The organism is Actinomadura rupiterrae, assembly GCF_024172125.1.
Classification (GTDB): Bacteria; Actinomycetota; Actinomycetes; order Streptosporangiales; family Streptosporangiaceae; genus Spirillospora; species Spirillospora rupiterrae.
The window spans coordinates 517,253-573,708 of record NZ_JAMZEA010000005.1 but is presented as its reverse complement, the minus strand read 5'-3'; the positions used below and the strand labels follow the sequence as shown (position 1 = coordinate 573,708).

Sequence of the window (56,456 nt, the reverse complement as noted above, 5' to 3'; positions counted from 1 at the left end):
CACCCAGATCAGCCCGAACTCGACATCGACACGGATCAACTGGTCTGGGCTCTCTCGCCCGCGAGTCCGAGGATGCGACGGGCGAGGAAGAGCAGGTCACCAACCAGCTTGAGGACCTGGAACCGTTCGCACTCGACATCGGCGGACGCATCGGAGCGAAGTACGCGGAGAACGACACGTCCGCGTTCAAGAAGAAGCGCGTCCGGCTGGAGGACGGGACGTACGCCTACCGCGTCATCCGGCCCGACTGGGACGCGATGATGGCCGAACTGCGGCGGGGCACCTACAACGCCCTCGCTCTCCCCAACATCGACCGTGGGATGCGCGATCCGCGCGATCTCGAAGACCTCATCGACCTGGTGGAGCACTACGGCGTGCTCGTGGTCGGGATGACGGGATACCTCGATCTCACCACCGACGCGGGCATCGCCATGGCGCGGAACGAGGTCAACCAACGGAACCTTGAGTCGCGCAACCTCTCTCGCCGCATCTCGACCGGCAAGCGCCGCGCGGCCCTCAAGGGACGGAACTCTGGCGGTGCGAACAGGCTGTTCGGGTGGGAGGCCGACAAGAAGCGCCTTCGCGAGGACGAGGTGATCCACCTTCGAGAAGGACGCCCCCGCCTTGTGGCAGGCGTGAAGCCCCGCACACTGGCGAGGGAGTGGAACGCCCGGCAGATCCCGTCCGCTACCGGGAAGGTCACCGGTCGGCAGTGGACGGCGCGGATCGTCGAGCAGATCTTCACCAACCCCCGGCTCTGCGGCTACAAGACGTATCTGGGGGAGGTGCTCCGGGACAGGGACGGCAACCCCGTGCGTGGTGAGTGGGAGGCTCCCTTCACCGTGGACGAGTTCGAAGAGGTCTCCGCCGTCCTCAAGCACTATCCGCGCACGAACCCGAGAGACGGACGCGGGCATCCGTACAAGTACCTTCTCTCGCCGTTCATCCGCTGCGGGCGCTGCACGTCGAAGATGCGCGGTGGTAGCCGACCGGGCCCAAAGGGCACCAAGGTGGCCGTCTACGCGTGCCGTTCGACGTCTGATGGCGGGTGCGGAGGATGTTCGCGCACCGCTGCCAAGGTGGACGAATACATCACCGCCCTCGTGATCGCGGAGCACAAGCGGCGGCAGTTCGTGAAGCTCGGGGATCTTCCTCCGTGGCCCAATGAGCAGGCACTCAAGGATGTTCAGAGCCAGATCAAAGAGGCACAGGACGCCTACGAGGCGCGCCAGATCTCCGGTTCGCGGTTCTTCCCCATGCTGGAACGCCTGGAGAGCGAGGAGCGGGCGCTCCGCGCGGACAAGAAGCGCCATGAGGCGGAACGGGCTCAGCGGAGCGAGGCGATCCTCGACCTTGAGGCGAAGTGGGAGGACCCGGACTTCACCCTCGACCAGAGGCAGGCTGCGATCGCGCAGAGCCTGACGGCTGTGGTCATCCACCCGGCGAAGCCCGGACAGCGGTTCGACCCGGACCTGATCGACCCTGTTTGGCGTGAAGAGGAGTAGCCCTTCCGCAGCATTGACGAGGCCCGAGGAGCATTCCCTCGGGCCTCGCGCCGGTTCGTCAACGGGTGCGTTCATCTCTGCTCTGCCGTTCATCGCTGGTCTCGGCTACTTCGAGGCCGTAGATCCTCGCCACGGAGCGGACCCACGCGGGGGAGCGCGGGGGAGCGTTCTTCATCTGACGCTCCGCCCACTCCGGAGGGCTTGGCACACGGCGGGAGCGTCTCGGCGTTGGGTATCACCTCCTCTCGTCACTCTTGGTGATGCTTCGGGACGCCTTGTTCGTGCATGTGCAATGTGCATCCGCGTCCTTACGTGCAGACGCGCGTGAAGTTCGTGCATTGCACTAGCCGGTGCACGACTACAGAGGGTGGCTTTTGGAGGAGGTGGCGCGCCAGCGTCCTCGGCTGACCTGGACGGCGCGTCCGGCGTTCGCCTCATTGGTGAGTTGGTAGTAAACCCACCTTCGGCTCTTGCCCGTGCCGCTGACGAGATGGGCGATGGGCGTCCCGTCTTCGGGTGCGTGTTCGAGCATGGTTCGAAGAGCCTGCTCCGCGCCGTCCCGCTCCTCGGCTTCGCCTGTAGGCGAATGCGTTCCCGCGGTCGTCTGAGTCGTGCTCAGGACGCGCGTCGCGGCCTCCTCCAAGGCACGCTGCGAGACCTCGTCCAGCACCGGACGGAACTGAGCGTGCCGTGCTGCGGTCTCGCGAACCACGTCGTCGGTGAGGAGGTAGGCACGGGCGCGTCGGGGCACGTCGTGTTCGGGTGCGGACAGGAGGAACTTGCCAGGGGCGTTGAGCTTGTGCGCGTGCCATCCCGAGGTAAGCATGCCTTGCCCGAGGATGAGATCGACGTCTTTGCTCTCGCGGACGCGGAAGCTGACCCGGATGTCCATCTGGGAGCGGACCGCGCCGCGTCCCATGGCCTTCTGTGTCGGACGTTGCGTCGCGGCAACGAGCTGGACGGCGACCGCGCGTCCGCGTCGCGCGATCGAGTCGCTGTGTGAGGCGGCCTCGGGTGCGTCGTCGGCGAGTTCGGCGTATTCGTCCACGATGATCACGAGCGCCGGCATCTGCGGGGACGGCTCCCACACGCGCTTTCCGGTCCGGGCGAGAGAGTCGGCGCGGCCTTCGAGGATCGCTTCGGCGTCTTGGAGCAACGCTTTGGCCTGTTCCGGTGTGACGGCGAGGCGGTCGATGCAGGAGGCCCACGGCTGTAGCTCCATCCCGCGTTTGAGGTCGATGCCCCAGATCACGACGTCCCGGCAGGCGGTGAGGTTGCCCATGAGGACATTGATCCCGCCGCTCTTGCCGGACCCTGCCACGCCTCCGAACAGGCCATGACGTCGTACGAACAGCACACGGCACGGTGAGGCGTCCTCGAACGGCCCGAGGTCGATGGGCTCGTTGATGCTCGACACAGTTGGCCCAGGCCACGGGATCGCATCGGCGTGCGGATCGATGTTGAGGACGCGGAGTTCGAACCGGTTGGCCTTGTCGTCCCTGGTCGGGAGGACGCGGACGGCTCCCCGGAAGGTGCCGAGAGCGGACTCGATCGCGGGAATCTTGCCGATCGCGGCCTGGATGGTCTGGCCGCGCGCGAGGGCGAAGCGGGCGCGCCATCCCCAGACGTCCACCACGGCCGATTGCAGCCGCGAGCCTGGCAGGCCGATGTCTTTGGAGATCTCCGGCCACGCGGAGAGCTGCCGCTCGACGCGGACGCGTGCGCGTCGTCTGCGGTGCGCCCACCACGGGACGCCGAGGACGACTGTCTCTACGGCGAGGAGTTGCGGGAGAGGCCCGTACAGCACACCGAGGCCCACGGCGGACGTAAGCCATCCGCCGGCCGCCATGACAACGGCTGCGGCGTAGTACCGCTCGGCACGCAGCGACAGTCCGATGCGTCCGCCGAACAGCACGACCAGCCATGCCGCGGCCGTCGTGCCGACAAGGATGCCCCACCACCACGCCGAGTGTGCGACGTGAAGCGACGCGCCCACCACGAACAGCGTCAGCGCGAGAGCAGGCGGGGCGAGTTCGGAGCGGTAGCGCCACACGCCCCGCGCGATGACCACGGCGACCAGGTCGGGAAGCCGGTCGTTGGCGTCGATGACGACCATGGGCTGTAGGCCGTTGCGGCGCATCTTCCGCGCGTGTCGTCGCATCTGCGCGTTGCGAGCGCTCATGTGTCGTCCCGGTGGCGCTGCTGTTGGGCGGTGACCTCGTCGCGCAGGTAGTAGAGCGGTTCGGGGTCGGTGCCCTCGTCGGCCGCGCCCAGGGTGGCGCGGGCGGCGGCGAGGAGGTTGGCGTAGTCCTCGCGGAGCATGCGGTTGGCGGCGCTGAGGCGGTTGATCTCCACGATCAACTTGAGGGTGTCGGCGAGGGCGGCGTAGACGCGCGACCACAGTTCGGCCAGCGAAGGAAGGGCGTCGTCGAGGTAGGCGATGATCTCTCGGGCGATGCGGTTCTTCTCGCGGACCTCCGTGAGGCTGAGCGTGTTGGACGGGGGCGTGTTGGGCACTGGGCATCCCTCCTTCGAGTCGGGGCGGTCAGTGCTTGGTGGTGATCATCCGGACGAGTCCGGTGAGCAGGCGGTTGATGCCGGGCGCGGCGGTGCTGGAGGCCAGCAGGAAGCCGAACACCAGACACAGGACCAGGTGCCAGACCCGCAGGCCGATGTAGCGCCAGGCGACCCACACGGCCGCGCCGACCAGGACCACGAGCGGAACGGTGACGGTCATGAGGCGGCCTCCTCAGTTCCACAGGTCGGGGTAGCGGGAGCCCTCCCGCCGGCGCGCGTAGCGAGCCCGGGCGCGGCACTTGCGACAGCGCCGGTTACCGGGCTCGATACGCGCGCCGCAGGTGCAGGACTGTCCCGTGATGACGCGGGGCATCCGGGCCGTCCTCATCGACCGACCTTTTCCGGCGTTTTCTCGCCGGTCCGGGTGGTGAGCAGGCGGCGCGAGACGGTTCCGACCGTGCTGGGGGCGTGGGTGGTGCGGGCGCGGCGCTCCTCGGCGTGGATGCCGAGCACGATGAGCGCGAAGATCCCGCAGACGCTTCCGGCGAAGAAGACGGCGACGATCGCGACAAGGACGAGGATCATCACGCTCACCGTCCCGTCCGGAAGAACCGGCCGAAGCGCCGCGCGCGGTTGGCGGCGTAGCGGGTGCGGGCACGGCACTTGCGGCACTGGCCGTAGTTGGTGGTGGCGTTCGCGCCGCAGGGGCAACGGCGCTGCCAGCCGTCCAGAGTGTTTCCGAGGTAGTACATGGGGGGGCTCCCTCGCGTAAGGCCCGTGTCCGGCGGGGGCGGCTCGGGCGGTGATGTGCCTTACGTGACCGAGAGTGCGCCCAGGTGGCGGGACGAGATCACCACATGACTGGACGTGTTCAAGACGTCTCCGTAGGCTGAGACGTCCTTGAGTCGTCCCAGTCCCGGACGGGTGCATGCCGAACGAACGCCTACGCGCCGCGCTCCTTCAGAAGCGCGTCACGATCGCCGCGCTCGCCGAAGAGGTCGGCGTCGATCCCAAGACGGTCGAGCGCTGGGTGACCAAGGACCGCGAGCCTTACCGGCGTACGCGTCTAGCTGTGGCTTCGTTCCTCGGCGTGGACGAGACATACCTGTGGCCGAACGCGCTCAGCACCGAACAGGTGGCGTCGGCGTCCACGAGCGAGATCGTGACGATCTACCCGCACCGCTGGGCCGTCCCCCGGGACACATGGGGACGTCTCTTCACCGAAGCGCAGACCGAGATCGGGATCTTGGTCTACAGCGGCCTGTTCCTCGCCGAAGACGGCGGCGTCCAACGCCTCCTAGCCGACAAGGCCCGAACCGGCGTCCGCATCCGCATCCTCCTCGGAGACCCCGAAGCGTCACAGGTCGCCGAGCGCGGCGCAGACGAGGGCATCGGCGAGGCCATGCCCGCCAAGGTCCGTAGCGTCATCTCCCTCTACAAGCCGCTCCGCGCCGTCGAGGGTGTGGAGTTCCGGCTTCACAGCACGGTCCTCTACAACTCGATCTACTTCGCCGATGACGAGTTGTTCGTCAACACGCACGTCTACGGCGTCCCGGCGAACAACGCGCCGTTCTGGCACCTGCGCAGGATTCCGGGCGGCGAGATCGTCAGCACCTACCGTGAGAGCTTCGAACGCGTCTGGGAAGGCGCGAAACCCCTGGCACCGGAGGCGTGAGCATGGGCCGCAGGATCGACTACTACGACGACCCGAACGCCCCCAAAGCCAACAGCCTCGTCCCGTCCGTCAACGTCGTCGTCACCAACGACAAGGGCGAGATCCTCATGATCCGCCGCACCGACAATGACAACTGGGCCCTCCCCGGTGGCGCGATCGACCTCGGCGAGTCCATCGCCGAGGCAGCCATCCGCGAAACCAAAGAAGAAACCGGCATCGACTGCGAGATCACCGGCCTCGTCGGCCTCTACTCCGACCCCAAACACGTCATCCACTACACGAGCAACGACGAGGTCCGGCAAGAGTTCTCGATCCTGCTCACCGCCCGCCCAACCGGCGGCACACCCCGCCCTAGCGCCGAATCCCGCGACGTGCTTTGGATTGCCCCTAAAGAGGTCCTGAGTGCGAAAATGGACAGGTCGATGAGAATGCGACTCACGCATTACATGGAACATTCAAGGCAGCCCATTATTTGCTGACGGGAATAGCATGGCCTGGAATGAGATCGAAGCTCACGGGGATCCAAACCTGCGAATTCAAGCATACTACGCTCGAGCCAATATTCTACAGTCTGCACTATCCCTGCTCGGTCAAGGAATATTCGAGAGTGTTTGGAATCTTGACGCATCGGCTCCCATGAGGGAACTTCGCCTGAGCAGCATCGCGGGTGCTGTTGTCGGGGATTTGATCCGGCTCACCGGAGCCAGGGACATCAGTCTCGAAACTCCAGAAGTCGGAGACTGGTTCATCAACTGCGGAGTTACTCAATACGTCGAACTTGGTGACGGGCAACAGTGGGCCCGGATACGCCTAAGGACCGGTGAGGAGATCGTCGGTGCGACACGTCCCGAGTGTCGAATAACTGGTACGGCTAGCGCAAATATGCGAGAAGAGGATGACGTTTCCCTCGTCCTGGGACGCCGAACCTCTGTCGATAAATTCGATCTCGTGGCTGCTGGGTATCGCGATCCGATGCTCACAATGCTTGCCGCCCAAGAGCGTGTAATAGATCTCGAGGAACGATGGGCGATACCTTCGAGTGGCCTAGCGCCAGCGAGTCTGGATAGAATCCTACCGCACGTTTCCTTTGAGGGCGTTCCCGACGTGGAGATGCTGCAGTGCGCAATTGCTGACTCTTTCGACCGATTCAAGCATGCCATACGTGAACATGGACTTTGGCGGCATCTGTATGATGGGGCAGGGAGGCCAGCACATGAATCTCGTCATCAAGCATTGTATCGACTGTGTGCAAATTTCGCCTTTAGCTCCTTGCGCGTAAGTGTGTAACCTAACGCCGACCATGGATCTGGGCCGACTGATTTCACTCTGACGCTGGGGAACGCGTCCAACATTATCGAGTTCAAGAAGGATCATGATCTTTCAGGAATAAAACATGGCCTGTTGGTTCAATTGGCTAGGTACATGTCGTCGGCGGGCACAACTCACGGGACATATTTTGTCATGTGTCACGAACGTGAACCGGAGGAAGTGAGGGAATACTTGGACAAAGTTAAACTGCAAATGCCGTTTGACTGCACTCTCTATGTTGATGTGGCTGATTGTCGCAAGCGCAAATCCGCCTCGAAAGAATAGGGCGAGTTTGTGTCATTTTCGCATACCGCCTCATTGATCCTCTGGCTTAGAGATGCAAGTTCAGCTCTTCGCGTACATGGTGAACGGCGTCAATCAGGCTTGGAGATGACTGTGCAATCCAGCGGGATACAAGGTGTCCGTCTCCATAACGCGACAGGATCTCGGCGAGCCGCTCCTCAACCGGTAGGTGTTCACCGTCTGGGCTGGTTGTCATGTCGCAGTAGATGAGCGCCTTGGTGAGGTCGGGAGGCGTAGCGCCGAACTCTTCGGCGAGTTCGTCGGCGAGGCCGCGTTCGCGGGCTTCGATCATGGCGCATGAGTGGTGGGCGACAAGGCGACACAAGTGATCGTCGGCATGGTGGGCGTCGCGGAGGTAGCGCGCTCCGTCGAGGGGGTGGAAGCCGGTGACGACCAGGTCGGGCGCGTAGCCGATGTCGTGCAGCCAAGCGGCGGCTTCGAGGAGGTCGGCGCTCTCGCCGAGGATCGGGGCGAGACTGCGAGCCTGTTGCGCTACGCCCTGAGTGTGCGCCCATCGGCGCGGGAGCGGTGCCTCAAGGTGGTCCCGCGCGAGTTCCCGCGCCCACTTGGCTGTGTTGTTCATGTTCTCGACGGTAGGCGCGCGGGTCCGGACATCCACGGACGTCAAAGGATCATCTAGGGACGTCTTGACGTCACGAAACGTCCCCTGCCCTGCATCGCCTCAACAAGCCCGTCGGCCTCCAGCTGAGCAAGAGCCTGCCGGATGGTGAACCGGACGCACCCGTAGCGCTCACACAGTTCCCGTTCGCTCGGTAGAGATGTGCCAGGCGGAAGATCACCGTTCTCGATCTGGGCGCGCAGGTCAGCGGCGATGTGCTTGTAGCGCGGACGGACGGTTGAGCGCTGCCCAGCGTCGAGGTCGCAGACAAACCGGCCCATGCCCGCATGCACTTCGATCAGCCCCTCGGACTGGAGCGTCTCCAGTGCGCGGCGAACGGTGTTACGCGTGGTCGCGAACTCCGCACACAGTGCGTGCTCACCTGGCAGACGGGAGCCCAGTGGGTATGTCCCGTCCGTGATCCGGTTGCGCAGGACGACGGCGATGCGCTTGTAGGTGCCCCACGGAGTCCTCGCCCGTTCGTCAGGCACACGTGCGGGAGGCTCGGAGTCGAAGCTCCGAGCCTCCCGCCTGGAGGGGGTGTCCGGTGTCATCCCAGGTCCACCAACGCGCCGAGGACGCGTCGCGCGAGGCTGCGACGATGGCGGCCGCCGCTCCACTCGTGAACGGGCGGGAGCGGGCTTGGGGACGCGACGGGACGGGATGGTCCGCTGAGGTGGGAGATCCCAGTGGACGCCGTCCGCCCCGCCGCGTCGTTCATGGTGCGAGCACACGCCGGACGCCGCGTCCGGCGATGCCTACCGGCCGGACGGGACATCAGTCCTGGACCGGCTTCGCTGTCAGCACTGCGACCAACCACGGCCCCAGGCGCGTGGTCAGCGCATGCGCCGCGTCGGCCGGATCCTTGCAGTCGGCGAGGTATGCCCCGGTGCTGGTCCAGTACGACCAGCGGTCCGGCCCACGGACGGCCGCGAGGTGCTCTCCGATGTGCGGCGCGGCCTCGGAGAAGATCCGCAGCAGCGGAGGAGAGCACTCGTACCGGCGCGCCGACTCCCAGCCGAGCCGGTTGAGACGCCGCTCAAGCCGGTTGAGGTGACGACGCGCCTGGATGTCCGTCCACGCGTTGCCGAGCGCGCGGGGCATGCGGAATGCCAACGGCTCATGCTCCGGAATCGGCTGGTAGGCAGTGGCGAAGTTCGCCGGTCCGTTGTCGGACGGGTTAGCTCCGAGTGCGGTCACTAGTGGTCACCTCGTCCCGCCGCGCGCTCCCTCTCCTCCAGCAAGGCATCCCGCAACTGATCGGCGGTGTCACAGATGAGCGTCGGGTCTACGCCCTGCGTCGGGTCGTGCAAGGAAGCGACCCAGCATCCGAGGCCGCCGTCCCGATGCGGGGAACGCCAGATGCGGTGCCCGCCGAACTCCTCGCGCAGGTCAGTAAGCCTCTGGTCGTCGGCGTCAGTGCTCCTGTTCGCACGAGTGGGCGGCTTGGACTCGGGACGTGTCGGAGGCGCGGAGCGGTCTCCGCTGCACGGCCGGTCGAAGGACATGACGACTCCTCGTCGCAGGTCACGGATGGGGGAGCTTGCCGGGTCGGACGCCGTGGGCGGTGACCCGGCGGGCTTGTGCAAGAGGTTCGTCCGCTCGCCGGGACGTCTCCATCGGCAACTAGGGACGTCTAGGGACGTCTTCTGTTAGCGTCGGGCGTAGCCCCAGCTCCGGGAGGTCCGTTGAACGACCTGTTGCGCAGCGCCCTCGCCGATGCACGCCTCACCCATGACCAGGTGGCGCGCCGTCTCGGCGTCGACCCCAAGACCGTCCGGCGCTGGATCGACGGCCGCGTCCCCTACCCGCGCCACCGCAGGAACCTCGCCGAACTGCTCAACCTCGACGAGGTGCTCATCTGGCCGAACCTCGCCGTCCAGCACACGGCACCCGAGCCCCCGCCCGTGCTCATCCTCGGCGCTTACCCGCACCGCTGGGCCGTCCCTCGCGCCGTCTGGTTGCGCCACTTCGAGAGTGCCCGCCGCGAGATCGACATCCTCGCCTACGCCAGCCTCTTCCTCGCCGAGGACTCCGGCATCGTCCGCGCCCTCGCCGAGCGCGCCCGAGCTGGCGTCCTCGTCCGCCTCCTCCTCGGCAACCCGGACGGCTCGCACATCCGGGAGCGCGGCGACGACGAACGCGTCGGCGACTCCCTCTCAGCCAAGATCCGCAACGCCCTCGTCTTGTACGAACCGCTCCGCGATGCTCCGAACGTCGAGATCCGGCTTCACGACACCGTGCTCTACAACTCGATCTACCGCGCCGATAACGACGTCCTCGTCAACAACCATGCCTACGGGGTCGCCGCGTCTGATGCTCCTGTCCTGCACGTCCGGCACACCACGGACGGCGACCTAGCCAGCACCTACCTCGCCAGCCTTGCCCACGTCTGGAGCAACGCCACGCCCATCGGTTGAGCCCGAACACGCGGACGCCCCGCCGAGCCTGCCAGCGGCTCGACGGGGCGTTCGGCGGTCTGGATCACTTCACGTTGAGCCAGCTTTCGAGCGGGTGAAGTGCGAAGAAGGCGAGGAAGAGGATCACGACCGGCCAGAGCCAGATGGAGACCTCACGCGCCTTGCCCCGGCTGAGCTTGATCACCGCGTAGCTGACCAACCCGCTACCTATTCCGGTGGTGATTGAGTAGGTGAAAGGCATGAAGGCGATGGTGAGGAAGGCCGGGATGGCGATGTCCAGGTCGTCCCAGGTGATCTTGGCGGCCTGGGTCATCATCAGGGCGCCGACCAGGACGAGGGCGGGGGCCGCGGCCTGGGCCGGGACGACGGCGGCGAGCGGGGTGAGGAAGAGGGTGACGGCGAACAGGGCGCCGGTGGCGATGTTGGCCAGGCCGGTGCGGGCGCCCTCGCCGACACCGGCGGCGGACTCGACGAACACCGTGTTGGCGGACGAGCTGGTCAGACCACCGAGCGCGGCGGACAGGCCGTCCACGGTCAGGATGCGGCCGAGACCGGGGACCTCGCCGCGCTCGTTCACCAGGCCCGCCTCGTCCGAGAGGCCGAGGATGGTGCCCATCGCGTCGAAGAAGCCGGACAGGACGAGGGTGAACAGGACGACGAGGGCGGTGATGAAGCCGGCCTTGCCGAAGCCGCCGAAGACGTCCACCTTGAACAGCAGGCCGAAGTCGGGGGCGGCGAACAGCTTGTCCGGGACGTCCGGGACGACCACGCCCCACTTCTCGTCCGGCACGCTCGCGTTGGACTGGACGATCACGGCGACCACGGTCGCGACGACGATGCCGATCAGGATCGCGCCCGGGACCTTCCGCACGTACAGCACGATCATGATGCCGAGGGCGAGCGCGAACACCAGCGCGGGCCAGCCCATCAGCTTCCCGCCGGTGCCGAGCGCGAGCGGCGGGGCCACCGGGCTGGAGCTGATGAACTTGGCGTCGTAGAGCCCGACGAGCGCGATGAACGCGCCGATGCCGACCGCGATCGCGTGCTTGAGCGGCAGCGGGATCGCGTTCATGATCCGTTCGCGGACGCCGGTGACCGCGAGCAGCACGATCACGACGCCCTCCAGCACCACCAGGCCCATCGCCTGCGGCCAGGTCATCACCGGCGCGGCCTGGAACGCCACGATCGCGTTGATGCCGAGCCCGGACGCCACCGCCATGGGCGCGTTCCCGACCAGGCCCATGATGATCGTCGCGATCGTCGCCGACAGCGCCGTCATCGTCGTGAGCTGCGGCAGCGACAGCTGCGCGTGGTTGATGTCCCTGGCCCCGCTGAGGATGATCGGGTTCAGCAGGATGATGTAGGCCATCGCGAAGAACGTGGTCACGCCGCCGCGCAGCTCGCGCGGGACGGTCGTGCCGCGGGCGGTGAGCCCGAAGAAGCCGTCCAGGGGGCCGCGCGGGCCCGGGGGCGGGGTGTCGTCGCTGGTCTCGTCGGGTCGGGCGTGCGACATCAGGCGGGCTCCGGAGCGGGGATCGGGCTGGACGTTGTCGGTCGCGGACGCGCGGTGCGCGCACGGCGGGCGGACCTGCGGTGCGAGCGGCCTCGCGGTGCGGGTGCCGCGCTGCGGGTTCCGTAGTGCAGGTCCCTGTTCGCGGTGCGCGGTCGTGCGGTGCGTGTCCGCGGCCTGCACAGGGTAGCCGTCGGCGTGTTACGGGCGGATCACTGACCGGGTCCCGGGCGCGTCGGATAAGGCCTGGTCAGGACCCCCGGTAGGTGGAGTAGCCGAACGGGCCGAGCGCGAGCGGGACGTGGTGGCGCTGCCCGGGCCCGGTGACGAGGAAGATCACGGTGATCTCCGGGTAGTAGGACTCCACGTCCCGCGCGGCGAAGTACCGCCCCGACCCGAACCGCAGCCGGTAGGTCCCCGGAGCGAGCCCGCCCGCCGCGTCCACCACCGGCACACCGGACTCCGTGCCGGACGCCGTGCCGGACGGCGCGTCCTCGGCGCGGGTGCCGTTCGCTACGAGGGCGCCGTCCGCTACCGGGGCGGCGGCCGGGGCCGGGGTGGTTTCCGGGGGTGGTGGTGCCAGGACCCAGCGGCCCGCGGGGTCGGTCTCGCCCTCCTGGACGAGGCGCCAGGAGTCCGCGGCGTACAGGTCGAGCCGGACCGGGACGCCGGCCGCGGGCGTCCCGCTGCCGGTGTCGAGGACATGGGTGGACACGCTCATGGCCGCTAGTACAGCAGCAGCCGCCCGCCAGGCCGAAGGGGCGCGCGGGAAGGACACAGGTGGGATACGGACGGTACGTTTCCGCTGCCCGGGGCGGCGCGACCCCTGCTGTCCGCTATAGCCTGCCGTGGTGCGAACGGGACGGTCCGGATCCGCCGAATCACGAACCGACCGGGCGCAGTCCGGGCACACTGGACGATCAACACGTTTTCTTCTCCACGCGGCGTGCGCGCGCACGAGGCGAGGGGGACCTGGCAGGCGGGTGGTTCGAAACATGGATCGGGAGACACTGGGGCAGCGGATCCGGGCGCTGCGCATCCGGCAGGGCATGAGCCAGGCCCAGCTCGCGTACCCCGAGCTGTCCGACAGCTACATCTCGCTGATCGAGAGCGACAAGCGGGTGCCCGCGCCGAGCGTGGTGGACCTGCTCGCGACCAAGCTGAGCTGCTCGCCGACCTACCTGGTCAGCGGTGTCGGCGAGGACGTGGTGGACGAGCTGCGGGTCACCCTCGACTACGCCGAGATCGCGCTGCGCAACGGCGCGGCGGACGAGGCCCGCGCCCGGTTCGCCGACGTGCTGGCCAGCCCCGACGCGGTCGCGCTGCCGGACATGCTGCACCAGGCCCGCTGGGGCCACGCGCTCGCGCTGGAGGCAGCCGGCGACCTGGAGCGGGCGATCGAGGAGCTGCGCGCGCTGAGCGCCCGCGCGTCCGCCGAGCACGACCCCGACCAGTGGACCCGGGTGCACGTCGCGCTGAGCCGCTGCCTGCGCGAGCGCGGCGACATCAGCGAGGGCGTCCGCGTCGCCGAGGACGCGCTGCGCCAGCTCGCCGCGACCGGCGCCGACACCACCGACTCGGCCGTCCACCTGGGCGCCGCGCTGCTGGCCGCGTTCATCGAGCGCGGCGACCTCGTCCGCGCGCGGCAGCTCGCCGCTCAGCTGGTGGAGCGCGCCGACCGCGGCGCCGGCCCGGCCGCGCGCGTCGCCGCCTACTGGGAGGCCGCGTTCGTCGCCGAGGTCCGCGGCGCGTACGAGGAGGGCGTCGAGCTGGCCGAGCGCGCGCTGCAGATCGCCGGCGAGTTCGGCGAGATCGACGGCGCCCCGGACGGCGACCTGCGCAACCTCGCGCGGCTCCGGGTGAACTACGCCGGGCTGCTCCTGCGCGCCCGTCCCGAGCAGGCCGGACGCGCCCGGGACCTGCTCGCGCGGGTGCGCACGGAGATCAACGCCAGCGCCGCCGGCGAGCTGGACGTGGCGTGGTGCCTGACCGAGCTGGCCCGCGCCGAGACCGCGCTGGGCCGTCCGGCGGAGGCCGTCGCGCACGCCGAGGAGGCCCTGGAGCTGCTCGGGGACGCGCCGCGCCGGGCCACGGCGGTCGCGCTGACCGTCCTCGGCGAGGCCCGCGTCCGGCTGGGGGAGAAGGACCGCGCGACCGCGTCGCTGCGCCGCGCGTCCGCCTGCCTGGAGCGGATGGAGTCGTCCCGGCACGCCGCGCAGACCTGGTTCGACCTGGCCGAGCTGCTCGCCGAGAACGGCTCCCCGGCGGACGCCCGGATCAGCGCCTACCGCCGCGCCCTGGCCTGCGCCGGAGTGTGATTTCCGGATATTGATCACGGATGTCCTGATCCCGGCATAATGTCGCCCGGCGAGACACGGCCGGGGGAGGTCCGGGGATGTTCGGAGTGGTGCGGCCCTGCCGCCATGTGCTGCGCGGCAGCCTGTTCGACGACTGGCTGGCGCACCTGTGCGGGCTGTGCCTGACCCTGCGCCGCGAGCACGGCCAGGCCGCCCGGCTCGTCACCAACTACGACGGGCTGATCGTCTCGGTGCTGGTCGAGGCGCAGGCGCCCGAGACGTCCCCGCGCCGCGCCGCCGGGCCGTGCGCGCTGCGCGGGATGCGCGGCGCGCAGGTGGTCCGGGCCCAGGCGGACGGCGCGCGCCTCGCCGCCGCCGCGTCCCTGCTGCTCGCCGCGGGCAAGACCCGTGACCACATCGCGGACGGGGACGGCCCCTACTCGCGCAGGCTCGTCGCCGCCGCCGCGACCCGCATGGCCGACCGCTGGGACGCCGCGGGCGAGGCGACCGGCGCTGCGCTCGGGTTCGACCCGTCCGTCCTGCGGGACGCCGTCGCCCGCCAGCCCGGCCTGGAGCGCGCGGGCGGGCTCGGGCTGCTGGAGCTGACCGAGCCCACCGAGACCGCGACCGCCGCCGTCTTCGCGCACACCGCCGTCATCGCCGGCCGCGAGCGCAACGCCGAGCCCCTCGCGGAGGCCGGACGCTTCTTCGGACGCCTCGCGCACCTGATCGACGCCGTCGAGGACATCGCCGAGGACGCCGCGTCCGGCGCGTTCAACCCGCTGCTCGCGACCGGCACGTCCCCCGCCGAGGCCCGCCGCCACTGCGAGAACGCCCTGCACGGCCTGCACCTGGCCCTCGCGGACGTAGAGATGGAGAAGCCCGACCTGGTCCGCGCCCTCCTCAACCGCGAGATCCGCCGCTCCCTGGACCGAGTCTTCGACCCCTACCCCGAAGCCCGCCGCAAGCACAAACACAAGAACTCCTGCAAAGCCCCAACCACCCCCCACCCCCAAGCCCCGCCGCACCCCCTGGATTCCCTCCAGAGCCAGTACCCCCCGCCCGCCGGCCAGCCTTATCCCCAGGGCCAGCCCTACCCGCAAGGCCAAGGCCAGCAATACCCCCAGGACCCCTACGGCCAGCAGCCCCAGCCCGGCTACGGCCAACAGGGACAGCCCGGCTACGGTCCCGGTTACGGCCAGGGTTACGGCCCGCCTCCAGGTCAGCCGCCGTACGGCGGCGGCGGTGGCGGAGGTGGAGGCGGCGGGAACGGCTGGTTCTCGGGAGGCGGCGACCCGGGCTCCCGCCCGCGCCCGCCCCGCGCAGGCTGGCCGATCCCGTGCCTCACCGGAACGCTCGTCTGCATCACATGCGGCGTCTACCAGCCCGAGTGGAGCGAGCACTCGCGCGAGCCCTACTGCGCCCGCTGCTGGTGCTGCCGCGCCTGCGACGGCTGCTCGGACGGCTGCGACTGCGACGGCTGCTGCTGCTCCGACTGCTCAGGCTGCGGCGACTGCTGCAACTGCTCCTAGCCCGGCAACTCTTGACCAAGCGGGTGCTTGGTGGTACGGTCGGGGGGTGTCGGGCGCCACGTTTGCTGGGACGTTGCTTGCGCGTGTTGGGGACGTCCGTCCTGGGTTGCTTTTTGAGGACGAGGCGTACAGCTGGGATGACGTGGTTCGGGCCGCGCGGGTCAGGGCGGGGGTGGCGCTGAGGCTGTGTGATGAGCCGGTGGGGCGGCCGCGGCACCTTGGGGTGTTGTTGGAGAACGTTCCGGAGTATGTGTTCTGGATCGGGGCCGCTGCGCTTTCCGGGTGCACGCTTGTGGGTGTTAATCCGACGCGGCGCGGGGCTGGGCTTGCGGCAGACATCCGGCATACGGATTGCGATGCGATCCTTACCGATGCCGCGCATGCGCCGCTGTTGGACGGGCTTGACCTCGGCATTCCCGTCCATCGCGTTGACTCGGACGCCTACCGGGGCCTGCTGGTTGAGGATGCGCCTGAAGTGGTTCCGGACGTTGCGCCGGCCGATCGGCTGCTGTTGTTGTTCACTTCGGGATCGACCGGTGCGCCAAAGGCTGTGGTGTGCGGGCAGGGGCGGCTTGCTGACATCGGCGCCCGCGCGGCCCAGCTGGGCATCGAGCGCGACTCGGTCACCTACCTGGCGATGCCGCTGTTCCACGGCAACGCCGTCATGATCAACCTGGCGATGGCGACCCACGCGGGCGCGACGATCGCGATGCGGCGCAGGTTCTCCGCCTCGGGCTTCCTGCCGGACGTCCGCCGGTACGGGGTCACGTTCTTCAACTACGTCGGACGCGCCCTCGCCTACATCCTCGCGACGGCCGAGCGCCCGGACGATGCCAACAACACGCTGTGCTCCGCGTTCGGGACCGAGGCGTCCGCGCAGGACATGGCGAGGTTCGGCGAGCGCTTCGGCTGCCGGGTCATCGAGGGCTACGGGTCCAGCGAGGGCGCGGTGTCCCTCAACCGGACGCCCGAGACGCCGCCGGACGCCCTCGGCCTGCCGCATCCCGGCGTCGAGGTCGCGATCATGGATCCGGACACCGGCGGGGAATGCCCGCCAGCGCGACTGAGCCCCGACGGCGCCCTGCTCAACCCGGACGAGGCCATCGGCGAGATCGTCGGCCTCAACGTCGCCGCCGCGTTCGAGGGCTACTACAACAACCCCGAGGCCGACGCCGAACGCCTCCGCGGCGGCCTCTACTGGAGCGGCGACCTCGGCTACCGCGACGAGGACGGCTACTTCTACTTCGCCGGCCGCACCGCCGACCGCCTCCGCGTGGACAGCGAGAACTTCGCCGCCGCGCCCGTGGAGCGCGTCCTCGCCCGCTGGGACCCGGTCGTCATGTGCGCGGTCTACCCCGTCCCCGACCCGAGGACGGGCGACCAGGTCATGGCCGCCCTTGAACTGGACGGACGCCCCTTCGACCCGGACGCGTTCGCCGCCTTCCTCAAGGCCCAGCCCGACCTCGGCACGAAATGGGCCCCGAGGTTCGTCCGCCTCGTGGACGCCATGCCGCTCACCGCGACGGGCAAGCTGAACAAGCGCCCCCTCCGAAGGGCCCGCTGGAACGCCCCCGGCGTCTGGTGGCGCCCGGGCCGCGAGCTCGCCTACGAGCCCCTGGACGAGGCGACCGCCAAGATCGTCCAGGACGAGTTCGCCGAGCACGGCCGCTCCCACCTGCTGGGCGCCCTCTGACGGCGGGCGGGCGGGGCGGGAAAACGCCCCGGAGCACGGTCATTCCGGAGCGTCAGTAGGCTGTGGGGAGCCCCGACCGATCGACTCTGGAGACATCCGGCCCGCCATGAAGACCTCCATCACGCGCCGGTTCGGCCTGCTCGCCGCACTGGTCACGGTGCTGACGACGGCGTTCGGCACGCTGCTGACCACCCCGGCCCTGGCGCACACCCGGCTGGTGAGCAGCACGCCGGGCAAGGACGCCACGGCCGCCTCGGTGACCGAGGTGAAGCTGGTCTTCAGCGACCAGATCAGCTTCGCGAAGGTCCTGGTCAAGGACAAGGCGGGCAAGCAGTTCCAGGCCGGGGACGCCCAGCACGGCGGCACCACCGTGACGCAGAAGCTCAGCGGGCCGCTCCCCGCCGGCGACTACACCGTGGCGTACGCCGTCGTCGGCGCGGACGGCCACCGGATCGAGAACTCCGACCTGACCTTCACCGCCCAAGGCGGCCAGGGAGGCCAGCCGAGCAGCGGCCAGCCGAACGGCGGGCTGCCAGGCGGGGCCGACGCCCCGACGGCCGACCCCACCGCCGCGGCCCCCGGTACGCAGGTCGCCGGGACGAGCTCGGAGAACGCCCCCAAGGCCGAGGCGAAGAAGTCCTCGTCAGGGACGGCCCGCTGGGTGATGATCGGGGTCGGCGCCCTGGTCGGGATCGGCATCGGCGTCGTCATCGTCACGCGCGCCAAGCGCCGGCACCCCGCATCCGGTGAGTAGGAGACCGTGAACGCAACCACCCTCCGGGTCGTCCGCGCGGCCCTGGTCGCGCTGGTGGCGGCCGTCGCCGCGCTGGTCGCGGCGCTCGTGCTCGGCGGCGCCGTCACCGAGAAGGTCATCCCCGGGCTCGGCGACGCGGGGATGCTGACCCGGTGGGGGCTGCCGTTCTCCCGGCTCGTCATGGACCTGGCCGCCGCGCTGACCGTCGGCACGCTGATCGCCGCCGCCGCGCTGCTGCCGATGACCGGCGCGGGCGGCTCCGGCAAGCCGAGCCTGTCCGCGGCGGCGATGGGGTACCTGCGCGGCGCGTCCTGGCTGGCCGCGCTGTGGGCGGCCGCCGCCGCGGCGAACCTGATCTTCACCGTCTCGGACGTCCTCGGGCAGCCGGTCGGCGACATCGTCACCGGCAGCGAGCTCAGCTCCTACGTCGGGCAGCTGCCGCAGGGCACCGCGCTGATGCTGGTCGTGCTGATCACGGTCGTGGTCGCGCTGCTGTCCCGCACCACCACCACGCCCGCCGCCGCGTTCGGGCTGCTCGCGCTGGCCCTGGTCGCGCTGCTGCCCGCGCCGCTGACCGGGCACTCGGCGTCCGCCGCGAACCACTCGGTCGCGGTGACCGGCGTCGCGCTGCACGTCGCGGCAGTCGCGCCGTGGGTCGGCGGGCTTGCCGTGCTCGCCGCGCACGCCCTGGCCGGACGGGACCGGCTCGGCGTCATGGCGAACCGGTTCAGCCGGATGGCGCTCTGGTGCTACCTGATCGTCGGCGCGTCCGGGCTGGTCAACGTGATCGCCCGGCTGCCCGACCCGGCCCAGCTGGTCAGCACCGACTACGGCCGGCTCGCGCTCGGCAAGATCATCGCGTTCGCGGTGCTCGGCTGGTTCGGCTGGTGGCACCGGGAGCGGACGCTGCCGAAGATCGAGGGACGCGAGGAGCGGGCGTTCGCGAGGTTCGCCGCCGTCGAGGCCGCCGTGATGGCCGGCACGATGGGCCTGGCCGTCGCGCTCGCGCGCACCGCGCCGCCCGCGCCCGCCGGGGTGGAGAGCTCGATCAAGTCCCTGATCGGCTACGACCTCCCTCCGGAGGTCACGCCCGCCCGGCTCGCCACGCTGTGGCAGTTCGACTTCTTCTTCGCCGCGCTCGTGATCGTCCTCGGCTTCGTGTACGTGGCGGGCGTCGTCCGGCTGCGGCGGCGCGGCGACTCCTGGCCCATGGGACGCACCGTGTCCTGGTTCGTCGGGCTCCTCACGATCGTCGCGGTCACCGAGACCGGTGTCGCCAAGTACGCGCCGATCCTGTTCAGCGTGCACATGGTGCAGCACATGGTGCTGTCCATGCTGACGCCGATCTTCCTGGTCGTGGGCGCGCCGGTGACGCTGGCGCTGCGCGCGCTGAAGCCCGCGAAGGTGCGCGGCGACCGGGGGCCGCGCGAGTGGCTGACGGCGATGCTGCACTCGCGGTTCGTGTCGTTCGTCGCGCATCCCGGCGTCGCGACGGTGATCTTCGTCGCGTCCACGTTCGCGCTGTACTTCACGCCGCTGTTCGAGTCCGCGATGCGCAACCACCTCGGGCACATCGCGATGATGGTGCACTTCCTGGCGTCCGGGTCGCTGTTCTACTGGGTGCTGATCGGCGTCGACCCGGCCCCGCACAAGCTGCCCTACCCCGGACGGCTGATCCTGCTGTTCGTCACGATGCCGTTCCACGCGTTCTTCGGCATCGCGCTGATGAACCTCGGGGCGCCGATCGCGAACGCCTGGTACACCGCCGTCCACCCCGACTGGGCCACCTCGATCCTCAAGGACCAGCACACCGGCGGCGCGATCGCGTGGGGCTTCGGCGAGATCCCGACCTTCATCGTGCTGATCTTCCTGGCCTTCCAGTGGTTCTTCGACGACCAGCGCCGCGCCCGCCGCGAGGACCGCCAGGCCGACCGCGCCGCCGCCCGCGGCGAGAGCTCCGCGGCGGGCGACGAGCTGGCCGCCTACAACGAGCGCCTCGCCAAGCTCGCCCGCCGAGAAGAAGAACGCGACGGCTGACCCGGCCGCGCGCAGCCCGGTGGCTGAGCCGGATCGCCCCCGCGGCGGCTGACCCGCGGCGCCCGCGCGGTGGCTGACCCGCAGTGCCCGCGCGGTGCCTCCCTCGCGGGGACGGGCTCGCGGGGCTGATCAGCCTGTCGGACCACCCGGGCGGGGGAGGCGGGGTGGGGGGCGGATCTGTAAGGATCGTCGGGTGGTTGCACTCCTGCGCGCGGTGACGGACCGCGTGACGTGGCGGCGCTGGGCCTATCTGGTCATGGGCGCGGCGCTGCTGATGCCGTACTGGTTCCTGCTGATGCTGCTGGTGGGGCTGTCCCCGCTGGAGGGCTTCTGGGGCGGGGCGGCGGTGATCCTGCTGCCGGTCCCGGCGGCGATCGTGACCGGTCTGGTCGCCGGGGTGCGGCAGATGGAGGGGACGGCGGTCAAGGAGCTGGTCGGCGGGCCGCTCGGCGGGATGAACGTCCCCGTCGCGCGGACGCTGCGGGCCCGCGCCGGCACCGGTGCCTGGTTCAGCATGCACCTGCACGTCGGGGTGGTGATCGGCGCGGCCAGCCTGGCGCTGCCGCCGTTCGCCGTGGTGCTGCTGATCTTCCCGTTCCTCGGCGGGAGCGTGGTCGGGGACTCGCGCAGCCCGCTGTACGCGTGGAAGCACAGCCCCTACCAGTGGCTCGCGCCGCCCGCCGGGCTGGCCTGCGTGGTGGCGCTGCTCGGGCTGATCGTGATCGCGGGACGGGTGATGGCCGCGCTCGCGCCGCGCTTCCTCGGCCCGACGCCGGAGGAGCGGGTCGTCCAGCTGGAGGAGCGCGCGGCCAAGCTCGCCGAGCGCAACCGGCTGGCCCGCGAGCTGCACGACTCGGTCGGGCACGCGCTGAGCGTGGTGACGCTCCAGGCGGGCGCGGCGGCCCGGGTGCTGGACCAGGACCCGGCGTTCGCGCGCGAGGCGCTCAGCGCGATCGAGGAGTGCGCGCGGTCCGCGCTCGCCGACCTCGACCACGTGCTCGGGCTGCTCCGCGAGGACAAGGCCCGGACGACGCCGCAGCCGACGCTCGCCGACCTGGACCGGCTCGTCGAGCAGACCAGGATCGCGGGCGTCGAGCTCGACCACACCGTGGACGACGGCGTCGCGGGCGTCCCGGCGGCGGTGTCGCGGGAGGCGTACCGGATCGTCCAGGAGGGGCTGACGAACGCGCTGCGGCACGCCGGGAAGGTCCCGGTGACGCTGCGGATCACCGTCGCGGACGACCGGCTGCGCGTGCTCGTGGCCAACCCGCTCAGCGGGACGCCCGCCAGGACCCGGGACGGCGGCGGGCGCGGCCTCGGCGGCATCCGCGAGCGCGTGACCGTTCTGCGGGGAGACATGGCGGCCGGTCCGGACGAGGGCGAATGGCGCATGGAGGTGTCATTGCCGCTAATGTCCGGGGCGTGACGACCAAGGTTCTCCTCGTGGACGACGAGCGGCTCATCCGCGCCGGGCTGGCCGCGATCATCAACGCCGAGCCCGACCTGACCGTGGTGGGGGAGGCGGCCGACGGCGCGGAGGTGCCGGACGCGGTCGCCCGGACCAGGCCCGACGTGGTGCTGATGGACGTCCGGATGCCGCGCCTGGACGGCATCCAGGCGACCCGCGGGCTGCTGGCCGGCGGCGGCGACCCGCCCAAGATCATCGTGGTGACCACGTTCGAGAACGACGAGTACGTCTACGACGCGCTCAAGGCGGGCGCGGACGGCTTCCTGCTCAAGCGCACCCGCCCGGAGGAGATCCTCCAGGCGATCCGGACCGTGGTGCACGGCGAGAGCCTGCTGTTCCCGTCCGCGATCCGGGCCCTCGCCGCCGAGCACGCGCCCGGCGGCGCCGGCGGTCCGGACGGCGCGGACTGGCACGGCCGCCTCACCGAGCGCGAGGCGGACGTCCTGCGGCTGATGGCACGCGGACGGTCCAACGCCGAGATCGCGGGCGAGCTGTTCGTGAGCCCCCAGACGGTGAAGACGCACGTCGGCAACGTCCTGGCGAAGCTCCAGGCCCGCGACCGCACGCAGGCCGTCATCCTCGCCTACGAGACCGGCTTCATCTCCCCGGGCGCCTAGCCCAAGAGCCGGACAGCCCGCCAAGCGCTCAGCAGCCGGGCAGCCCGCCAAGCGCTCACGAGCCGGGCACCTCGCCGAGCGCTCAGCAGCCGGGCAGCTCGCCAGGCGATCACGAGCCGGGAAGCTCGCCGAGCTTGACGTTCACGGTCTTCTTGGTGCCGCTGGAGTCCTGGACGTCGACCTTGGCGGTGTCGCCGGGCTTGAGCTTGGCGAGCACCTCGGCCAGCGCGGTCTGGTTCGGCGTCGGGCCGCCGTTGACCGCGAGGATCAGGTCGCCGCGGCGGATCCCGGCCTTGTCCGCGCCGGAGTCCGGGGTGACCTCGACCACGCCCACGGCCTCCTGCCGGAGGCTGCTCGGGTCGATGATCGTGCGCACCGTGACGCCGAGCGCGGCCCGCCCGGAGTTGGTGACCTTGCCGTCCTTGATGAGCTGGTCGGCGATGTTCCGCGCGGTCGCGCTCGGCGTGGCGAAGCCGATGCCGACCGCGGCGCCGCCCATCTGCGGGTCGGACGCGGCGGCCGTCGGGATGCCGATGACCTCGCCGGTCATGGTGACCAGCGCCCCGCCGGAGTTGCCGGGGTTGATCGCGGCGCTGGTCTGGATGGCGTCCCCGATGGTGGCGCCGGGGAAGGCGCCCTCGCGCTTGGTGGACACCTCGCGGTTGAGCTGCGACACGATGCCCTGCGTCACGCTGCCGGACAGCCCGAGCGGGTTGCCCATCGCCAGCACCATCTGGCCGATCCTGAGCCTGCTGGAGTCGCCGAACCGGGCCGGACGCAGCGATCCGCCGCTCACCTTCACGACCGCGATGTCATCGGGCGCGAACGTGCCGACCGTCTTGGCGTCCAGCGTCTGACCGCCGGACGCGGCGGCGACCTGGATCTTCCGCGCGCCCGCCACGACGTGCGCGTTGGTCACGATGTCGCCGCTGCCGTCGTACACGACGCCCGAGCCCTCGCCGGAGTCGGTAGTGATTTGCACAACAGATGGCAAAACGGTTTCGACGACCTTCTCGTACTGCGCTTCGACCTGCCCGGCGGCGTCCCCTGGCGGAACGGTCGCGGGCGCGCTGGACGGGCCGGACGAGCCGGACGAGCCGGACGGGGCGGGTGAGCCGGACGTGGCCTTCGCGCCCGCCATCGCCGCGTCCTTCCCACCGGAGCCGCCCTTCCGGACGACGTCGGGGGCGCTGCACGCGGCCAGCAGCACCGCGCCCGCGGCCACGAGCGCCCCCGCCCGGACCCTGCCGTTGATCTCCATCCGTACCTCCCGGAGGGGGTGTTCCCCCGTCCGGGACGGGCCCGACCGCGACCCGCCCGGCCGCTACCGAGAGTTGATCACTCCCTGCCCCGGCCTTGACGGGACCCGATGATGGAGTGCCGCTTATACCTCGTTTACCTGCGATTAGTTAGAAAAGAGGCAGACAGCGAAGCACTACGTCGATCGGGGGATCATGGACGCTGCCACTCTGTCCCAACTGCGCAAGCCCCGCTCGTATCCGGCGGTGTCGGTGCTCATGCCGACGCACCGCACGACGCCGGACAACAAGCAGGACCCCATCCGGCTGCGCAACCTGCTGGCGGAGGTGAAGCGCCGCCTCAAGGACGACCCGGAGGTGCCGAACCACGAGGCCGACGCGCTCTACGCCACGCTCGAAGAGGCGGCCGACGGCGTGGACCTCACCTACGCCGCGGAAGGGCTGGTGCTGTTCGCCGCGCCGGGCGGCGAGGTCCACACGTTCAAGATCGACCAGACCGTGGACGAGCGCGTGGTGCTGGACACCACGTTCGCGACCCGCGACCTCGTCGCCGCCTACACCCGCCGCACCCGCTACTGGATGCTCGTCCTGTCGGACCGGGTGAACCGGCTGTGGGACGGCCGGGGCGACGGGATCACCGAGATCAGGCGGGACGGCTTCCCGATGTTCCCGGAGCCGAACGACGAGGAGGGCGTCGGGAAGGCGTCCCCGCGCAGCGGCCGGTACCAGGACGGCCCGTACAAGCTGTTCACCCGGCAGGCGATCGAGGCGCTGGAGAAGATCAACGCGCGGGACCGCCGGCCGGTGGTCGTCGCGGGCGTCACCAAGCACCAGGCGTTCTTCGACGAGGAGGCCAACGGCAGGCTCACCGTCGCGGGCCGCGTGGACGGCGGCTACGACGACGCGACCGGGCCCGTCCTGGCGGAGCTGGCCCGGCCCGTCATGCACGCCTACGAGGACCTGCGCGAGGTCGCGGTGCTCACCGAGCTGGAGGCGGCGCGAGGCATCAGCCGGTACGCCGCCGGGCTCAAGCACGTGCTTCCCCTGGTCCAGGAGGGGCGCGGCGAGCACCTGGTGGTCGAGCGCGGCTACTACGTGCCCGGCATCCGCGAGTCGGACGGCACGATCGACCCGCTGGACGACACCAGTCCCGGCAAGGTCGAGGGCGAGGGCGTCATCGACGACGTCGTGGACAACCTCATCGAGGCCCAGCTGAACTACGGCGGCGAGGTCACCTTCGTCTCCGACGGCTTCCTCGTCGACCACGACCGCATCGCCCTGGTGACCCGCTTCTAGCAGGCGGTCCGGAGGTCAGGAGGTCCCGCACCGCGGGTCGTACCAGGCGACCCAGCGGCCCATGCCGTCGCCGCCCTCGCGCGGAAGCCATCCCGCGGGGCGGTGCGGCCATGTCCGGTCGAGGGCCGTCGTGGACGACCCGCGCCGCACGACGACCGTGCAGACGCCGCGCGGCGCGCCCTGGTGGCGCGCGTCGATCCATCCGATCCGCGTCCACCACACCGGGACGACCAGTTTCGTCCGCGCCATCCAGTGCACGCCGTAGTCGGTGACCACGCCGCCGCGCTCGGACGCGGCGGGCAGCGGTGATGCCGGACGCACGCGTCCGCCGTCGCCGGCGAGCCAGACCATCGCGGCGACGTTCACCGTGGCGAGAGCGACCGCGACCGTCCGCGCGCCGCCGAGCCAGCGGACCGCGAGCAGCGCCGCGAGCAGCCCGAACGCGGCGAACGTCGCGAGGCCGAGCCGGAGGCCCGTCCGGTCCTGGGTGAGGAACATCGTCTCGGGGAAGTCGAACCCGATGAACTGATGCGTGCGCAGCCGCGCGCCCGCGTAGACGAGCACCACCCCGCCCGTCCCGGCGGCGATAAGGCCCCCGACGGCGGCGGCGCGCAGCGCGTCCCGCGCCGTGGCCCTGAACAGGACGGCCAGCGCGATCAGGACGTACACCAGCGCCAGGCACGCGAGGTAGCGGCCGTAGGCGAAGTTCCCGACGCGGTGCTCGTCCGCGAGGGCCGCCTCCGACGCGTACGCGACACCGAACGTCGTCACGAGCAGCACTCCGGCCATGAGCCGCGTCTCCCGGCGGCCGAGCGCGGCGAACGCCGCGGCGAGGCCGATGCCCGCCAGCCCCCAGGTCCCGACGATCAGGTACCAGACCTGCCCGAGCATCCCCGAGACCGACCACGCCTGCCCGGACGCGCTCAGCAGCCGCTCGTGCAGGAGCCCGGCCATGTCGCGGACGCCGTCCGGGTACAGCGCCTTGCGGAGCGCGTCGTTGACCGCGGACGTCGCGAGGTACCCGCCCGCCGCCGCAAGGAGCCCGGCCCACATCGCCCGCCGCCGCGTCGCCAGCAGCGCCAGGACGTGGACGCCGAGCACCACCTCGCCGCGCGAGTGCGTGAAGCAGGCGTAGGCGGCCACCAGGCTCGCCGCCGCGCCGTCCGCCGCCCGCCCCGTCCGGACGAACCGGTCGAGCAGCAGCAGCCAGCCGAGTAGCAGCGCCGGCAGGATCGCGTCGGTCAGCGCGAACAACCCGAAGAAGGTCGTCGCGGGCAGCAGCGCCGCCGCGAACGCCAGCGCCAGCGCCGTCCGGCATCCGACCTCGAACCGGCGCAGCGCCGCGTACCCGAGCGGGAACAGCGCCGCTCCGGCCAGCGCGTTGACCGCGATCGCCCCGGTGTAGACCGTGGCCGGGTCATGCGAGAACCAGTGCAGCGGCGCGAGCAGCAGCGGGTATCCGGCCTGGTAGAACGTGTTGTGCGAGAGGTCCGCGCCGGGCCCTCCGGCCAGCCAGCGGGCGGCGGCCAGGTAGCCCGTCTCGTCCGGGTCGGCCGCCGTGCCGGTCCGGGCGCGCGCCAGCCAGAGCCGCAGCAGGACCTGCGCGGCGCAGCCGAGCAGCAGCCACCACGGCAGCGGGTTCCGGCGGCGCGCCGCCACCGGGGCGGACGGGACCGGGGGAGCGATCACCTGGGTCATGAGCCCAACGTCCCGGCGGACCGTCCTGATCCCGTTCGCACGATGTCCGGATTTCGTGACACACGGCGGGTGCTGATCGGAATGCCCGGATAATGGTCGGGTGGCGAGCATCCTCTTCGTGGAAGACGACCCGTCCGCCCGCGCCGCCCTGGAGCTGGCCCTGACCCGCCTCGGGCACCGGGTCACCGCCCGCGCGACCGGCGAGGACGGCCTGGACGCGCTGCGCGCCCGCCGCCCCGAGATCGCCGTGCTGGACGTCATGCTGCCCGGCATCGACGGCATCGAGGTCTGCCGCCGCGTCCGCCGCGACGACACGCTCCCGGTCATCCTGCTCACCGCCCGCGGCGACGACCTCGACGTGGTGCTCGGCCTGGAGGCGGGCGCGGACGACTACGTCATCAAGCCCGTCGAGCCGCGCGTCCTGGACGCCCGGATCCGCGCCGTCCTGCGCCGCGCCGAGCAGACCCACGCCGACCGGTCCGCCTACGGCGACCTGGTCGTGGACCGCTCCGCGCTCAAGGTCACCAAGGGCGGCCGGGACGTCCGGCTCACCCCGACCGAGCTGCGGCTGCTGCTGGAGCTGACCCGCCGCCCCGGCCAGGCGATGACCCGCCAGCACCTGCTCGCCGCCGTCTGGGAGCACACCTACCCCGGCGACTCGCGGCTCGTGGACGCCTGCGTCCAGCGCGTCCGCGCCAAGATCGAGGACGAGCCGGCCGAGCCGCTGCTCATCCAGACCGTCCGCGGCTTCGGCTACCGCTTCACCGCCCCATGACGCCCGACCCGCCGCGCCGCCCGCCGCCCCCGGGACGCTGGATGCGCCGACCGGCGCTCCGCCCGCTGTCCTGGCCGCTGTCCTGGCCACCGTCCTGGTCGCCGTCGTGGCGGACGAGCGGGCAGGGGAACCGGCACGTGCGGCTCCGTCCGATGGGGTTGCGCACCCGGCTCACCGCCGCGTTCCTCGCCGTCGCCCTGCTCGCGGCGCTCGTGGCGTCCGGCATCTCCTACGTGCTGGTCCGGCGCGCGCTGCTGCAACGCTCGCAGGACGCGCAGCTCATCGAGTTCCGGCAGGTCGTCCAGCGTTCCGTGCCGGTCGACAGGCCGCCCGGGACCGGCCGCATGGTCGCCGCCCAGATCAACAGCGGTCTTGAGGGCCGCGGCCGGACCATCTGGGCCCAGCCCGTTTCCATGGACCTGGTCGGCGGCGACCGCAGGCCACCGCGCATACCCTCGGCGATCGGCCCGGTGAGCGAGACGTTCCTCCGGCGGGCGCTGAGCGGGATGGTGTTCCAGCGCGTCCGCCATCACGGGCACGCCTACCTGCTCGTCGGCGGCACGGCGGTGGGCCGCGAGGCCGGGACCGACGCGCCGATCCTCGTCGTGATGACCGTCAGCCTGCGGCACGAGGAGCAGGAGCTCGCGTCCTTCACCCGCGCCCTCATGATCGCGGACGGGCTGGCCGTGCTGGCCGCCGTGGCGATGGCGCTGGCCGCCACGCGCGGCGTGCTGCGCCCGGTGCGCGGCCTCGGCCGGGCCGCCCGCGCGCTCGGCGCCGGGGACTTCTCCACACGGGTCAGCGAGCGCGGCCGGGACGAGCTGACCGACCTCGCCCGCACCTTCAACCGGACGGCCGAGGCGCTGGAGCGGATGGTCGGCGAGCTGCGCGCCAAGGACGCCGCGTCCCGGCGCTTCGTCGCGGACGTCTCGCACGAGCTGCGCACGCCGCTGACCTCGATGGTCGCGATGGCCGAGGTGCTCGCCGACGACGGCGACCAGGCGGCGCGGCTGGTCGCGTCCGAGACGCGGCGGCTCGGCGACCTGGTCGAGCACCTGATCGAGATCAGCCGGTTCGACGCGGGCGCGGCCTCGCTCGTCCTGGACGACGTGCTGCTGGCCGACGCCGTCGCCGCCACCCTGGACGCCCGCGGCTGGACCGGCGAGGCCGCCGTGACCGGCCCGGACGACCTGGTCGTCCGGCTGGACCCGCGGCGGCTGGACGTGATCGTCGCGAACCTGGTCGGCAACGCCGTCCGGCACGGCAAGCCGCCGATCACCATCGCGTACCGGCCCGAGCGGGACGGCGTCGAGCTGACCGTCACCGACAACGGCCCCGGCATCCCCGAGGACGTGCTGCCGCTCGTCTTCAACCGGTTCGTCAAGGCGGAGGAGGCCCGCTCGCGTAGCGACGGCAGCGGCCTCGGCCTGTCGATCGCGCGCGAGAACGCCGTCCTGCACGGCGGCACGCTCGACGTGTCCAACGGCCCGGAGGGCGGGGCGGTCTTCACGTTGTGGCTGCCCTCGGCGACCGAGGAGGAGGCGGAATGAGAAGGCTCGCCGCGGCCGCCGTGGCGGCCCTCCTGCCTGCGCTGCTGGCCGGGTGCGGCGTCCGGGCGACCGAGGTCGTCGGGGCGGGCGACGGGCCCCGGCCGACCGGGCAGCCCAACGAGGTCCCGATCTACCTGGTCAAGGACGGGAAGCTGGTGCGGACCGGCCGCTCGGGACTGCTGAACGAGCCGTACCTCGGCCTCCAGCAGCTCACCATCCCGCCGCTCTCGACCGAGTCGAGCCAGGGGCTGGTGACGACCGTGCCCAGGAGCGTCGGCCTGTCCGCCGCGTTCCTGGACGGGGCGGGCGTGCTGACGGTCCACATAGACCAGGCCGACGTGAACTGGCCCCGGGTCACCATCGGCCAGGTGGTCTGCACGGCGAACGCGGCGCCCAACGTCAAGGAGGTCCGGCTCGACTACCCGGTCACCATCACGTCCCGGAAGAGCAGCGAGCCCACGCCGCCGGCGACGCGTCCGCTCGCCCAGCAGCTGAAGCAGGCCGCGGCCCGCTACAACTGCGGCCAGTTCGCCGACCTGATGGCCCGCTGACGAACCCTCCGCGCCGCGTGCGGCCCCGCTGACCAGCCCCTCGCACCCCCCCGCGGTCCTCGCGGCCCTCACGGCCCGGGGGTCAGCCCTTGTTGAGCCATTGCGTGGCCGTCTCGCCGAGCGCCGACCGGACGGCCAGGATCACCGTCCCGAGGATGAGCAGCGGCACGATCACCATGTGCTCGACCTTGCCGTCCGTCCGCGGCACGACGGGCACCTCGAAGCGCCATGGCACCGGCCAGAGGACGGGACACCCCTGGGGTGTCAGGCAGTCCCCGATGATGTGCGCGACGCAGCCGACGCCGATCGCCCACCCGACGAAGCTCATGTCCAGGTCGTGCATCCACCACACGGCGATGGCGGCGAGCGCGCAGTCGGTCAGCGCGGACTGCGGCTCCTTGCCCTCGAAGTCCAGGCCGATGCCGCGCAGCCCGAAGCCGACGATGATGAACAGCACCGCCCACCAGGCGTAGCGCTGGTGGGTGGCGAGCCAGTCCACGCCCCAGCCCATCGCGACCGCGAAGAGGATGGAGTGCGTGCCGTGCCGGTGCCCGCCGGTCGCCTTCCCGACCCACTTGCAGAAGTGCTGCGAGATCGGGCCGAGTGTGTTGGCGATCCGCCCGTTGTGGTGGTCGATGTCCGGCAGCAGCGCCGCGCCCGCGCACACCACCGTCCCGGCGGCGAGCTGCTTGGTGTCCAGGTGCGGGATCGCGTACTGGTGCATCAGGTCCGTGCGGCTGAGCAGGGGTACGGCCGCCAGCCATGCCAGCGCCCCGCTCAGCGCGTGCGTGTGCCCCATCATGCGCGCATCCCCGCCCGTCCGTCCGGCTTGATCGGTACGGCGGGACCCTATCCCGGTAATGATCGTTTTCGCGGACGGCGCGCCGAAGGTCGGAGCCGTCCGCTCAGTCCAGCATGACCGGATCGGGGCGAGCTGTCACGAGACGCCGCGGGCCCCGGCGGCCGCGCCCTGCTCGGCGTCCCGGCCGGCGTCCTGCCGGTCGCGGGCGGCCATCACCTGGCCGACGTGCGCCTCGGCCCAGTCCGTGACGGCCTGGATGGGCGCCCGCAGCGAGTGGCCGAGCGGGGTCAGCTCGTACTCCACCCGCGGCGGGACCTCGGCGAACACCCGGCGGACGAGCAGCCCGTCATGTTCCATCCCGCGCAGCGTGTGGGTAAGGACCTTGGGGGTGACGCCGCCGATCCGGTCGCGCAACTGGGTGAACCGGCGTGGGCCGTCCAGCAGGGACAGCACGATCAGCACCGACCACTTGTCGCCGATCCGGTCGAGGACGAGCCGGGTCGGGCAGGACGGGTCGAAGGCGTCGCCGGGACGCAGGGAGTCCTTCATGGTTTCCAAAGGGTACCTATGGATCGTTGTAGTAACCAGTATCCGATGGATACCGTGCAGTCCGACGAAGGGAGACAAGCATGAAGATCCTGCTCATCGGCGCCACGGGGATGGTCGGCTCGCGGGTCGCGGCCGAGGCCGCCAACCGCCACCACGAGGTCACCGGCGTGACCCGCAGCGGCAAGGACGGTACGGCGAAGGCCCAGGCAGCCGACGCGGACGCCATCGCGCGGCTCGCCCAGGGCCAGGACGCGATCGTCCTCGCCGTCGCCCCGCCGCGCGACGGCTCGGAGACGGTCGCGCCGCTGCTCGCGGACGGCCGCGGCGTGCTCGAAGCCGCCCGCCGCGCCGGGGTGCGCCGGGTCGTGATCGTCGGCGGTGCGGGCAGCCTCGAAGTCGCGCCCGGCAAGCGCCTGGTGGACACGCCGGAGTTCCCGGCCCTCTACAAGAACGAGGCCCTCGCGCAGGGCGAGCTGCTCGACGCCGTCCGCAAGGAGGCCGACGACCTCGACTGGACCTACATCTCGCCCGCCGCGCTGATCCAGCCGGGCGAGCGCACCGGTGTCTTCCGCCTCGGCGGCGACCAGCTTCTCACCGACGCCCAGGGCAACAGCGAGATCAGCGCCGAGGACTACGCGGTGGCCCTCGTGGACGAGCTGGAGAAGCCCCAGGCCGTCCGCCGCCGCATCACGGTCGCCTACTGACCCGCGCCACCCGGCCGCCGTCCCCGGGGGCGGACGGCGGCCCGGCCAGGAAGGCGGCCCGGCCAGGAAGGCGGGACGGCGGACCCGGGCACGCGGACGCGGACGCGACGGAGAACGCGCCCGAAGGCCCGCGACCGAAGGTCAGCGGATGAAGACGGCGAACTCGGCGAGTTCGCCGGTGATGCCGGGCGGCAGGCCCGCCAGCGCGGACAGCTCCTCGGCGGAGACGAAGCCGCCGGTGTCGGCGCGGACGCGCTCGATCCGTCCGGCCAGCTCGGGCGTGATGCCCGGCAGGGTGGTCAGGGCCTCGGCGGGGGCGTGGTTGACGTCCACCAGGCCGCCGTCGTTGAACTGCCGGGGCAGGTCGGGACGGCCGATCCGCAGCTCGCGGGCGAGCCCCGGGTCCTGCGCGGCCAGCTGGCGGGCCTTGGCGCGCAGCAGCCGCTGCTGGCGGACCCGCTCGACGACCGCCTCGTTCCCGATGCCGGACAGGCCGTCCGGGTCGAACACCTGGCGGCGCACCAGGAACGCGTGCGCGCACCCGATGATCGCCAGCACGAACATCACCACGCCCGCGGTGCGCTGCGCCCCGGCGTCCCGCGGGATCTCCGGCGCGACGGTCATCAGGCCCGCGAACAGCCCGCCGTACACCACCGTCGCCCACACCAGGTGCATCTTGCGCCGCCACAGCGCCGCCGCGGCGAAGGTGAAGGGTGTGGCGTACCCCAGCGTCAGGAACGGCAGCGCCGCCCACGTCACGCTCAGCGCCGCCCGCCCGGGCGGCATGCTGTCCGAGGGGACTCGGGGCGGTTCGTACGGCGCTGGAGCGTTCATATGGGAGCTCTTCCCGGCCGGCGGCGGATTCCTGGGGGGACGGCGACCCGTCCTGGCGGTGGTTCCCGGTGTTCGGTTATGGAAGCGTCAGGATCTCGTGGCCGTCTTCGGTCACCAGAAGTGTGTGCTCGAACTGCGCCGTGCGCCTGCGGTCCTTGGTGAGGACGGTCCAGCCGTCCGGCCACATGTCCCACTCGTGCGTGCCGAGGGTGAGCATCGGCTCGATCGTGAACGTCATGCCGGGCTGGATCACCGTCGTGGCGCTCGGGTCGTCGTAGTGCGGGATCACCAGCCCGGAGTGGAACGTGGTGCCGATGCCGTGCCCGGTGAAGTCGCGCACGACGCCGTACCCGAACCGCTTGGCGTAGGACTCGATGACCCGCCCGATCACGTTGATCGCCCGTCCCGGCCGGACGGCCCGGATGCCGCGCATCATCGCCTCGTGCGTCCGCTCGACCAGTAGCCTCGACTCCTCGTCCACGTCGCCCACCAGGAACGTGGCGTCGGTGTCGCCGTGCACGCCGTCGATGAACGCGGTGATGTCCACGTTCACGATGTCGCCGTCGCGCAGCACCGTGTCGTCCGGGATGCCGTGGCAGATCACCTCGTTGACCGAGGTGCACAGCGACTTGGGGTAGCCGCGGTAGCCGAGCGTGGACGGGTAGGCGCCGTGGTCGAGCATGAACTCGTGCCCGATGACGTCCAGCTCGTCGGTGGTGACACCGGGCCGGACGTGCTTGCCGACCTCCTCCAGCGCCTGCGCCGCGATCCGGCCGGCGACCCGCATCCGCTCGATGATCTCGGGCGTCTTGACGTCCGGCTCGCCCGTCTTGGGGGACTTCTTGCCCACGTACTCCGGACGTCGGATGGACGCGGGTACCTTGCGCATGGGCGAGACGTGGCCGGGCCGGAGGAGGTGGGTCGTCATAGTCAGCGAGTGTAGTCAGCCGTAACGGGGGACGACTCCAGAGACGTGATCGAAAAGGAGGGGGACATGGCCCCGAGCAAGGACATCGACGACGCGTGGTGGTTCTGCCTGAAGCACCAGCGCGTCGAGCACGGGCCGGGCTGCCCGGACAAGGACCGCATGGGCCCGTACGCGACCGAGGCGCAGGCCGCCAACGCCCTCGAAGAGGCCCGCGCCCGCAACGAGGCATGGGACGCCCAGGACGACGACTGACCCCCGCCGCAACTCCCAGAACGCCGCGTCCGCAGGACGGAACGCCGCGTCCGCGGAACAGAACGCCGCGTCCGCGTCCCCGGAACCGGCCCCGCCCGCGTTCCGGGTGATGCGGACGGCTCAGACCACGGCGTAGGCGCGGACGGGGAAGGTGCCCATGCCCTGGACCGGGGCGGGCGCGGCGTGGAAGCGGAAGCCTTCGGCGGGCAGCCGGTCCAGCCCGGTCAGGTGCTCCACGATCGGGATGCCCGCCGCCAGGAGCCTCGTGTGCGCCGGACGCGCCGGATCCGCCATGTCGTCGATGTTGACGGCGTCGATCCCGGCGAGGACGGCGCCGCCCGCGATCAGGGCGTCCACCGCGTCCGCGGCGACGAACGGGTGGTCCGGGGCGGCGTAGCCGGGCGTCCCGAAGTGCCGGTCCCAGCCGGTGCGGACGAGGACGGCGCGGCCCGCGACGTCTAGGCCGTCCAGGTCGGCGGCGGTGAGGCCGCGCCGTCCGGCGGGCGGCGCGACGACCAGGCCCGGCAGGTCGGCGGTCCGCTCCAGCGGCAGGGACGCCAGGTCGTCGGCGTCGCCGTGGTAGTGGAACGGGCTGTCCAGGTAGGTGCCGGTGTTGGCGACCATCGAGATCTCGCCGATCTGGAACGCCACGTCCGGGCCGAACCGCTCCCGCGTGGCCTCCCGCGAGATGTGGTCGGAGATCCGCGGGCCGGGGAGCCCGGGGTAGGTCGTCATGCCGGCGGTGATGCGGTGGGTGAGGTCGATCAGCGCCATGCCGGGATCATCGCAGGTCAACCCCTGCGCGGGACATCGAGGGGGTCACTCGACGACGGGACCGGTCACCGAGTCCAGCAGGCGGGCGAGGCGGTCGCGCAGGCCGCGCCGCGGGCGGCCGGTCTCCTGCCCGGCGGCGGCGCTGACCAGGTGCTGCGCGCCGTCGAAGGTGACCAGCGGCTCGTCCGCCGCAACCGTGAGCGCCTCGTGCGCGAGGCCCTGCAGCTCGCGGTCGCCGCCGTCCATCGCGAGGATCGTCGCGCCGACGCGGCGCGCGTCGTCCACCCGCTCCAGCAGCGGGACGGGCGCCTCGTCCTCGGCCACCACGAGCAGCGTCTCGCCGCGCGCGGCCGCCTCCAGCCGCTCCAGCCCGACCGCGAGGTGCGCGGGCGCGCCCGGCGGCGGGGACCAGCGGACGAGCGTGGGGGAGAGCCCGGGCAGCGCGTTCAGGCTGCTCTCGTCGTCCAGGTGCGCGGCGAGGTGCCACGGCTCGCCCGTGGGGGTGCCGACCAGCAGCAGCCCGCCGGGGGTGCGCGCGCTGCCGCGCAGGGCCCGGCCGAACTCCCCGGTGCGCTCCAGCCATCCGGTCGCGGCCAGCACCTCGCGCAGCATCATGACGTGCTCGGCGTCCATGCCGTCCATCGTGGCCCAACCCGGGGGCCGGGCGCGCCGTTTCGGCCGCGAAGGGTCCGGGCGCGGGCCGGTGGGGCGGAGCCGAAGGGGCAGGGCGTGCGGCCGCGAAGGGTCCGGGCGCGGGCGGGCCGGACGGGTTTGGCAGACTCGGGACATGACTGATCAGCCGAAGAAGAGCCCGCACGACCTGCCCGACGTCTCCGGACTCAGCATCGGGATCCTCGGCGGCACCGGGGACCAGGGCAAGGGCCTGGCGCGCCGGTTCGCGCTCGCCGGGCACAAGGTCACGATCGGTTCGCGCAGCGCGGACCGGGCCGCGCAGGCCGCCGCCGACCTGGGCGCGGACCTCGGCGTCCAGGGCGCGGCGAACGCCGAGGCCGCGTCCGGCGCGGACGTGGTGATCGTCGCCGTCCCCTACGAGGGCCACAAGGCGCTGCTGGAGACGCTGCGCGAGCACCTCGCGGGCAAGATCGTGGTGGACTGCGTGAACCCGCTCGGGTTCGACAAGAAGGGCGCCTACGCGCTGCCGGTGGAGGAGGGCAGCGCCGCCGAGCAGGCCGCCGCCGTGCTGCAGAACACCGAGGGCGTCCGCGTCGTCGCCGCGTTCCACCACGTGTCGGCCGTCCTGCTGCTGGACCCCGAGGTGGACGAGACGGAGCTGGACGTCCTGGTGCTCGGCGACGACCGCGAGGCCACCGACACCGTCCAGGCCCTCGCCGGGCGCATCCCCGGCATGCGCGGCGTGTACGGCGGGCGGCTGCGCAACGCCCACCAGATCGAGGCGTTCACCGCCAACCTGATCTCCATCAACCGCCGCTACAAGGCGCACGCGGGCCTGCGCGTCACCGACGTCTGAGCACTTCGCTGATCCGTCTCACCGGAACGTGACCGCAGGCCCTGCTGCGGTCACGTTCCGTGTGAGGGGACGGAGGGCGTCCGCGCGGACGGCCGATTCCGCGAGAGTCACCGGAGCGGTAGCTGACTCCGCCGCGTCGAAGTGCTGACGTGGACGCGTGGACGGCGTGCGGCCGGCGCGTGCGGGAAGCGGTTCCGCGGGGGCATTCTGGGATGTGCTCCGGCGGTTCCGCGACGGCCGGGCCGCGTCTTATGATCGCCGTACTACAGGGCAGGTGAAGATGAGGCAGAACCGGTCGGCCGACCCGTGGAGCGCCTTCCTGCGTCCGCCCGGACGCCAGTTCGACACCGGCTACGGCGGTCCCGCGCCGCGCGTGGCGGCGGGTCCCGGCGGCGGTCCCGTGAGTTCCTTCCGGGACGGCGATCCGGACGAGACCGGCCTGCCGGAGGCGTGCCGCCGCATCCTCGCGCGCCTCACCGACTCGGGTCGTCCGCAGTCGCTGGAGCAGTTGCAGCACGGCACCGGGCTCGGCCTGCTGGAGATCGCCGACGCGGTGGAGAGCCTGCGCGACCGTGGACTGGTGACGGTCGAGCGCGAGATCGACGAGATCGTCCGCCTCACCCCGCCCGCCGACCGGTGACCGCCCCCGCACCGGACACCGGAGCGCCCGCCCAGGCCCGGACGGCGACCGGGGGAGTGCGGTGACCGGGTACGTCATCACGGTCGTGCTCGCGTGCCTGGTCGGTGTGGCGGAGCTGGTGAGCCGGTACCGGGACCGCCCGCTCACGCTCGTCCGGGTGCCGAGCACCTGGGCGTACGTGCTGATCAACGGCGCGGCGGGCGCGGGCTCGCTGCTGCTCCTGCGCACCTTCCACTGGGAGTTCGGGGTGCGGAACCCCGACATGCTCGGCGCGACGCAGGTGCTGGCCGCCAGCCTCGGCTCGATGCTGATCTTCCGGAGCGCGGTGTTCACCGTCCGGATCGGGGACGAGGACGTCGCGGTCGGGCCGTCCACCCTGCTGACCTCGCTGCTCGCCGCCGCCGACCGGGGCGTGGACCGCGTCCAGGCGAGCCGGCGCGCGCTGGAGGTCGGCCGCATCATGGCGGACGTGTCGTTCGCGCGCGCGAAACTGGCGCTGCCCACCTACTGCCTCGGCCTGCTCCAGAACGTCCCGGCCGAGGACCAGGCCGACCTGCGCACCGCCGTGGACGCGCTCGCGGGAAGCGATATGTCGGACGGCCAGAAGGCCCTCAACCTCGGCCTGCTGCTGATGAACGTCGCTGGCCCGGACGTCCTGCGGGCGGCGGTCGACACGCTCGACAAGGAGATCCGCAACGAGGCGAACGCCGGGGAGCTGGGCGGGGAGCAGCGGCCCGCCGTCCCGGAGCAGCGCGAGCCGGAGAACGGGTCAGGCCCTGCCGGGGCCCGCGCGGAGACGGGCGCCGACAGGGCCTGACCTTCGACCGGTTCTGCTCGGACGGGCTTACTTGTAGCTGTACTCGGGGGTCGGGAAGGCGCCCGTGACGACCTCGCCGGCGAACTCGCGCGCCGCGTCGCCGAGGACGGAGTACAGGTCGGCGTACTTCTTCACGAACTTGGCGGTGTGCGGGGTGAGCCCGGCCATGTCCTGCCAGACCAGGACCTGCGCGTCGGTGCCCTCGCCCGCGCCGATCCCGATCGTCGGGATGGACAGCGAGGCGGTGACCCGGCGGGCCAGCTCGTCCGGGACGCACTCCAGGACGACCGAGAACGCGCCCGCGGCCTCCAGGGCCTTGGCGTCGGCCATCAGCTGCTCGCCGTCCTCGCCGCGGCCCTGCACCCGGTAGCCGCCGAAGGCGTTCACCGACTGCGGGGTGAGGCCGAGGTGGCCCATGACGGGGATGCCGGCCGCGACCATCGCCTCGACCTGCGGGAGCACCCGGCGCCCGCCCTCGACCTTGATGGCCTGGACGTTCGCCTCCTTCATGAACCGGGCCGAGGTGGCGAGCGCCTCGGCGACGCCCGACTGGTACGACCCGAACGGCAGGTCGGCGACGACCAGCGCCCGCTTGGCGCCCCGCACGACGGCGGCCGCGAGCGGGACCAGGTCGTCCACGGTGACGGGGATGGTGGAGTCGTAGCCGTAGACGACCATCGCGGCCGAGTCGCCGACGAGCAGGACGGGGATGCCCGCCTCGTCGAAGACGCGCGCGCTGAGGGCGTCGTAGGCGGTGAGCATGGGCCACTTCTCGTGCCGCGCCTTGGCGGCGGCGATGTCGCGTACCGTCACCCGGCGGGTGCCCTGGCCGCCGTAGAGGGCGGTCGGCTGGGCGCTTGCGGGGGACTTCGGCGTGGAAGCGGACACGTCAGAAGACACGGTGTACCTCCAGTCTCGAGGCGCCACGGTGGCGTACCCGGACGTCACCGATGATCCCACCAGAACAACCGGCACGGAACCCCCCGGGATTCCTCGCCGGGGTGTGGCACGCGTCGCGTCCGGGCCGATCAGGGGCTGACCAGGGGTTCAGGGGCCGACCGGGAGTCCGGCGCAGTCCGGCGCGGGCCGGCGCGGGGTGGGCCGGGAATATCTCGGGGTTTCGAAACGCTACGGTTGCGTATCTCAATTCTGCGGCGTACGCTGCATATCGCAACGCTTCCGTAGCGCAATCTCTTCCCCCGCCTTCCGCAAGATCCGATAGCGATCCGTCCCCAAGGAGTTCCGTGGATCCCCAGACCATCCAGCGGCGACGCTGGTACGTCCTCGGCGTGCTGACGGTCAGCCTGCTCGTCGTGGTCCTGGACAACACCATCCTGAACGTCGCCCTCAAGACCATCGCCGACCCGCACGAGGGGCTCGGCGCGACGCAGAGCCAGCTCGAATGGTCGATCAACTCCTACACGCTGGTGTTCGCCGGCCTGCTGTTCACCTTCGGGGTGCTCGGCGACCGGCTCGGCCGCAAGAGGGTGCTGCTCGGCGGTATGGCGATCTTCGCCGTGGCCTCGCTGGCCTCGGCGTACGCGCAGTCCCCGACCCAGCTGATCTGGGCCCGCGCGCTGATGGGTCTCGGCGGCGCGGCGGTCATGCCGCAGACGCTGTCCATCATCACCAACGTCTTTGAGCCCAAGGAGCGCCCGCGCGCCATCGCCCTGTGGGCGGGCGCGGTCGGCCTCGGCGTCGCGATCGGCCCGATCACCGGCGGCCTGCTGCTGGCCCACTTCTGGTGGGGCTCGGTGTTCCTGATCAACGTCCCGGTCATCGTCGCGGGCGCCGCGGCGATCGTGTTCCTGGTGCCCGAGTCCCGCAACCCCGAGCGCGGCGGTCTCGACCCGTTCGGCGTGCTGCTGTCGATCATCGGCCTGGTCGCGCTGTCCTACGGCATCATCCGGGGCGGCGACAAGGGCCACTGGGCGGCGCTCGACGTCGTCGCGCCGATCGCGTTCGGCGTCCTGGTCATCGCCGCGTTCGTCTGGCACGAGGCGCGCACCGAGCACCCGGCGTTCGACGTCCGGCTGTTCCGCGACCCGCGGCTGTCGGCCTCGGTCGCCGCGATCGCGCTGTGCTTCTTCGCCGCCGGCGGCGTGTTCTTCTTCTCCAACTTCTACATGCAGTCCGTCCGCGGGCTGAGCCCGCTGGAGTCCGGCGCGATGGTCATGCCGTTCGCGGTCGCGCAGCTGATCTTCTCCCCGCGCAGCGCGTCCATGGTGCGCCGGTTCGGGGCCAAGTGGGTCTGCACCGTCGGCCTGGTCGCGGTCGCGGGCGCGCTGCTCGGCTACCAGTTCCTGGACGTGCACACCCCGCTGTGGGTGCTCGGCGTGATCTTCTTCGTGCAGGGCGCGGGCATGGCGAACGTCATGCCGCCCGCGACCGAGGCCGTGATGTCGGCCCTGCCGCGCGAGAAGGCCGGCGCGGGCTCGGCGCTGAACAACACCGCCCGCCAGGTCGCGGTGGCGCTCGGCGTCGCGGTGCTCGGCTCGGTGATCTCCTCGGTCTACCGGTCGCACCTGCACGACAAGCTCGCCCCGCTGCCGGCGGCCGCGCGTGACGCGGTCGGCCAGTCGATCGCGGGCGCGCACCAGGCCGGTGCGGTCTCGCCGGCCGCCCGCGCCCTGATCGGCCCGGCGGACGCCGCGTTCGTCGACGCCGTGCACGTCGCGGCGGGTGCCGCCGCGGTGATCGCGCTGCTCAGCGCGCTGGTCGTGCTGCGCTGGATGCCGGGCCGCACGGCCCCCGAGGCCGAGCTCTCCGCGGAGCCGGTCGCCGAAGCCGAGGTCTCCGCCGAGCCGGTCGCCGTGGCGGCCGGGTCCGCCGCGGAGCCCTCGGCGGAGGGCAAGAAGCAGGCGACCGTGTGAGAATGTGACCCGCGATGACTGAGAGTAAGCCGGTCGCCGTGCCGGCGGAACGCGACGAGCAGCGTCCGGGGGCGTCCCGCGCCCCCGGACGGCCGCGCAGCGAGCGCGCCGAGAAGGCGATCCTGGACGCGACCATCGACCTGCTCGCCGAGGAGTCCGGCGTGGACGGCGTGTCGATGGAGGCCGTGGCCGCCCGCGCGGGCGTCGCCAAGACGACCATCTACCGGCGCTGGCCGAACAAGGAGGCGCTCATCGTCGGGGCGCTGGGCTCGCTCAAGGGCCCGCTGCCCGAGCTGCCCGGCACCGGCGTCCGGGACGACCTGCTGACCCTCGCCCGGCACATGTCGGTCGAGCGGGGGTTCAAGGCGTCCCGCTGCTTCTGGAACGTGGTCGGCGGCGCGGAGAAGTACCCCGAGCTGTACGCCCGCTACAAGCAGGACGTCGTCACCCCGCGCCGCGACGTCTACCGCGAGGTGCTGCGGCGCGGCGTCGAGCGCGGCGAGCTGCGGCCCGACACCGACCTTGAGGCGACCATGGCGATGCTGGTCGGCGCGTTCGCCTACCACAAGCCTCCGGACCCGCTGCCGGACGACTTCGCGGACCACGTCGTGGACACCATCCTCCGGGGAATTTCGGCGGATTGAGCGGGACGTCCGTTTTTCCATGCCCTTTTCGGCCCGCGGTCCGTGATCTTCTCCCCAACCTCCCGGAACATGCCTCATACTGGGCTGGGGGAGTGGATGCAGGACCGGCTGACTGGAGCGTCAGGTGAGATCCGTCATGGCGCCACGGGGCGACGCGCCCGTCGGCGATTCCCCGTCCCGCACGCTGGTGCTCGGCTTCGACGCCGACCGGACGGTGGTGCAGTGCGGCCCCAACTGCGCGGCCGTCCTCGGGCATGACCCGGCCGAGCTGATCGGCCGTCCCGCCACCGAGCTGGTCGCCGACGACGCCAAGGCCGAGCTGGAAGGGCTGCTGGAGTCCGCCGCCGCCGGGCAGGAGCGCACCGCCGTCCTCGCCGCCCGGCACGCCGACGGACGCGGCGTCGACGCGGTCGTCACCGCCCAGCCGATGGTCGGCGACGGCACCGCCGGGCTGCTGTTCGTCCGGGTGGCGCTGCCGCCCAGCGACCGCTTCCAGGACCCGTCCCTCATGCGCCGCGCGCTGATGGACGACGCGCTCACCCGGTTCGGCGCGTCCCTCGACCTCGACCAGACCGCGCGCGGCATCGTCGAGGTCGTCGTCCCGCACTACTGCAACGTGTCGTCCGTGCTCATCCTGGAGAGCCTGATCGCGGCCGACGAGGTGCACGAGGAGACCGGCTCGGCGGTGATGCGCCGGATCGCGGTCAGCTCCGAGGACGACGACCCCGCCTGGACCGCGACGTTCCCGGTCGGCGAGGTGCTGGTCTTCCCCGAGGGCACCCCGTACCGCGAGGTGCTCGACACCGCCCGCCCCGTCCACCTGCCGCACGTCCGGCAGGGCGACGCGGGCGACATCGCCGAGAAGTGGCGCCGCAACCCCGTCGGGCACCTGCTGTCCGAGGTGTCGATGGTGCTGCTGCCGATGATCGCGCGCGACACCCTGCTCGGCTTCATCGCCTGCACCCGGGTCGCCGGGCACCGCCGGTTCGACGCCTACGACGTCGAGATCGGCATGGAGTTCGCGGCCCGCGCCGCCATCGTCATCGACAACGCGCGGCTGTTCTCCCGCGAGCGCGCCACCGCGCTCGCGCTGCAGCGCAGCCTGCTCCCGAACCGGCTGTCGGCGCCCGCGTCCGTCGAGGTGCGGCACCGCTACCTGCCCGGCAGCAAGCTCGTCGAGGTCGGCGGCGACTGGTACGAGTCGATCGCGCTGCCCGGCGCCCGCGTCGCGCTCATCGTCGGCGACGTCGCTGGGCACGGCGTCCGCGCCGCCGTCACCATGGGGCGCCTGCGCACCGCGCTGCACACGCTCGCGAACCTGGAGCTGCCGCCCGCCGACGCGCTGCACGTCATGCACGAGCTGATGATCGAGCTGGGCGAGCAGGAGCCGCACTTCGCCACCTGCCTCTACGCCGTGTACGACGCGACCACCGGCACGCTGGAGGTCGCGTCCGCCGGCCACCTGCCGCCGCTGGTCGCCGCCCCGGACGGCTCGAACGCCTACCTCGACGTCCCGCCCGCGCCGCCGCTCGGCGTGTTCGGCGGCGCGACCATCGAGTCCCGCGAGTTCACCGTCGAGGACGGCTCGGTCTTCGTCATCTACACCGACGGCCTGGTCGAGAACCGCGGCCGCGACATCGACGACGGCCTCGCCCGGCTGCGGTCGCTGTTCACCGCCGACACCGTCGGCCGCCCGATGGAGGACCTCGCCAAGGCCACCCTCGCCGGCGTCTACGCCGACCAGCACCGCGACGACATCGCCGTCCTGCTGGCCCGCCTGCACCGCATGCCCGCCGACCGGATGGCGTCCTGGCCGCTGCCCACCGACCCCGCGTCCGTCCGCCGCGCCCGCGGCCTGGTCAGCAGCAAGCTCGCCGAGTGGGACCTGGACGACCTCGTCTACACCACCGAGCTGCTCGCGTCCGAGCTGGTCACCAACGCCCTGCGCTACGCGCCCGGCGGCATCGAGCTGCGCCTCCTGCTGGAGCGCACCCTCACCCTCGAAGTCCTGGACCGCTCCGCCGCCCTGCCCCGCCTCCGCCACGCCCTCGACGACGACGAGAACGGCCGCGGCCTCCTCGTCGTCAGCCAGCTCGCCCACCGCTGGGGCACCCGCCGCACCCCGGCGGGCAAGGTCGTCTGGTGCGAGCAGCTCTCCCCGGGCCTGGCCCCCGAATCCGAGGAACCCATCCCCACCTGGCCCGGCGAAAACCACCACCGCGAATAACCCCCCCACACACACGTGATGCCGTGTGGAGGCCGCTGGGCGGCCTCCACACGGCATCACGCGCGCGGGTACTGAAGGCCCGCGCGCGCAGGCTAGCCCCGGCGGGGCGCATCCCGCGTGCGCGCCACGCGCAGAGCGCGTGTCCCGCATGCGCGCGGTGATCTGGCTCCGCGCGGCTTTTCTGCGCGCGTGGCGCTGAAGGGCGCGCGGAGGTTCGGGCCCGTGGGCGCATTCTGTTCGCGCCGCGGCCGTCAGCGTGTGGGGGCGGGGGCTGTGCGCGTGGGGTTGTGGGGAGGCGCGGAGCGGCTTTCCACAACCCCACGATTTTTGTCAGGGGTTTTCGCGCCAGCGGTTGGTGATGGGGAGGCGGCGGTCGCGGCCGAAGTTCTTGGGGGTGACCTTGGGGCCCGGGGGGTACTGGCGGCGCTTGTACTCGGCCAGGTCGGTGAGGCGGATGACGCGGTCGACGAGGTCCGGGTCGTGGCCGGCGGCGACGAGCTGCTCGCGGCCCATGTCGCGCTCGACGTAGTCGACCAGGAGCGGGTCGAGGACGTCGTAGGGCGGCAGGGAGTCGGAGTCCTTCTGGTCGGGGCGCAGCTCGGCGGACGGCTCCTTGACGACGATCTCCTCGGGGATCGGCGGGGTGTCGAAGGGGTGCAGGAAGGGCAGGTCGGAGCCGACCTGCTCGTTGCGCCAGCGGGCGAGGGCCCAGACCATGGTCTTCACCAGGTCCTTGATGGGGCCGAAGCCGCCCGCGGAGTCGCCGTAGAGGGTGGAGTAGCCGGTGGCCAGCTCGCTCTTGTTGCCGCCGGTGAGGACGAGGTGGCCGTGCTCGTTCGACAGGCCCATCCAGATGTTGGCGCGGATCCGGGCCTGGAGGTTCTCGGACGCGAGGCCGTGCAGGTCGAGCTCGGCCTCGAACGCGTCCACCATGCCGCGGATCGGGACGATGCGGGAGTGCACGCCCTGCCGCTTCACCAGCTCCTCGGCGTCGGTGACCGAGTGCTCGGTGGAGTAGCGGCTCGGCAGCAGGACGGTGTGCACGTTGTCCGGGCCGATGGCGTCGGACGCGATGGTGGTGACCAGCGCCGAGTCGATGCCGCCGGACAGGCCGAGGATGACCGACCGGAAGCCGTTCTTGCGGACGTAGTCGCGGGTGCCGGTGACGAGCGCCGCGTACACCTCGCCGAGGTCGGGCAGGCGGCCCGCGACCTCCTGCGGACGGACCGGGTAGGCGGGGACGGGCTCGGACGAAAGCACGTGCCGCTCGATGGTGATCGTGGTGCCGTCGGGGGCGGCGACCGGCTCGCGGCCGGGCTCCAGCGCCGGGTCGGCGGCGGGCAGGGCGAGGTCGGCGACCAGCAGGTGGTCGGTGAACTGCGGGGCGCGGGCGAGCAGCGAGCCGTCCGGGCCGACGATGACCGAGTCGCCGTCGAAGACCAGCTCGTCCTGGCCGCCGACCATGTTGACGTAGGCGAGGGCGCAGCCGGCCTCGCGGGCGCGGCGGGCGCACAGCTGGAGGCGGAAGTCCTCCTTCTCGCGCTCGTAGGGGGACGCGTTGATCGCGAGGAGGAGGCCGGCGTTGGCGGTGCCGGTGACGCTGACGGGGCCGCCGTCCTGCCACAGGTCCTCGCAGACGACGGTCGCGACGTCCACGCCGTTCACCCGGACGACCGGCAGCGTGTCGCCGCGGACGAAGATCCGGTACTCGTCGAACACGCCGTAGTTCGGCAGGTGGTGCTTGGCGGAGCGGGCGAGCACCTCGCCGCCGTGCAGCCAGGCCGCGCCGTCCAGCGGGGACCCGGCGGGCTGCCCGGACCGGACGAGGTCGACCGTCCGCCGGTCCAGGTAGCCGACGACGACCGGCAGGTCGCCGAGGCCCTCGTCGGCCAGCCGCCGCGCGAGGTTCTCCAGCGCCCGGCGGGACGCCTCGACGAAGGAGGAGCGCAGCGCGAGGTCCTCGACCGGGTAGCCGGTGAGGGCCATCTCGGGGAACGCGGCCAGGTGCGCGCCCGCGTCCCTGGCCCGGCGCGTCCAGTCGACGATCAGACCGGCGTTGCCGTCGAGGTCGCCGACGGTCGGGTTCACCTGCGCGAGCGCGATCCTGAGCTGTGCCACGTCATCCACCCTAGAAGGTCGCCGCCGGCCGATCGCCGACCGGGTATCGTCACTATGACGATAACACCGGCCCGCGGTCAAGGAGCCGTCAGGACCGTTCCACGGCGGTCCGCCGCCGGATCGCCGGGCCGAGCGCCAGCTGGACGCCCGCCGCGACGAGCCCGAGCGCCCCGCAGACCGGCCACATCAGCGCCGAGCCGCCGAGCCCGAGCAGCTGCGTGCCGCCGAGCGGCGCCAGCATGAACCCGCCCGACCAGGCCAGCCCGTACAGCCCGCTGTAGCGTCCGCGCAGGTGCTCGGGGGCCAGGCCCGCCACGATCGCCTGCAGGACGGCCGCGCCCACGATCTCGCCCAGCGACCACACGACGACGGCGGCCGCGTACTGCCACGGCCGGGTCGCCAGCGCGGTGAAGCCGATCCCGACCGCGACGACCGCCATGCCGGTGGCCAGCACCAGCGCGTGGTCGCGCCGCGCCAGCCACGTGTTCACCAGCGGCTGGACGGTGATGATCACCACACCGTTGAGCGCGATGACCCAGCCGTAGGTGCCCGCGCCGAGGCCGTGCTCGCGCATCGCCATCGGCATCGTCGTCATCACCTGCATCAGGACGAACACGTACAGGCCGACGGTGAGCGTGAAGCCGACCATGACCCGGTCGCGCAGCACGTCCAGGAAGCCGCCGCGCGGGCCCCCGTCCGCGGTCCCGTCCGCCGGACGCTTCGGACGCGTCTCCGGCACGGCCCGCCAGACCAGCGTCCCGAACGCCGCGGCGGTCGCGGCGTCGATCCAGAACAGGGTGGTGAAGCCGGTGTGGGCGAGCGCCCCGGCCGAGGCCATCGCGACGGCCCAGCCGAGGTTCACCGCCCAGAAGTTGAGCCCGAACGCGCGCGCCCGGTCCGCCCCCGGGACGAGGTCGGCGACCATCGCCTGCGACGCCGGCCGGTACATGTCCATCAGCACGCCGAGCAGCCCGGCCGCCGCGATCAGGGGGACCAGGCCGCGGGCGTAGCCGAGCGCGAGCATCGCGACGCCGGTGCCGAGCGTGGACAGCAGCAGCGTCCGGCGCCGTCCGACGCGGTCGGCGAGCGTGCCGCCGAGGAACTGGCCGGCGAGCGAGCCCGCGCCGAGGACGGCCATCACGGCGCCCGCCTGCCCGAGCGACAGGCCGCGCGCGGTGGTGAGGTAGAGGCCGAGGAACGGCTCGACCATGGTGCCGAGCCGGTTGACGAGGCTGCCCGTCCACAGCAGCCAGAAGGCGCGCGGCAGGCCGCCGATGCGGCTGGCGAGGAAGGCGGGCAGGCGGGTCGGGGGGACGGCGAGGGGGGCTTGTCCGACGGCGGCGAGGGGGGCGTCTTCGAGGGATTCGTCGAGCGTGGTCACGGCTCGATGCTCGGGCCCGCGGGCCCGCCCGGATATTCATTTAGGCTGGGCTAAAGGATCGGGGGGATGATGATCGAGTTCGTGTTCACCCCGGACGACGCGGCCCGCGTCCGGTTCGCGTTCTCGCCGGTCTGGGAGGCGGTCGGGGCGCTGCGCGTGCTCGCCGACCCGTCCCGCCGCGCCCTGCACCTGCCGTGGCTGCGCGCCGTCCAGCCCCGGCTCGAAGGGCTCGACCTGCGGCTGCTGCGCGTCCTGGTGCCCGCCACCGGCTACGTCGCCGACTTCCTCACGCCGCCGCCGTCCACCCCGCTGCCGGACTTCGCCGCCGAGCTGGAGACGATCCTCGCCACCCCGCGCGAGGTCGTCGTCGAGGAGCTGCTGTGGTCGGGCAGCCGCGGCACGCCGCTGCTGCCACAGGGAAGGCGCGAACCGGCGCCCCCGGTGCAGCGCGGCCTGAGCGCCGACCCGGAGGCCACGCTCGAAACCGTCGCCGAGCAGATGGACCTCTTCCACCGCGTGGCCATCCAGCCCTTCTGGGGCCGCATCCAGGAGCTGCTGGAGGGTGACGTGCTGCGCCGCTCGCGCGCGCTCACCGAGCACGGCGCGGCGGGCGTGTTCGTCGGCCTGCACGAGACGGTCACGTGGGACAACGGCGTGCTGCGCATCGGCCGTCCGTGGGACTTCCACGGCGGCCTGGACGGCAAGGGCCTGCTGCTCGTGCCGAGCGTGTTCACCTGGCCGCGCGTCCAGGTCGTCGCGCCGCCGTACCAGGCGATGCTGAGCTACCCGGTGTCGGGCGTCGCGACGGTCTGGGAGACGCGCCCGGCGCGCCGCTCGGGGGCGCTCGGGGCGCTGGTCGGACGCGTCCGCGCCGAGGTCCTGCACGCGCTGGACGCGCCGTCGTCCACAACCGAGCTGGCCCGCCGCCTCGGCGTAACGCCGGGCGCGGTCAGCCAGCACCTCGCCGTCCTGCGCTCCTGCGACCTGGTCACCGGCCACCGCATGGGCCGCCGCGTCGTCTACGTCCGCACCCCCGCCGGCGACACCCTGGCCCGCATCCACTGACCCCCTCCGCACCAGCGCCGCGCGCGGGGGTCAGCGGAGGGAGGCGAGGGCGTCGAGGAGGCCGAGGGGGCGGCGCTCGTCCTGGTCGCCGGACGGGCGGGACAGGTCGTAGCGGCCGGACTCGACGAGCCAGTCGAGGTGCGCGCGCGGCGCGTCCAGCAGGACGGCGGTGACGCGGGCGGCGGCCGAGCGCTCCGCCTCGGGCAGCGCCAGCCGGTCCAGGGCGTCCGGCAGGACGCGGGCGGCGGCGGCCACGTCGGCGGCGCGGTGCACGATCCGGTCCACCGTCCAGTGCGCGGCCTGCGCGTCGGCGAAGCCGTAGGTGTGCATCAGCACCGCGACGAGGTTGTGCGCGTCGTCGTCCTGCCGCTCGCGCCGGAAGGACGCGAGGTCGTTGCACCAGGCCAGCAGGTCGGCGGTGCCCTCGGTGAAGGCCGTCCACGCCGGGACGGCCCGGACGCGGTCCGGCAGCTCGGCGCCGAGCACCGGCTCCACCAGGTCGAACAGGTGCGGCCCGCAGGCGCGGCGGCGCGCCGCCGCGTACCGGTCGGGCGGCGGGACGGTCCCCGTGCGCCGGTTCACCGCCTCCTCGGCGCAGCCCGACCGGTGGTCCTCCAGGTGCAGCAGGAACCGCCGCCGCCAGGCCGGGCTCATGCTCGGCGCGGTCTGCCGCCACAGCTCCACCAGCGTGCTCTCCAGCGGACGCGCGCCGGGACGGGCCGAACCGCGCCGCAGCGCGCGCAGCAGGTCGTCGTACAGCTCGCAGACGGCCGTGGCGCTGGCCGCGAGCGGCGGCCGGTCGAGGAGGTCGTCGAGCGCGAACGTCCAGGTCAGCCAGTGCCCGAACAGCTCGACGCGGTCCAGCGGCGCGGTCCGGAACAGCCGCGCGGCGAGCCGGTCGCAGCGGGCCCGGCCGAGCGGCGAGGTGTCCGGGTCGCCGATCACCAGGCCGTGCGCGCGGGTCCAGCCGGCCAGCCGCTCGCCCAGCGGCCACGCGCCCGGATGCATGCCGGACGGGGCGGCCAGCGAGGCCACCCGGTCGGTCAGCGAGAGCAGCAGTGAGACGTCCACGACCCGGCCCACGCTAGTGATCACCGTCGCCGCGCCCGGACGACCGCCACGTCAATTTTCGGAAAACGGCGGCGCCCCCGCCGGACGCGCCGCGCGAGCGCGGGGCGTGGGAGGCTCCGGGGGCGTGGGATAGTCGTTCGAGATCCCCTGCGCACAAGGAGCAGAGCGTGTCCGGACGTTCCCTTGCCCGCCTCTCGCAGGCAGCCGCCGTCGTGCTGGCGGCGTCCCTCGCCGCCGCCGGATGCGGCACGCGCGAGGGCGAGGTGAAGGGGGTCGCGCTGGTCGACCGCTCGCGGCTGACGGTCTGCACGCACGTCCCGAACCCGCCGTTCGAGGAGCGCCGGAACGGCCGCTTCGTCGGGTTCGACATGGACCTGATGGGCCTGGTCGGCAAGCGGCTCGGCGTCCCGGTGAGCGTCCGGCAGACGGCGTTCGACCCGCTCCGGTCCGGCTCGGCGCTCAGCGCGAGCCGCTGCGACGTCATCGCGGCGGCCGTGCCGATCACGCCGTCGCGCGCCTCGGACGTGGGCCTGTCCAAGCCGTACTTCGATGTCTACCAGACCGTCGTCGGACGCAAGGGACCGGCCCTGACCAGCCCGGACGCCCTCAAGTCGGCGCACCTTCGGGTCGGGACGCAGGCGCTCACCCAGGGCGAGCGGTACCTCCGCGACGCCGACCTCGACACGGTCTCGTTCAAGACCCCCGAGGCCCTGCTCAACGGCCTGCGGACCCACCAGGTGGACGTCGTGGTCGAGGACCACCCGGTCGTCCTGCGCTGGCTCCGCGACCCGGCCAACGCCGCGTTCACCGCGCGCGGGCGTTTCGGCACCGGCGAGCAGTACGGGTTCATGATCAGTAAAGACACCGCCCCGGCGCTCCTGCGGTTCGTCGACGCGACCCTCGGCCAGGCCCGGGCGGACGGCTCCTACCAGCGCCTTTACCAGAAGTGGATCGGGCCCCTGCCCGCCGTCCGCTGACGGCCGCGACCTAAGCTGGTTGTGGGGGTTCGTCCAGTTCCGGGCGTGGTAGAAATCGTCTCCACGTGCATCACGAAACCCCCTGGAGGATCACGTGTCCACACGCATTCCGCGGCTCAGCGCGCTGGCGGCGGCGGCCGCGGCGCTGGCGCTCACCACCCTGTCCGCGTGCGGCGGCAGCGACAAGGGCGTGACCGTGCAGGGCGCCAAACTGGTCACGAAGGGCCAGCTCACGACCTGCACGCACCTGCCCTACCCGCCGTTCCAGTTCGAGAAGGGCGGCAAGGTCGTCGGTTTCGACGTGGACCTGATGGACCTGGTCGCCAAGAAGCTCGGCGTGACCCAGAAGGTCGTGGACACGCCGTTCGAGACCATCAAGACCGGCGCGGCCCTGAACGCCGGGAAGTGCGACGTCGCCGCGGCGGGCATGACGATCAAGCCCGAGCGCGCGAAGTTCATCGACTTCACCAAGCCCTACTTCGAGGCCACCCAGGCCGCGATGTCGAAGAAGGGCGCCTCCTTCCCGGCCGTGGCCGACCTGAAGAAGGCGAAGGTCGGCACCCAGGCGTCCACCACGGGCGAGGACTTCGTGCACGGCGCCAAGATCGACTCGGTCTCGTTCGACGACTCGGCGGCGCTGCTGAACGGCCTGCGCACCGGCAAGGTGGACGTCATCGTCGAGGACTACCCGGTCGTCCAGGGCTGGCTGAAGGACCCGGCGAACGCCGCCTACGCCGTCGCCGGCAACTACAACACCGGCGAGCAGTACGGCTTCGCGGTCCGCAAGGGCAAGAACAACGGCCTGAAGGACGTCATCGACAGCGTCATCGCCCAGTCCCGCTCGGACGGCTCCTACAAGGCCATCTACGAGAAGTGGATCGGTCCGATGCCCGAGGGGCACTGACGTGGCGGCGGGTTCCGGGACCGCCGCGCGGCGCGGGGGGATGACCCGAAGGCAGCGCCGGCGGCTGGTCCTGGGCGGCGAGTACGGGATCTTCGTGATCGCCGTCGTGCTGCTCGTCGCCCTCGCCGACTGGCGGTCGCTGCACGAGAACTTCTTCAACTGGTCGGTCGCCAAGGGCCTGTTCCCCGACATCATCACCGTCGGGCTGCGCAACACGGTGCTCTACACGGTCACCGGGTTCGCGCTCGGCCTGGCCGGCGGCCTGCTGCTGGCGCTGATGCGGCTGTCGTCGGTGCTGCCGTACCGGTGGTTCGCGATGGCCTACATCGAGGTCTTCCGCGGTGTCCCGGCACTGCTGATCTTCATCTTCGTGGGCACCGGCATCCCGCTCGCGTTCCCCGGCAGCAACCTGCCCGGCGGCGTGTACGGGCAGGCCGCCGTGGCGCTCGGCCTGGTGTCGGCCGCGTACATGGCCGAGACCATCCGCGCGGGCATCGAGGCGGTGCCGCGCGGCCAGACCGAGGCGGCCCGCTCGCTCGGCATGTCGCAGTCCCGGGCGATGCGGACGATCGTCGTCCCGCAGGCGTTCCGGGTGGTCATCCCGCCGCTGACCAACGAGCTGGTGCTGCTGTTCAAGGACTCCTCGCTGGCGCTGTTCATCGGCGTGTCGCTGACCCAGCGCGAGCTGACCAAGTTCGGGCGCGACCTGGCCAGCCAGCAGGGCAACACCACGCCGATCGTGGTGGCGGGCATCTGCTACCTGCTGATCACGATCCCGCTGGGCTACCTCGCCCGGCGGCTGGAGGAGCGCCAGAAGCGAGGCCGCCGATGAACGCGACCGAAAGCACGGCACGCGGCCCGGCGGCCGGAGGCACGGCAGCGAGCGCGGCCGGAGGCACGGCGGCGCGAGGCACGGCGGCCGGAAGGCGGGGGCGGCGATGAGCGCGATCGAGGTCAAGGGACTCCGGAAGACCTTCGGGACGCTGGAGGTGCTGCGCGGGATCGACCTGGACATCGAGTCCGGCGAGGTGGTGTGCGTGATCGGGCCGTCCGGCTCGGGCAAGTCCACCCTGCTGCGCTGCGTGAACCTGCTGGAGCAGCCGACCGCCGGGAGGATCGCGGTGGACGGCGTGGAGCTGACCGACCCGGACGTGGACATCGACGCCGCCCGCCGCCGGATCGGGATGGTGTTCCAGTCGTTCAACCTGTTCCCGCACCTGACCGTCCTCGGGAACGTCATGGTCGCGCAGCGCAAGGTGCTCAAGCGCGACAAGGCCGAGGCGGAGCGGGTCGCCCGCGCCAACCTGGAGCGGGTCGGCCTGGCCGACAAGGTGGACGCCTACCCCGAGAAGCTGTCGGGCGGGCAGCAGCAGCGCGTCGCGATCGCCCGCGCCCTCGCGATGGACCCGAGCGTCATGCTGTTCGACGAGCCGACGTCCGCGCTGGACCCCGAGCTCGTCGGGGACGTCCTCGGCGTGATGCGGTCGCTCGCGGACGAGGGCATGACCATGGTCGTGGTCACGCACGAGATGAGCTTCGCCCGCGAGGTCGCCGACCGGGTGGTGTTCATGGACGAGGGCGCCGTGGTCGAGCAGGGCCCGCCGGCCCGCGTGATCGCGAGCCCGGAGCACGCCCGCACCCGCACCTTCCTCGCCCGTGTCCTCGACCCGGCCGCCGCCCGCGTCGGCGAACTGGAGGACTAGGGCCTGTCTGACAAAAGATCGTGTTGGTCGGGGTTGGTCGGGGTTGGATGATCGTTGTGGTGAGACGTGGTGAGTTGACCGATGCGGCCTGGGCGCAGATCGAGCCGTTGTTGCCGCAGGGGGTTGGGCCGGGTCGTCGGTGGCGAGACCACCGGCAGGTGCTCAACGGCATCTTGTGGCGGTTGCGGACAGGGGCGCCCTGGCGGGATGTTCCCGAACGGTACGGACCCTGGCAGACCTGCTACGAGCGGTGGAAACGCTGGGACGAGGACGGCACCTGGCCCCGTCTGCTGGAGCATCTGCAGGTCAAGGACGACGCGGTCGGCCAGGTGGACTGGACCTTCAGCATCGACTCCTCCATCGCCCGCGCGCACCAGCACGCCGCCGGAGCCCGCAAGGGCGGGGCCCCGGAAAAGGGGGACCTTGCAGGGGACGATCAGGCAGGGTGATGATCAAACCACCCAAGCCGCGCAGGGGCTGGGTCGATCGCGAGGCGGCCTGACCACCAAGCTGCATCTGCTCGTCGACGGCCGTGGCCTGCCGATGGCCGTGCTGATCACCGGCGGGAACGTGCACGACTCGGTAGTGCTGGAGCAGATCCTGGCTCAGGTCAGGGTCGCACGGCCCGGCGGCGGGCACCCCCGCACCACCCCGGACGTGCTGATCGGTGACAAGGCGTATTCGGCCCGGCGGATCCGCGTCTACCTGCGCCGTCGCCGGATCCACACGGTGATCCCGCAACCCCGCGATCAGCAGGCCAACCGGGCCCGCAAGGGCAGTCGCGGCGGCCGGCCACCCACCTTCGACACCCAGCTCTACAAACAACGCAACGTAGTGGAACGCTGCTTCGCCAAGCTCAAGCAGTTCCGCGCGATCGCTACCCGTTTCGACAAGCTGGCCAGCCGCTACCGATCCGGCGTCCTGCTGGCCAGCCTCGTCCTGTGGCTCCGCCACCACGAATTGTCAGACAGGCCCTAGCCGTCCAGGGACCCCCGACCCGGCAACGGGCCGGGGGCCCGACCAAGCCCGAGCAAAGGCGGGCAAAGGGTGGGCGTGTCGGGGCGGTAAGGAGCGGGCGGAAGGGACGCTGCTGTGCCCTTTCGTCCGCCGTATGGCAGAGTTGGCGACGCGGGGCACCATGTCCGCAACGCTCGCATCGGCGGCGTTTCCGCTGGAAGGCCGCCTGCGGGACGTGCACCGTGACGTAACGTCGCGGTAACAGCGGCCGGTCATACTGCACAGTGCCGGACCCGGCGTCCACCGCCGACCGGGGACGGCGTCGCACGAGGGAGAGGGCTTTGGACCGTCAGCAGGAGTTCGTGCTCCGCACGCTGGAGGAGCGGGACATCCGCTTCATCCGGCTGTGGTTCACCGACGTGCTGGGCTTCCTGAAGTCCGTCGCCGTCGCGCCCGCCGAGCTGGAGGGCGCCTTCGGCGAGGGCATCGGCTTCGACGGCTCGGCGATCGAGGGCTTCGCCCGGGTCTACGAGGCCGACATGATCGCCAAGCCCGACCCGTCCACCTTCCAGGTGCTGCCGTGGCGCAGCGAGACACCCGGCGCCGCCCGGATGTTCTGCGACATCCTGATGCCGGACGGCACGCCGAGCTTCGCCGACCCGCGCTACGTGCTCAAGCGCGCCCTCGCCCGCGCCGCCGACCTCGGCTTCACCTTCTACACCCACCCGGAGATCGAGTTCTTCCTGCTCCGGAACCAGCCCGAGGACGGCCGCGAGCCCGAGCCGGTGGACCAGGGCGGCTACTTCGACCACACCCCGCACAGCGCCGCGCACGACTTCCGGCGCAACGCGATCATGATGCTGGAGTCGATGGGCATCTCGGTGGAGTTCAGCCACCACGAGGGCGCCCCCGGCCAGCAGGAGATCGACCTGCGGTACGCCGACGCGCTCACCACCGCCGACAACATCATGACGTTCCGGCTGGTCATGAAGGAGGTCGCGCTCGAACAGGGCGTGTACGCCTCGTTCATGCCCAAGCCGTTCACCGACCACCCCGGCTCCGGCATGCACACCCACATGTCCCTGTTCGAGGGCGACAAGAACGCCTTCTACGAGCCGGGCGCGGAGTTCCAGCTCTCCAAGGTCGGCCGCGCGTTCATCGCGGGCGTGCTGCGGCACTCCGCCGAGATCACCGCCGTCTGCAACCAGTGGGTGAACTCCTACAAGCGGCTGTGGGGCGGCGTCGGCTTCTCCGCGGGCGCGGGCGGCGAGGCCCCGTCCTACATCTGCTGGGGCCACAACAACCGGTCCGCGCTGATCCGCGTCCCGATGTACAAGCCCACCAAGGGCCACTCGACCCGCGTCGAGTTCCGCTCCCTGGACACCGCGGCCAACCCCTACCTCGCGTTCGCCGCCATCCTCGGCGCCGGCCTGAAGGGCATCGAGGAGGGCTACGAGCTGCCCCCGGGCGCCGAGGACGACGTCTGGGCGCTCACCTCGGCCGAGCGCCGCGCCATGGGCATCGAGCCGCTCCCGCAGAGCCTGGACGAGGCGATCCACGCCATGGAGCGCAGCGAGCTGATGGCGGACGTCCTCGGCGAGCACGTGTTCGACTTCTTCCTGCGCAACAAGCGCCAGGAGTGGGAGGACTACCAGCGCCAGGTCACCGAGTACGAACGCCGCCGGCTCATCGCCATCCTCTGACCCGTCCGGGCAGAACGACGCCCGGGCCGCAACGCAACGCCGCCCGTGCAACCACGCCAAGCACCACCGACCGGCACCGACAGCCGACAGCGCCCGCCAGGCTGCGGCAAGCGATAGCGGCGGTCGGCAACGGCTACAGGCAGCGGCGGCCAACCGCGGCGGCCGACAGTTGCGGCTGGCAGCGGTGGCCCGGCAGGCAGCGGCGACCGACAACGACGAGCGGCAACCGCGGATGGCAGCGGTGAGTGGCAACCGCGACCAGCAGCGGCGGCCGACAGCGCCCGCCAGGCAGCGGCGATCGGCAACGGCGGTCGGCATGGCGCGCGGCGGCGGCTACCGGCAGTGGCGGCCGGGCGGCGGTGAGTGGGAATGGCGGGCGGTAGCGGTGAGCGGCGGTGTCCGGCAGGCAGCGGCGGCCAGGTGAAGGGGCTGGCCGCCGCCGCTGCGGGGGCTAGCGGACGATGCCCGAGCCCAGTTCGGGGTTGTGCTTCACCCGGAGGGTGAACGGGCTGATCCAGGTCATGCCCTTGATGAGCGGGCCGCCCTTGCCGCCGGGCAGGAAGTAGAGCGCGCCGTACACGTCCGAGTGGTGCGGGTAGGCACGGCCGTCCGCGCCGACGACGAGGTCGGCCTTGCCGTCGCCGTTCAGGTCCTGCAGGGCGACGGCCCCGCCGAACCCGTCGCCCTCGCGGACGGGGCCGGGCATCCCGGCGACGGACAGGTTGACCGACCGGGCGCCCTTGCCGGTGAGGCCCTTGCGCGTGCCGTAGAGCACCGAGACCGCGCCGGTGGACCTGGCCTTGCCGATGACGGTGCCCGGCGAGCCGACCGCGACGTCCGCCAGGCCGTCTCCGTTGACGTCGCCGACCGCGAGGGACGCCCCGAACTCGTCGCCCTTCGCGCCCGCGCCCGGCACGCCCGGCGTGTCCTTGGAGAACGCGACGGGCTTGCCCAGCCCGGACTTCCCGCCGTACAGGACGGCGATCTGGCCCGCCGCCCGGCCCGTGTACTTCCGGACGACCAGGTCCGCGCGGTGGTCGCCGTTGACGTCCCCGGCGGCGAGCTGCCCGTACGGCCAGGTCGTGCCGAAGCGCTTCGCCGCGCCGAGGCCCTTCGCCGAGCCGTACCGGACCTCGCCGAAGCCGGCCTTGCGCGGCCCCTCGTCCACCCACGAGTCGAAGGTGAGCGCGAGGTCGGCCTTGCCGTCGCCGTTGAAGTCGGCCGCGGTGGCGCGCAGCCACTCGTCCTCCTCCACGGACTTGGTGACGCGGACGACCGCCGGCTTCACGGCCGCCGCGCCGAGGTGCGCGTACATCCGGTAGTAGAAGTAGCCGTCGGTCGAGACGTCCCTGTCCACGGCGACGAGGTCCTGCTTACCGTCGCCGTCGAAGTCGGCGGCGACGAGCTGGCCGACGACCGGGCCGCGCAGGTTCACGTACCGGTTGGTGAGGCCCTTGGGTCCGCCGTAGACGACGACCGCGCCGGACACCTTCTCGTCCCGCGCCCAGGTGGACACGGCGAGGTCGGCGTAGCCGTCGCCGTCGAAGTCGGCGCTGGTGGCGACGTCGCCGTAGGACTCGCTGGAATCCGGCTGCGTGGGCAGACCCAGGCTGCCGCGCGTGTAGCCGTTCGCCTGGGCCGGGAGCGGGCCGTGCGGTCC

General features: G+C 71.8%; 53 protein-coding genes and 1 pseudogene (1 of these 54 cut by a window edge). 31 read left to right on the top strand and 23 right to left on the bottom strand.

Going from position 1 to position 56,456, the window contains the following annotated elements:
- Nucleotides 1-44 precede the first annotated feature (44 nt).
- The gene (locus FHU30_RS19435; protein WP_301323408.1) at nt 45-1,505 is read left to right on the top strand and encodes a recombinase family protein; all 1,461 of its coding nucleotides are present in this window, start codon (nt 45-47) and stop codon (nt 1,503-1,505) included.
- A 358-nt stretch (nt 1,506-1,863) separates the two neighbouring features.
- Here FHU30_RS19435 and FHU30_RS19430 read toward each other — a convergent pair whose 3' ends face one another.
- From FHU30_RS19430 to FHU30_RS19410, 5 genes are all read right to left on the bottom strand, one after another.
- On the bottom strand, nt 1,864-3,687 hold the full coding sequence (locus FHU30_RS19430) for a cell division protein FtsK (RefSeq protein ID WP_253877593.1): 1,824 nt from the start codon (nt 3,685-3,687) through the stop codon (nt 1,864-1,866).
- A complete protein-coding gene (locus FHU30_RS19425) occupies nt 3,684-4,022 on the bottom strand; it encodes a hypothetical protein (RefSeq protein ID WP_253877591.1) in 339 nt (112 codons plus the stop codon). The genes FHU30_RS19430 and FHU30_RS19425 overlap by 4 nt, the downstream gene beginning before the upstream one ends.
- 28 nt (nt 4,023-4,050) lie before the next feature.
- On the bottom strand, nt 4,051-4,242 hold the full coding sequence (locus tag FHU30_RS19420) for a hypothetical protein (protein ID WP_253877589.1): 192 nt from the start codon (nt 4,240-4,242) through the stop codon (nt 4,051-4,053).
- A 164-nt stretch (nt 4,243-4,406) separates the two neighbouring features.
- On the bottom strand, nt 4,407-4,607 hold the full coding sequence (locus FHU30_RS19415) for a hypothetical protein (RefSeq protein WP_253877587.1): 201 nt from the start codon (nt 4,605-4,607) through the stop codon (nt 4,407-4,409).
- Between the two features lie 5 nt (nt 4,608-4,612).
- Nucleotides 4,613-4,774 (bottom strand): hypothetical protein, encoded by a 162-nt coding sequence (locus tag FHU30_RS19410; RefSeq protein ID WP_253877585.1) that lies wholly within the window; start codon nt 4,772-4,774, stop codon nt 4,613-4,615.
- Nucleotides 4,775-4,950: 176 nt separating this feature from the next.
- Here FHU30_RS19410 and FHU30_RS19405 point away from each other — a divergent pair, with 176 nt between their 5' ends.
- The 3 genes and pseudogenes from FHU30_RS19405 (at nt 4,951) to FHU30_RS47910 (ending at nt 7,290) form a co-directional block, all read left to right on the top strand.
- Nucleotides 4,951-5,697: a helix-turn-helix domain-containing protein gene (locus FHU30_RS19405; protein ID WP_253877583.1), complete on the top strand. Its 747-nt coding sequence runs from the start codon at nt 4,951-4,953 to the stop codon at nt 5,695-5,697.
- Nucleotides 5,698-5,699: 2 nt separating this feature from the next.
- Complete coding sequence (locus FHU30_RS19400) at nt 5,700-6,176, top strand: NUDIX domain-containing protein (protein WP_253877581.1); 477 nt, start codon at nt 5,700-5,702, stop codon at nt 6,174-6,176.
- Between the two features lie 10 nt (nt 6,177-6,186).
- Nucleotides 6,187-7,290, top strand: a pseudogene (locus tag FHU30_RS47910) (DUF8371 domain-containing protein).
- 46 nt (nt 7,291-7,336) lie between these two features.
- On the opposite strand, the gene FHU30_RS19395 reads toward FHU30_RS47910, so the two are convergent.
- The 3 genes from FHU30_RS19395 to FHU30_RS19385 form a co-directional block, all read right to left on the bottom strand.
- Nucleotides 7,337-7,891, bottom strand: coding sequence for an HD domain-containing protein (locus tag FHU30_RS19395; RefSeq protein WP_253877579.1), 555 nt, complete (start codon nt 7,889-7,891; stop codon nt 7,337-7,339).
- Nucleotides 7,892-7,944: 53 nt separating this feature from the next.
- Nucleotides 7,945-8,418: a GntR family transcriptional regulator gene (locus tag FHU30_RS19390; RefSeq protein WP_253877577.1), complete on the bottom strand. Its 474-nt coding sequence runs from the start codon at nt 8,416-8,418 to the stop codon at nt 7,945-7,947.
- A gap of 286 nt (nt 8,419-8,704) precedes the next feature.
- The gene (locus FHU30_RS19385) at nt 8,705-9,127 is read right to left on the bottom strand and encodes a hypothetical protein (protein WP_253877575.1); all 423 of its coding nucleotides are present in this window, start codon (nt 9,125-9,127) and stop codon (nt 8,705-8,707) included.
- 488 nt (nt 9,128-9,615) lie between these two features.
- On the opposite strand from FHU30_RS19385, the gene FHU30_RS19380 reads away from it, so the two are divergent.
- Nucleotides 9,616-10,347 carry an XRE family transcriptional regulator gene (locus tag FHU30_RS19380; RefSeq protein ID WP_253877573.1) on the top strand — a complete coding sequence of 244 codons (732 nt, stop codon included), beginning with the start codon at nt 9,616-9,618 and terminating at the stop codon, nt 10,345-10,347.
- A 64-nt stretch (nt 10,348-10,411) separates the two neighbouring features.
- On the opposite strand, the gene FHU30_RS19375 is transcribed toward FHU30_RS19380, so the two are convergent.
- Both FHU30_RS19375 and uraH read right to left on the bottom strand, forming a co-directional pair.
- The gene (locus tag FHU30_RS19375; protein ID WP_253877571.1) at nt 10,412-11,860 is read right to left on the bottom strand and encodes an NCS2 family permease; all 1,449 of its coding nucleotides are present in this window, start codon (nt 11,858-11,860) and stop codon (nt 10,412-10,414) included.
- Nucleotides 11,861-12,107: 247 nt separating this feature from the next.
- The gene (uraH, locus tag FHU30_RS19370; RefSeq protein ID WP_253877570.1) at nt 12,108-12,578 is read right to left on the bottom strand and encodes a hydroxyisourate hydrolase; all 471 of its coding nucleotides are present in this window, start codon (nt 12,576-12,578) and stop codon (nt 12,108-12,110) included.
- Nucleotides 12,579-12,852: 274 nt separating this feature from the next.
- On the opposite strand from uraH, the gene FHU30_RS19365 reads away from it, so the two are divergent.
- From FHU30_RS19365 to FHU30_RS19335, 7 genes are all read left to right on the top strand, one after another.
- Entirely contained in the window at nt 12,853-14,175 is a 1,323-nt protein-coding gene (locus tag FHU30_RS19365) for a tetratricopeptide repeat protein (protein ID WP_253877569.1), read from the top strand.
- Between the two features lie 77 nt (nt 14,176-14,252).
- A complete protein-coding gene (locus FHU30_RS19360) occupies nt 14,253-15,686 on the top strand; it encodes a DUF5685 family protein (RefSeq protein WP_253877568.1) in 1,434 nt (477 codons plus the stop codon).
- Between the two features lie 46 nt (nt 15,687-15,732).
- Nucleotides 15,733-17,379 carry an AMP-binding protein gene (locus FHU30_RS19355; RefSeq protein ID WP_308211338.1) on the top strand — a complete coding sequence of 549 codons (1,647 nt, stop codon included), beginning with the start codon at nt 15,733-15,735 and terminating at the stop codon, nt 17,377-17,379.
- A gap of 106 nt (nt 17,380-17,485) precedes the next feature.
- The gene (locus FHU30_RS19350; RefSeq protein ID WP_253877567.1) at nt 17,486-18,133 is read left to right on the top strand and encodes a copper resistance CopC family protein; all 648 of its coding nucleotides are present in this window, start codon (nt 17,486-17,488) and stop codon (nt 18,131-18,133) included.
- 6 nt (nt 18,134-18,139) lie between these two features.
- Complete coding sequence (locus FHU30_RS19345; RefSeq protein WP_253877566.1) at nt 18,140-20,170, top strand: bifunctional copper resistance protein CopD/cytochrome c oxidase assembly protein; 2,031 nt, start codon at nt 18,140-18,142, stop codon at nt 20,168-20,170.
- A 193-nt stretch (nt 20,171-20,363) separates the two neighbouring features.
- A complete protein-coding gene (locus FHU30_RS19340; RefSeq protein ID WP_253877564.1) occupies nt 20,364-21,596 on the top strand; it encodes a sensor histidine kinase in 1,233 nt (410 codons plus the stop codon).
- The gene (locus FHU30_RS19335; RefSeq protein WP_253877562.1) at nt 21,593-22,255 is read left to right on the top strand and encodes a response regulator transcription factor; all 663 of its coding nucleotides are present in this window, start codon (nt 21,593-21,595) and stop codon (nt 22,253-22,255) included. The genes FHU30_RS19340 and FHU30_RS19335 overlap by 4 nt, the downstream gene beginning before the upstream one ends.
- A 109-nt stretch (nt 22,256-22,364) precedes the next feature.
- Here the strand turns inward: FHU30_RS19335 and FHU30_RS19330 are convergent, their stop codons facing one another.
- Nucleotides 22,365-23,516 (bottom strand): S1C family serine protease, encoded by a 1,152-nt coding sequence (locus FHU30_RS19330; RefSeq protein WP_253877560.1) that lies wholly within the window; start codon nt 23,514-23,516, stop codon nt 22,365-22,367.
- A 193-nt stretch (nt 23,517-23,709) separates the two neighbouring features.
- On the opposite strand from FHU30_RS19330, the gene FHU30_RS19325 reads away from it, so the two are divergent.
- Nucleotides 23,710-24,810 carry a baeRF3 domain-containing protein gene (locus FHU30_RS19325; protein ID WP_253877558.1) on the top strand — a complete coding sequence of 367 codons (1,101 nt, stop codon included), beginning with the start codon at nt 23,710-23,712 and terminating at the stop codon, nt 24,808-24,810.
- 15 nt (nt 24,811-24,825) lie between these two features.
- On the opposite strand, the gene FHU30_RS19320 is transcribed toward FHU30_RS19325, so the two are convergent.
- Nucleotides 24,826-26,508 carry a hypothetical protein gene (locus FHU30_RS19320; protein WP_253877556.1) on the bottom strand — a complete coding sequence of 561 codons (1,683 nt, stop codon included), beginning with the start codon at nt 26,506-26,508 and terminating at the stop codon, nt 24,826-24,828.
- Nucleotides 26,509-26,608: 100 nt separating this feature from the next.
- Here FHU30_RS19320 and FHU30_RS19315 point away from each other — a divergent pair, with 100 nt between their 5' ends.
- The 3 genes from FHU30_RS19315 to FHU30_RS19305 are packed head-to-tail and all read left to right on the top strand — an operon-like array spanning nt 26,609 to nt 29,384.
- Nucleotides 26,609-27,283: a response regulator gene (locus tag FHU30_RS19315; protein ID WP_253877555.1), complete on the top strand. Its 675-nt coding sequence runs from the start codon at nt 26,609-26,611 to the stop codon at nt 27,281-27,283.
- A gap of 41 nt (nt 27,284-27,324) precedes the next feature.
- Nucleotides 27,325-28,833, top strand: a complete 1,509-nt coding sequence (locus FHU30_RS19310) for a sensor histidine kinase (protein ID WP_253877554.1) — start codon at nt 27,325-27,327, stop codon at nt 28,831-28,833.
- Nucleotides 28,830-29,384, top strand: a complete 555-nt coding sequence (locus FHU30_RS19305; protein ID WP_253877553.1) for a hypothetical protein — start codon at nt 28,830-28,832, stop codon at nt 29,382-29,384. The genes FHU30_RS19310 and FHU30_RS19305 overlap by 4 nt, the downstream gene beginning before the upstream one ends.
- Nucleotides 29,385-29,466: 82 nt before the next feature.
- Here FHU30_RS19305 and FHU30_RS19300 read toward each other — a convergent pair whose 3' ends face one another.
- Nucleotides 29,467-30,186, bottom strand: a complete 720-nt coding sequence (locus FHU30_RS19300; RefSeq protein ID WP_253877552.1) for a metal-dependent hydrolase — start codon at nt 30,184-30,186, stop codon at nt 29,467-29,469.
- A 135-nt stretch (nt 30,187-30,321) separates the two neighbouring features.
- Nucleotides 30,322-30,735 (bottom strand): winged helix-turn-helix transcriptional regulator, encoded by a 414-nt coding sequence (locus FHU30_RS19295; RefSeq protein ID WP_253877551.1) that lies wholly within the window; start codon nt 30,733-30,735, stop codon nt 30,322-30,324.
- 80 nt (nt 30,736-30,815) lie between these two features.
- Here FHU30_RS19295 and FHU30_RS19290 point away from each other — a divergent pair, with 80 nt between their 5' ends.
- Complete coding sequence (locus FHU30_RS19290; protein WP_253877550.1) at nt 30,816-31,439, top strand: NAD(P)-dependent oxidoreductase; 624 nt, start codon at nt 30,816-30,818, stop codon at nt 31,437-31,439.
- Between the two features lie 141 nt (nt 31,440-31,580).
- On the opposite strand, the gene FHU30_RS19285 is transcribed toward FHU30_RS19290, so the two are convergent.
- Nucleotides 31,581-32,225: a ComEA family DNA-binding protein gene (locus FHU30_RS19285; RefSeq protein WP_253877548.1), complete on the bottom strand. Its 645-nt coding sequence runs from the start codon at nt 32,223-32,225 to the stop codon at nt 31,581-31,583.
- A gap of 124 nt (nt 32,226-32,349) precedes the next feature.
- The gene (gene map / locus FHU30_RS19280) at nt 32,350-33,201 is read right to left on the bottom strand and encodes a type I methionyl aminopeptidase (RefSeq protein WP_253877546.1); all 852 of its coding nucleotides are present in this window, start codon (nt 33,199-33,201) and stop codon (nt 32,350-32,352) included.
- Between the two features lie 66 nt (nt 33,202-33,267).
- On the opposite strand from map, the gene FHU30_RS19275 reads away from it, so the two are divergent.
- Nucleotides 33,268-33,453 (top strand): hypothetical protein, encoded by a 186-nt coding sequence (locus FHU30_RS19275; protein ID WP_253877544.1) that lies wholly within the window; start codon nt 33,268-33,270, stop codon nt 33,451-33,453.
- A gap of 120 nt (nt 33,454-33,573) precedes the next feature.
- On the opposite strand, the gene FHU30_RS19270 is transcribed toward FHU30_RS19275, so the two are convergent.
- Both FHU30_RS19270 and FHU30_RS19265 read right to left on the bottom strand, forming a co-directional pair.
- The gene (locus tag FHU30_RS19270) at nt 33,574-34,227 is read right to left on the bottom strand and encodes a cyclase family protein (protein ID WP_253877542.1); all 654 of its coding nucleotides are present in this window, start codon (nt 34,225-34,227) and stop codon (nt 33,574-33,576) included.
- A 45-nt stretch (nt 34,228-34,272) separates the two neighbouring features.
- Nucleotides 34,273-34,860: a hypothetical protein gene (locus FHU30_RS19265; protein WP_253877541.1), complete on the bottom strand. Its 588-nt coding sequence runs from the start codon at nt 34,858-34,860 to the stop codon at nt 34,273-34,275.
- 154 nt (nt 34,861-35,014) lie between these two features.
- On the opposite strand from FHU30_RS19265, the gene npdG reads away from it, so the two are divergent.
- The 3 genes from npdG to FHU30_RS19250 all read left to right on the top strand — a co-directional run bounded on the left by npdG (nt 35,015) and on the right by FHU30_RS19250 (nt 37,173).
- Nucleotides 35,015-35,716, top strand: a complete 702-nt coding sequence (npdG, locus tag FHU30_RS19260; protein WP_253877540.1) for an NADPH-dependent F420 reductase — start codon at nt 35,015-35,017, stop codon at nt 35,714-35,716.
- A gap of 274 nt (nt 35,717-35,990) precedes the next feature.
- Entirely contained in the window at nt 35,991-36,356 is a 366-nt protein-coding gene (locus tag FHU30_RS19255; RefSeq protein ID WP_253877539.1) for a hypothetical protein, read from the top strand.
- Between the two features lie 61 nt (nt 36,357-36,417).
- Entirely contained in the window at nt 36,418-37,173 is a 756-nt protein-coding gene (locus FHU30_RS19250) for a hypothetical protein (protein ID WP_253877538.1), read from the top strand.
- A gap of 27 nt (nt 37,174-37,200) precedes the next feature.
- Here FHU30_RS19250 and panB read toward each other — a convergent pair whose 3' ends face one another.
- The gene (gene panB, locus FHU30_RS19245) at nt 37,201-38,073 is read right to left on the bottom strand and encodes a 3-methyl-2-oxobutanoate hydroxymethyltransferase (protein ID WP_253877537.1); all 873 of its coding nucleotides are present in this window, start codon (nt 38,071-38,073) and stop codon (nt 37,201-37,203) included.
- A gap of 344 nt (nt 38,074-38,417) precedes the next feature.
- Between panB and FHU30_RS19240 the strand changes: the two genes are divergently transcribed.
- The 3 genes from FHU30_RS19240 (at nt 38,418) to FHU30_RS19230 (ending at nt 42,917) form a co-directional block, all read left to right on the top strand.
- Nucleotides 38,418-40,046: an MFS transporter gene (locus tag FHU30_RS19240; protein ID WP_253877536.1), complete on the top strand. Its 1,629-nt coding sequence runs from the start codon at nt 38,418-38,420 to the stop codon at nt 40,044-40,046.
- A 14-nt stretch (nt 40,047-40,060) separates the two neighbouring features.
- Nucleotides 40,061-40,690: a TetR/AcrR family transcriptional regulator gene (locus FHU30_RS19235; RefSeq protein ID WP_253877535.1), complete on the top strand. Its 630-nt coding sequence runs from the start codon at nt 40,061-40,063 to the stop codon at nt 40,688-40,690.
- 136 nt (nt 40,691-40,826) lie between these two features.
- On the top strand, nt 40,827-42,917 hold the full coding sequence (locus tag FHU30_RS19230) for a SpoIIE family protein phosphatase (RefSeq protein ID WP_253877533.1): 2,091 nt from the start codon (nt 40,827-40,829) through the stop codon (nt 42,915-42,917).
- Nucleotides 42,918-43,247: 330 nt separating this feature from the next.
- Here the strand turns inward: FHU30_RS19230 and FHU30_RS19225 are convergent, their stop codons facing one another.
- Complete coding sequence (locus tag FHU30_RS19225) at nt 43,248-45,035, bottom strand: NAD+ synthase (protein ID WP_253877531.1); 1,788 nt, start codon at nt 45,033-45,035, stop codon at nt 43,248-43,250.
- Between the two features lie 88 nt (nt 45,036-45,123).
- A complete protein-coding gene (locus FHU30_RS19220) occupies nt 45,124-46,416 on the bottom strand; it encodes an MDR family MFS transporter (RefSeq protein ID WP_253877529.1) in 1,293 nt (430 codons plus the stop codon).
- Between the two features lie 66 nt (nt 46,417-46,482).
- Here FHU30_RS19220 and FHU30_RS19215 point away from each other — a divergent pair, with 66 nt between their 5' ends.
- Nucleotides 46,483-47,481 carry an ArsR/SmtB family transcription factor gene (locus tag FHU30_RS19215; RefSeq protein ID WP_253877527.1) on the top strand — a complete coding sequence of 333 codons (999 nt, stop codon included), beginning with the start codon at nt 46,483-46,485 and terminating at the stop codon, nt 47,479-47,481.
- A gap of 30 nt (nt 47,482-47,511) precedes the next feature.
- On the opposite strand, the gene FHU30_RS19210 is transcribed toward FHU30_RS19215, so the two are convergent.
- Nucleotides 47,512-48,552, bottom strand: a complete 1,041-nt coding sequence (locus tag FHU30_RS19210; protein ID WP_253877525.1) for a terpene synthase family protein — start codon at nt 48,550-48,552, stop codon at nt 47,512-47,514.
- 167 nt (nt 48,553-48,719) lie between these two features.
- On the opposite strand from FHU30_RS19210, the gene FHU30_RS19205 reads away from it, so the two are divergent.
- From FHU30_RS19205 to glnA2, 6 genes are all read left to right on the top strand, one after another.
- Nucleotides 48,720-49,529, top strand: coding sequence for a substrate-binding periplasmic protein (locus FHU30_RS19205; protein WP_253877524.1), 810 nt, complete (start codon nt 48,720-48,722; stop codon nt 49,527-49,529).
- A 94-nt stretch (nt 49,530-49,623) separates the two neighbouring features.
- Entirely contained in the window at nt 49,624-50,433 is an 810-nt protein-coding gene (locus FHU30_RS19200; protein ID WP_253877522.1) for an ABC transporter substrate-binding protein, read from the top strand.
- A 40-nt stretch (nt 50,434-50,473) separates the two neighbouring features.
- Nucleotides 50,474-51,265: an amino acid ABC transporter permease gene (locus FHU30_RS19195; protein ID WP_253877520.1), complete on the top strand. Its 792-nt coding sequence runs from the start codon at nt 50,474-50,476 to the stop codon at nt 51,263-51,265.
- A 106-nt stretch (nt 51,266-51,371) separates the two neighbouring features.
- Entirely contained in the window at nt 51,372-52,136 is a 765-nt protein-coding gene (locus FHU30_RS19190; RefSeq protein WP_253877519.1) for an amino acid ABC transporter ATP-binding protein, read from the top strand.
- A 59-nt stretch (nt 52,137-52,195) separates the two neighbouring features.
- A protein-coding gene (locus FHU30_RS19185; protein ID WP_372503842.1) for an IS5 family transposase occupies nt 52,196-53,114 on the top strand; the annotation gives its coding sequence in 2 pieces (ribosomal slippage) (nt 52,196-52,545 and nt 52,544-53,114; 921 coding nt in all).
- A gap of 320 nt (nt 53,115-53,434) precedes the next feature.
- Nucleotides 53,435-54,796 carry a gamma-glutamylpolyamine synthetase GlnA2 gene (gene glnA2 / locus FHU30_RS19180; protein ID WP_253877518.1) on the top strand — a complete coding sequence of 454 codons (1,362 nt, stop codon included), beginning with the start codon at nt 53,435-53,437 and terminating at the stop codon, nt 54,794-54,796.
- A gap of 451 nt (nt 54,797-55,247) precedes the next feature.
- Here glnA2 and FHU30_RS19175 read toward each other — a convergent pair whose 3' ends face one another.
- Nucleotides 55,248-56,456, bottom strand: partial view of an FG-GAP-like repeat-containing protein gene (locus FHU30_RS19175; protein WP_253877517.1) — the 3' portion only. The gene runs 246 nt beyond the window's last position; the window shows 1,209 of its 1,455 coding nt (coding positions 247-1,455); its start codon lies off the right edge, out of view; its stop codon occupies nt 55,248-55,250.

What these genes read in the sequence shown, in the direction of transcription:
- FHU30_RS19375 (WP_253877571.1), bottom strand. Translation starts at nt 11,860, where the DNA reads ATGTCGCACGCCCGACCCGACGAGACCAGCGACGACACCCCGCCCCCG.
- FHU30_RS19290 (WP_253877550.1), top strand. Translation starts at nt 30,816, where the DNA reads ATGAAGATCCTGCTCATCGGCGCCACGGGGATGGTCGGCTCGCGGGTC.
- FHU30_RS19420 (WP_253877589.1), bottom strand. Translation starts at nt 4,242, where the DNA reads ATGACCGTCACCGTTCCGCTCGTGGTCCTGGTCGGCGCGGCCGTGTGG.
- npdG (WP_253877540.1), top strand. Translation starts at nt 35,015, where the DNA reads ATGACTGATCAGCCGAAGAAGAGCCCGCACGACCTGCCCGACGTCTCC.
- FHU30_RS19195 (WP_253877520.1), top strand. Translation starts at nt 50,474, where the DNA reads ATGACCCGAAGGCAGCGCCGGCGGCTGGTCCTGGGCGGCGAGTACGGG.
- FHU30_RS19275 (WP_253877544.1), top strand. Translation starts at nt 33,268, where the DNA reads ATGGCCCCGAGCAAGGACATCGACGACGCGTGGTGGTTCTGCCTGAAG.
- FHU30_RS19320 (WP_253877556.1), bottom strand. Translation starts at nt 26,508, where the DNA reads ATGACCCAGGTGATCGCTCCCCCGGTCCCGTCCGCCCCGGTGGCGGCG.
- FHU30_RS19325 (WP_253877558.1), top strand. Translation starts at nt 23,710, where the DNA reads ATGGACGCTGCCACTCTGTCCCAACTGCGCAAGCCCCGCTCGTATCCG.
- FHU30_RS19265 (WP_253877541.1), bottom strand. Translation starts at nt 34,860, where the DNA reads ATGGACGCCGAGCACGTCATGATGCTGCGCGAGGTGCTGGCCGCGACC.
- FHU30_RS19360 (WP_253877568.1), top strand. Translation starts at nt 14,253, where the DNA reads ATGTTCGGAGTGGTGCGGCCCTGCCGCCATGTGCTGCGCGGCAGCCTG.
- FHU30_RS19230 (WP_253877533.1), top strand. Translation starts at nt 40,827, where the DNA reads ATGGCGCCACGGGGCGACGCGCCCGTCGGCGATTCCCCGTCCCGCACG.
- FHU30_RS19270 (WP_253877542.1), bottom strand. Translation starts at nt 34,227, where the DNA reads ATGGCGCTGATCGACCTCACCCACCGCATCACCGCCGGCATGACGACC.
- FHU30_RS19415 (WP_253877587.1), bottom strand. Translation starts at nt 4,607, where the DNA reads ATGATCCTCGTCCTTGTCGCGATCGTCGCCGTCTTCTTCGCCGGAAGC.
- uraH (WP_253877570.1), bottom strand. Translation starts at nt 12,578, where the DNA reads ATGAGCGTGTCCACCCATGTCCTCGACACCGGCAGCGGGACGCCCGCG.
- FHU30_RS19395 (WP_253877579.1), bottom strand. Translation starts at nt 7,891, where the DNA reads ATGAACAACACAGCCAAGTGGGCGCGGGAACTCGCGCGGGACCACCTT.
- FHU30_RS19305 (WP_253877553.1), top strand. Translation starts at nt 28,830, where the DNA reads ATGAGAAGGCTCGCCGCGGCCGCCGTGGCGGCCCTCCTGCCTGCGCTG.
- FHU30_RS19285 (WP_253877548.1), bottom strand. Translation starts at nt 32,225, where the DNA reads ATGCCGCCCGGGCGGGCGGCGCTGAGCGTGACGTGGGCGGCGCTGCCG.
- FHU30_RS19330 (WP_253877560.1), bottom strand. Translation starts at nt 23,516, where the DNA reads ATGGAGATCAACGGCAGGGTCCGGGCGGGGGCGCTCGTGGCCGCGGGC.
- FHU30_RS19400 (WP_253877581.1), top strand. Translation starts at nt 5,700, where the DNA reads ATGGGCCGCAGGATCGACTACTACGACGACCCGAACGCCCCCAAAGCC.
- FHU30_RS19190 (WP_253877519.1), top strand. Translation starts at nt 51,372, where the DNA reads ATGAGCGCGATCGAGGTCAAGGGACTCCGGAAGACCTTCGGGACGCTG.
- FHU30_RS19295 (WP_253877551.1), bottom strand. Translation starts at nt 30,735, where the DNA reads ATGAAGGACTCCCTGCGTCCCGGCGACGCCTTCGACCCGTCCTGCCCG.
- map (WP_253877546.1), bottom strand. Translation starts at nt 33,201, where the DNA reads ATGACGACCCACCTCCTCCGGCCCGGCCACGTCTCGCCCATGCGCAAG.
- FHU30_RS19235 (WP_253877535.1), top strand. Translation starts at nt 40,061, where the DNA reads ATGACTGAGAGTAAGCCGGTCGCCGTGCCGGCGGAACGCGACGAGCAG.
- FHU30_RS19410 (WP_253877585.1), bottom strand. Translation starts at nt 4,774, where the DNA reads ATGTACTACCTCGGAAACACTCTGGACGGCTGGCAGCGCCGTTGCCCC.
- FHU30_RS19310 (WP_253877554.1), top strand. Translation starts at nt 27,325, where the DNA reads ATGCGCCGACCGGCGCTCCGCCCGCTGTCCTGGCCGCTGTCCTGGCCA.
- FHU30_RS19215 (WP_253877527.1), top strand. Translation starts at nt 46,483, where the DNA reads ATGATGATCGAGTTCGTGTTCACCCCGGACGACGCGGCCCGCGTCCGG.
- FHU30_RS19405 (WP_253877583.1), top strand. Translation starts at nt 4,951, where the DNA reads ATGCCGAACGAACGCCTACGCGCCGCGCTCCTTCAGAAGCGCGTCACG.
- FHU30_RS19430 (WP_253877593.1), bottom strand. Translation starts at nt 3,687, where the DNA reads ATGAGCGCTCGCAACGCGCAGATGCGACGACACGCGCGGAAGATGCGC.
- FHU30_RS19350 (WP_253877567.1), top strand. Translation starts at nt 17,486, where the DNA reads ATGAAGACCTCCATCACGCGCCGGTTCGGCCTGCTCGCCGCACTGGTC.
- FHU30_RS19300 (WP_253877552.1), bottom strand. Translation starts at nt 30,186, where the DNA reads ATGATGGGGCACACGCACGCGCTGAGCGGGGCGCTGGCATGGCTGGCG.
- FHU30_RS19365 (WP_253877569.1), top strand. Translation starts at nt 12,853, where the DNA reads ATGGATCGGGAGACACTGGGGCAGCGGATCCGGGCGCTGCGCATCCGG.